This is a genomic window from Streptomyces sp. NPDC038213 (assembly GCF_055600495.1).
Genome location: NZ_JBVJYM010000043.1, coordinates 1 through 44,500 on the forward strand (window position 1 = coordinate 1; position 44,500 = coordinate 44,500).

50 protein-coding genes are annotated in these 44,500 nt (G+C 71.2%); 39 read left to right on the forward strand and 11 right to left on the reverse strand.

Going from position 1 to position 44,500, the window contains the following annotated elements:
• Positions 1-524 precede the first annotated feature (524 nt).
• The gene (locus ACZ7JZ_RS33700) at positions 525-974 is read left to right on the forward strand and encodes a MarR family transcriptional regulator (protein WP_470946342.1); all 450 of its coding nucleotides are present in this window, start codon (positions 525-527) and stop codon (positions 972-974) included.
• The gene (locus ACZ7JZ_RS33705) at positions 971-1,354 is read left to right on the forward strand and encodes a MarR family transcriptional regulator (RefSeq protein WP_470946345.1); all 384 of its coding nucleotides are present in this window, start codon (positions 971-973) and stop codon (positions 1,352-1,354) included. The genes ACZ7JZ_RS33700 and ACZ7JZ_RS33705 overlap by 4 nt, the downstream gene beginning before the upstream one ends.
• A 73-nt stretch (positions 1,355-1,427) precedes the next feature.
• On the opposite strand, the gene ACZ7JZ_RS33710 is transcribed toward ACZ7JZ_RS33705, so the two are convergent.
• Complete coding sequence (locus ACZ7JZ_RS33710) at positions 1,428-2,207, reverse strand: GntR family transcriptional regulator (RefSeq protein WP_470946346.1); 780 nt, start codon at positions 2,205-2,207, stop codon at positions 1,428-1,430.
• 856 nt (positions 2,208-3,063) lie between these two features.
• Between ACZ7JZ_RS33710 and ACZ7JZ_RS33715 the strand changes: the two genes are divergently transcribed.
• From ACZ7JZ_RS33715 to ACZ7JZ_RS33790, 16 genes are all read left to right on the forward strand, one after another.
• Complete coding sequence (locus tag ACZ7JZ_RS33715; protein ID WP_470946347.1) at positions 3,064-3,225, forward strand: hypothetical protein; 162 nt, start codon at positions 3,064-3,066, stop codon at positions 3,223-3,225.
• A gap of 127 nt (positions 3,226-3,352) precedes the next feature.
• The gene (locus ACZ7JZ_RS33720; protein ID WP_470946349.1) at positions 3,353-3,523 is read left to right on the forward strand and encodes a hypothetical protein; all 171 of its coding nucleotides are present in this window, start codon (positions 3,353-3,355) and stop codon (positions 3,521-3,523) included.
• Between the two features lie 22 nt (positions 3,524-3,545).
• Positions 3,546-4,082 carry a hypothetical protein gene (locus ACZ7JZ_RS33725; protein ID WP_470946350.1) on the forward strand — a complete coding sequence of 179 codons (537 nt, stop codon included), beginning with the start codon at positions 3,546-3,548 and terminating at the stop codon, positions 4,080-4,082.
• The gene (locus tag ACZ7JZ_RS33730) at positions 4,079-5,107 is read left to right on the forward strand and encodes a hypothetical protein (protein ID WP_470946351.1); all 1,029 of its coding nucleotides are present in this window, start codon (positions 4,079-4,081) and stop codon (positions 5,105-5,107) included. Before ACZ7JZ_RS33725 ends, ACZ7JZ_RS33730 begins: the two co-directional genes overlap by 4 nt.
• 205 nt (positions 5,108-5,312) lie before the next feature.
• Entirely contained in the window at positions 5,313-5,858 is a 546-nt protein-coding gene (locus tag ACZ7JZ_RS33735; protein ID WP_470946354.1) for a hypothetical protein, read from the forward strand.
• Complete coding sequence (locus tag ACZ7JZ_RS33740; RefSeq protein ID WP_470946355.1) at positions 5,858-6,088, forward strand: hypothetical protein; 231 nt, start codon at positions 5,858-5,860, stop codon at positions 6,086-6,088. The genes ACZ7JZ_RS33735 and ACZ7JZ_RS33740 overlap by 1 nt, the downstream gene beginning before the upstream one ends.
• A gap of 147 nt (positions 6,089-6,235) precedes the next feature.
• Complete coding sequence (locus ACZ7JZ_RS33745) at positions 6,236-8,428, forward strand: hypothetical protein (protein WP_470946356.1); 2,193 nt, start codon at positions 6,236-6,238, stop codon at positions 8,426-8,428.
• A gap of 2 nt (positions 8,429-8,430) precedes the next feature.
• Positions 8,431-8,850, forward strand: a complete 420-nt coding sequence (locus ACZ7JZ_RS33750; protein WP_470946358.1) for a conjugal transfer protein TraB — start codon at positions 8,431-8,433, stop codon at positions 8,848-8,850.
• 84 nt (positions 8,851-8,934) lie between these two features.
• On the forward strand, positions 8,935-11,256 hold the full coding sequence (locus ACZ7JZ_RS33755; protein WP_470946361.1) for a hypothetical protein: 2,322 nt from the start codon (positions 8,935-8,937) through the stop codon (positions 11,254-11,256).
• Between the two features lie 77 nt (positions 11,257-11,333).
• The gene (locus tag ACZ7JZ_RS33760; RefSeq protein ID WP_470946363.1) at positions 11,334-11,912 is read left to right on the forward strand and encodes a hypothetical protein; all 579 of its coding nucleotides are present in this window, start codon (positions 11,334-11,336) and stop codon (positions 11,910-11,912) included.
• 370 nt (positions 11,913-12,282) lie between these two features.
• Entirely contained in the window at positions 12,283-12,462 is a 180-nt protein-coding gene (locus ACZ7JZ_RS33765; protein ID WP_470946364.1) for a hypothetical protein, read from the forward strand.
• Positions 12,463-13,052: 590 nt separating this feature from the next.
• Positions 13,053-13,817, forward strand: coding sequence for a ParA family protein (locus tag ACZ7JZ_RS33770; RefSeq protein ID WP_470946367.1), 765 nt, complete (start codon positions 13,053-13,055; stop codon positions 13,815-13,817).
• The gene (locus ACZ7JZ_RS33775) at positions 13,817-14,833 is read left to right on the forward strand and encodes a ParB/RepB/Spo0J family partition protein (protein ID WP_470946370.1); all 1,017 of its coding nucleotides are present in this window, start codon (positions 13,817-13,819) and stop codon (positions 14,831-14,833) included. Before ACZ7JZ_RS33770 ends, ACZ7JZ_RS33775 begins: the two co-directional genes overlap by 1 nt.
• 354 nt (positions 14,834-15,187) lie before the next feature.
• Positions 15,188-15,550 (forward strand): DDE-type integrase/transposase/recombinase, encoded by a 363-nt coding sequence (locus ACZ7JZ_RS33780; RefSeq protein ID WP_470946371.1) that lies wholly within the window; start codon positions 15,188-15,190, stop codon positions 15,548-15,550.
• 5 nt (positions 15,551-15,555) lie between these two features.
• Entirely contained in the window at positions 15,556-15,804 is a 249-nt protein-coding gene (locus ACZ7JZ_RS33785; protein ID WP_470946374.1) for an integrase core domain-containing protein, read from the forward strand.
• Positions 15,805-16,242: 438 nt separating this feature from the next.
• Positions 16,243-17,721 (forward strand): NucA/NucB deoxyribonuclease domain-containing protein, encoded by a 1,479-nt coding sequence (locus ACZ7JZ_RS33790; protein ID WP_470946376.1) that lies wholly within the window; start codon positions 16,243-16,245, stop codon positions 17,719-17,721.
• 5 nt (positions 17,722-17,726) lie between these two features.
• Here the strand turns inward: ACZ7JZ_RS33790 and ACZ7JZ_RS33795 are convergent, their stop codons facing one another.
• The gene (locus tag ACZ7JZ_RS33795) at positions 17,727-18,197 is read right to left on the reverse strand and encodes a Haze protective factor 1 (protein ID WP_470946377.1); all 471 of its coding nucleotides are present in this window, start codon (positions 18,195-18,197) and stop codon (positions 17,727-17,729) included.
• Between the two features lie 986 nt (positions 18,198-19,183).
• Between ACZ7JZ_RS33795 and ACZ7JZ_RS33800 the strand changes: the two genes are divergently transcribed.
• From ACZ7JZ_RS33800 to ACZ7JZ_RS33845, 10 genes are all read left to right on the forward strand, one after another.
• Positions 19,184-20,896 (forward strand): hypothetical protein, encoded by a 1,713-nt coding sequence (locus ACZ7JZ_RS33800; protein ID WP_470946379.1) that lies wholly within the window; start codon positions 19,184-19,186, stop codon positions 20,894-20,896.
• A gap of 166 nt (positions 20,897-21,062) precedes the next feature.
• Complete coding sequence (locus ACZ7JZ_RS33805; RefSeq protein WP_470946380.1) at positions 21,063-21,980, forward strand: hypothetical protein; 918 nt, start codon at positions 21,063-21,065, stop codon at positions 21,978-21,980.
• Positions 21,981-22,004: 24 nt separating this feature from the next.
• Positions 22,005-22,238, forward strand: a complete 234-nt coding sequence (locus ACZ7JZ_RS33810; protein ID WP_470946383.1) for a hypothetical protein — start codon at positions 22,005-22,007, stop codon at positions 22,236-22,238.
• A complete protein-coding gene (locus tag ACZ7JZ_RS33815) occupies positions 22,238-22,807 on the forward strand; it encodes a hypothetical protein (RefSeq protein ID WP_470946386.1) in 570 nt (189 codons plus the stop codon). The genes ACZ7JZ_RS33810 and ACZ7JZ_RS33815 overlap by 1 nt, the downstream gene beginning before the upstream one ends.
• Entirely contained in the window at positions 22,804-25,332 is a 2,529-nt protein-coding gene (locus ACZ7JZ_RS33820; protein WP_470946388.1) for an ATP-binding protein, read from the forward strand. Before ACZ7JZ_RS33815 ends, ACZ7JZ_RS33820 begins: the two co-directional genes overlap by 4 nt.
• Positions 25,329-25,850 (forward strand): hypothetical protein, encoded by a 522-nt coding sequence (locus tag ACZ7JZ_RS33825; RefSeq protein ID WP_470946389.1) that lies wholly within the window; start codon positions 25,329-25,331, stop codon positions 25,848-25,850. The genes ACZ7JZ_RS33820 and ACZ7JZ_RS33825 overlap by 4 nt, the downstream gene beginning before the upstream one ends.
• Positions 25,847-27,808 (forward strand): hypothetical protein, encoded by a 1,962-nt coding sequence (locus ACZ7JZ_RS33830; RefSeq protein ID WP_470946390.1) that lies wholly within the window; start codon positions 25,847-25,849, stop codon positions 27,806-27,808. The genes ACZ7JZ_RS33825 and ACZ7JZ_RS33830 overlap by 4 nt, the downstream gene beginning before the upstream one ends.
• A 16-nt stretch (positions 27,809-27,824) precedes the next feature.
• Positions 27,825-28,559, forward strand: a complete 735-nt coding sequence (locus ACZ7JZ_RS33835; protein WP_470946392.1) for a hypothetical protein — start codon at positions 27,825-27,827, stop codon at positions 28,557-28,559.
• A complete protein-coding gene (locus ACZ7JZ_RS33840; protein ID WP_470946394.1) occupies positions 28,559-29,749 on the forward strand; it encodes an NlpC/P60 family protein in 1,191 nt (396 codons plus the stop codon). Before ACZ7JZ_RS33835 ends, ACZ7JZ_RS33840 begins: the two co-directional genes overlap by 1 nt.
• Positions 29,746-30,582, forward strand: a complete 837-nt coding sequence (locus ACZ7JZ_RS33845) for a hypothetical protein (protein ID WP_470946397.1) — start codon at positions 29,746-29,748, stop codon at positions 30,580-30,582. Before ACZ7JZ_RS33840 ends, ACZ7JZ_RS33845 begins: the two co-directional genes overlap by 4 nt.
• Before the next feature lie 30 nt (positions 30,583-30,612).
• On the opposite strand, the gene ACZ7JZ_RS33850 is transcribed toward ACZ7JZ_RS33845, so the two are convergent.
• Together ACZ7JZ_RS33850 and ACZ7JZ_RS33855 are read right to left on the reverse strand one after the other, a co-directional pair.
• Positions 30,613-31,059, reverse strand: coding sequence for a GNAT family N-acetyltransferase (locus ACZ7JZ_RS33850; protein WP_470946400.1), 447 nt, complete (start codon positions 31,057-31,059; stop codon positions 30,613-30,615).
• 2 nt (positions 31,060-31,061) lie between these two features.
• Positions 31,062-32,234 carry a helix-turn-helix domain-containing protein gene (locus ACZ7JZ_RS33855; RefSeq protein WP_470946402.1) on the reverse strand — a complete coding sequence of 391 codons (1,173 nt, stop codon included), beginning with the start codon at positions 32,232-32,234 and terminating at the stop codon, positions 31,062-31,064.
• A 148-nt stretch (positions 32,235-32,382) separates the two neighbouring features.
• On the opposite strand from ACZ7JZ_RS33855, the gene ACZ7JZ_RS33860 reads away from it, so the two are divergent.
• Together ACZ7JZ_RS33860 and ACZ7JZ_RS33865 are read left to right on the forward strand one after the other, a co-directional pair.
• Entirely contained in the window at positions 32,383-32,772 is a 390-nt protein-coding gene (locus ACZ7JZ_RS33860) for a hypothetical protein (RefSeq protein WP_470946405.1), read from the forward strand.
• Positions 32,769-32,981 (forward strand): hypothetical protein, encoded by a 213-nt coding sequence (locus tag ACZ7JZ_RS33865; protein ID WP_470946408.1) that lies wholly within the window; start codon positions 32,769-32,771, stop codon positions 32,979-32,981. The genes ACZ7JZ_RS33860 and ACZ7JZ_RS33865 overlap by 4 nt, the downstream gene beginning before the upstream one ends.
• A 103-nt stretch (positions 32,982-33,084) precedes the next feature.
• Here ACZ7JZ_RS33865 and ACZ7JZ_RS33870 read toward each other — a convergent pair whose 3' ends face one another.
• Positions 33,085-33,417 (reverse strand): DUF6233 domain-containing protein, encoded by a 333-nt coding sequence (locus ACZ7JZ_RS33870; RefSeq protein WP_470946411.1) that lies wholly within the window; start codon positions 33,415-33,417, stop codon positions 33,085-33,087.
• A 5-nt stretch (positions 33,418-33,422) separates the two neighbouring features.
• Complete coding sequence (locus ACZ7JZ_RS33875) at positions 33,423-33,608, reverse strand: hypothetical protein (RefSeq protein WP_470946413.1); 186 nt, start codon at positions 33,606-33,608, stop codon at positions 33,423-33,425.
• A 139-nt stretch (positions 33,609-33,747) separates the two neighbouring features.
• Between ACZ7JZ_RS33875 and ACZ7JZ_RS33880 the strand changes: the two genes are divergently transcribed.
• From ACZ7JZ_RS33880 to ACZ7JZ_RS33900, 5 genes are all read left to right on the forward strand, one after another.
• Positions 33,748-34,023: a hypothetical protein gene (locus ACZ7JZ_RS33880; protein ID WP_470946415.1), complete on the forward strand. Its 276-nt coding sequence runs from the start codon at positions 33,748-33,750 to the stop codon at positions 34,021-34,023.
• 201 nt (positions 34,024-34,224) lie between these two features.
• Positions 34,225-34,554: a hypothetical protein gene (locus ACZ7JZ_RS33885; RefSeq protein ID WP_470946417.1), complete on the forward strand. Its 330-nt coding sequence runs from the start codon at positions 34,225-34,227 to the stop codon at positions 34,552-34,554.
• 102 nt (positions 34,555-34,656) lie between these two features.
• Positions 34,657-35,211, forward strand: coding sequence for a telomere-protecting terminal protein Tpg (gene tpg / locus ACZ7JZ_RS33890; protein ID WP_470946419.1), 555 nt, complete (start codon positions 34,657-34,659; stop codon positions 35,209-35,211).
• Positions 35,212-35,868: 657 nt separating this feature from the next.
• Positions 35,869-36,162, forward strand: a complete 294-nt coding sequence (locus ACZ7JZ_RS33895) for a hypothetical protein (RefSeq protein WP_470946420.1) — start codon at positions 35,869-35,871, stop codon at positions 36,160-36,162.
• 17 nt (positions 36,163-36,179) lie between these two features.
• On the forward strand, positions 36,180-36,971 hold the full coding sequence (locus tag ACZ7JZ_RS33900; protein ID WP_470946423.1) for a helix-turn-helix transcriptional regulator: 792 nt from the start codon (positions 36,180-36,182) through the stop codon (positions 36,969-36,971).
• Between the two features lie 587 nt (positions 36,972-37,558).
• Here the strand turns inward: ACZ7JZ_RS33900 and ACZ7JZ_RS33905 are convergent.
• Positions 37,559-37,852 (reverse strand): hypothetical protein, encoded by a 294-nt coding sequence (locus tag ACZ7JZ_RS33905; RefSeq protein WP_470946424.1) that lies wholly within the window; start codon positions 37,850-37,852, stop codon positions 37,559-37,561.
• Between the two features lie 568 nt (positions 37,853-38,420).
• Between ACZ7JZ_RS33905 and ACZ7JZ_RS33910 the strand changes: the two genes are divergently transcribed.
• The 4 genes from ACZ7JZ_RS33910 to ACZ7JZ_RS33925 all read left to right on the forward strand — a co-directional run bounded on the left by ACZ7JZ_RS33910 (position 38,421) and on the right by ACZ7JZ_RS33925 (position 41,663).
• Positions 38,421-39,734: a hypothetical protein gene (locus ACZ7JZ_RS33910; RefSeq protein WP_470946427.1), complete on the forward strand. Its 1,314-nt coding sequence runs from the start codon at positions 38,421-38,423 to the stop codon at positions 39,732-39,734.
• Positions 39,735-40,115: 381 nt separating this feature from the next.
• Entirely contained in the window at positions 40,116-40,700 is a 585-nt protein-coding gene (locus ACZ7JZ_RS33915; protein WP_470946430.1) for an RNA polymerase sigma factor, read from the forward strand.
• A 227-nt stretch (positions 40,701-40,927) separates the two neighbouring features.
• Positions 40,928-41,161, forward strand: a complete 234-nt coding sequence (locus tag ACZ7JZ_RS33920) for a helix-turn-helix domain-containing protein (protein ID WP_470946443.1) — start codon at positions 40,928-40,930, stop codon at positions 41,159-41,161.
• Between the two features lie 370 nt (positions 41,162-41,531).
• The gene (locus tag ACZ7JZ_RS33925; RefSeq protein ID WP_470946432.1) at positions 41,532-41,663 is read left to right on the forward strand and encodes a hypothetical protein; all 132 of its coding nucleotides are present in this window, start codon (positions 41,532-41,534) and stop codon (positions 41,661-41,663) included.
• A gap of 301 nt (positions 41,664-41,964) precedes the next feature.
• Here the strand turns inward: ACZ7JZ_RS33925 and ACZ7JZ_RS33930 are convergent, their stop codons facing one another.
• From ACZ7JZ_RS33930 to ACZ7JZ_RS33945, 4 genes are all read right to left on the reverse strand, one after another.
• Complete coding sequence (locus tag ACZ7JZ_RS33930) at positions 41,965-42,264, reverse strand: hypothetical protein (RefSeq protein ID WP_470946435.1); 300 nt, start codon at positions 42,262-42,264, stop codon at positions 41,965-41,967.
• 73 nt (positions 42,265-42,337) lie between these two features.
• Positions 42,338-42,544 carry a hypothetical protein gene (locus ACZ7JZ_RS33935; protein ID WP_470946437.1) on the reverse strand — a complete coding sequence of 69 codons (207 nt, stop codon included), beginning with the start codon at positions 42,542-42,544 and terminating at the stop codon, positions 42,338-42,340.
• A 353-nt stretch (positions 42,545-42,897) separates the two neighbouring features.
• The gene (locus tag ACZ7JZ_RS33940; protein WP_470946440.1) at positions 42,898-43,143 is read right to left on the reverse strand and encodes a hypothetical protein; all 246 of its coding nucleotides are present in this window, start codon (positions 43,141-43,143) and stop codon (positions 42,898-42,900) included.
• 304 nt (positions 43,144-43,447) lie between these two features.
• Positions 43,448-43,948: an RICIN domain-containing protein gene (locus tag ACZ7JZ_RS33945; RefSeq protein ID WP_470946446.1), complete on the reverse strand. Its 501-nt coding sequence runs from the start codon at positions 43,946-43,948 to the stop codon at positions 43,448-43,450.
• Positions 43,949-44,500: the final 552 nt, after the last annotated feature.

Genomic DNA, 44,500 nt, shown 5'->3' on the forward strand with positions numbered 1-44,500 from the left:
CCCGCGGAGCGGGTTCCTCCACGCTACGCGTGGAGGAGAGAGCCGCCGAGCTGCGCTCGGCGAGGCTCGGCTTCGCCGAGCTATGGCCGGCCTTCGGCCGGTGTCCGGCGCTTTGCTTCGGACAGGTTCGGCTTCCGCTGCGCTTCATCCGAACCGGCCTGCTCCGCAGGCTGGTTCCTGGCTTCGCCAGGAACGGAAACCCGCTGCGCGGGTTTCCGGGCCTTCGGCCTTGGGGTGTCCGCTGCGCTCCCACCCCTGGTTGAACAACAAGACATAGAGAGAATCAAGGAACGTGCAGGTCAGAGCGTTGCTATATGGCCTCTGGGGGCTATTCATCTAGCCCCCAGAGGCCATACCTGTCCCACATGAGGGACAGGTGGAGTTCATGGAGCGCGGTGCGTCCCACATATGGGAAAGATGTGTCGCAGCATTGGTGAGTCATGCGTCCCCTATAGGGGACGCATCGGTACCATGATGGTTACTCACATCCCCTATAGGGGACACGTGGAACAGGAAAGGCACCGATGGGGCAGACCCAGGCTGTGAACAGGCGCACTGGAGAGATCGTTGAGCAACCCGAGTTGGAGGGGTACGACTGGTCTCGGAGTAAGCGCCACACCAACACGAACAAGAGCATTGGAAAGGAGATTTGGGACAAGGACTCGGGGTTGAACCGGAACGACCGAGATGTCCTCGGCTTCTACATCTTCAACTCCCCTCCCGGCGGCGGCCCGGTTCGCAAGAGCTTCGGGGAGATCGCTGAGCGGCTGGAGATGAAGCGGGTCACTGTGGGGCGGTGTGTGAACCGCCTCGAAGCGGCCAAACTGTTGATCGAGGCAGAGAAGGTTGGCCGCGTAAAGTTCTTCCGACTGAACGCCCGGTTCAATTTTGATGGGAAGTCAACTCAGCAACGTGCGGCGGTCCGCGGCGTGCCGCACCCCGTAATCCCGCTCCCTGAAGAGGAGGCAATGTGACCACGGCGCCGGCCATCGAAACCGAAAATTCATGGGTCAGCCCTCATGAACTGAACGACCTGCTGATCAGGGCGGCCGACCTCCAGGGGGCGGACCTTCGTCTGCTCATGTACTACGCCACCGTGGTCCCTCTCGGCGAGGCGGTACCGGAATCCGTCCGTGCGATCGGCGAGCGACTCGGACTCGCGTCGACCAGCAGTGCACGGTCCGTCAAGAAGCTGCTGAGCGCTGGGTGGCTCACGCTTGCCTACGAGGCCGCAGGGATGCGTTTCTACCGCCTGGGCCCCCTGGCCCACCCCGCCGCTGCCGAGCCGTCAGACGGGCAGCCAGAGGGCGCCATGGCATCGGTTCACCATCTGTCCTTCCCCGGTCGAGACTGAGCCCACTCAAAACAGCAGCGCCGCCGGCCCCTTGTGAGGGGCCGGCGGCGCTTTTGCTGCGGGCCGCGCGGTCTTACGCGCGGCCGCCATTTAGGGGCAGACGCTCGTAGACGAGCTCCATTCGGTCCGCGGCCCCAGTGATGCGGGCGACTTCGAGGACGCGCCCTTGGGGGTCGCGAGTAACGCGCTCAACGACCAAGACGGATACCCGGCTGCCCAGGGAAAGTTCGGCCGCTTGCTCTGCTGTGGGGATCCAGGCTGTCACCCGGTGGTCGGCCTCTTCGGGGAGCAGCCCCGCTGCGGACATCGCCGCCAGGATGCCGCCTACGATCTTTCCGGGACGATCCAACCCGGCGGCCTGGGCGACGGCGAGCGGATACCACGCGTCCTGAACCTGGATGACTTCGTCACCGACCATGGCGCGTCGGCGGCGGTGGACCACGGGCGCCCCGGGCGTGACGCCGAGCAACTCGGCGATGTCAGCTGGTGCCGGCGACTCCTCGGGCGGCTGGACTGCCATGCGTCCATCTAGGCCTTGAGCCGCAGTCGCCCGCTCCCACGGGCCCTTGTCGCCGGGGGCCAGCGCTGCTTCGTAGACGCTGAAGGGGATCCGTACGCGATTTCGGCTGCGGACCACTGTGCCGACGCCTGGTTTCGACGTCGTGAGGCCTGCCTCCTGGAGCACGCGATAGGCCCTGTTCACCGTTGTGATCGTGGCGCCGAATTCTTCGCATACCGCACGCATCGACGGCAGGGCATCGCCGGCCGCGAGCTCCCCGCTCTCGATCAGGGCGCGGAAGTGGCTGGCGATTTCGTCGTACCCGCCGGCGCGGCCCTTTCTCCTGCCTGCCATCGCTTCCTCCTGATCTCGGTCCGTCATCAAAGTGTAGTGCTTGACCTAGCTTAAGTGTAGTGCTCTACTTAAGGGGTAGTCGAAAGCAACGCACCGCGAAGCTGCGGCTACAGAGCGGTTTCGGCTGGTCAAAGCGAGATCGCGATGCGGCTCCGGTGCCCTCCGCCCCATGCGGGTGGGGCTGACGGATGGCCGCTCGGTTTCACCGTTGAGAACTCCATATGCGTGCAGCTCATCCCAAGACCCGGCCTTACCGGTCGCGGCATCGCTCGCCATGAGGCGGGTGGACGTGAGGAACGTAGGGGGGACGGCGTGCACGAGCGGCATCGGCGACAAGCCGGCCCGGCTGCCCCTGCGGCGGTGCCGGGCGAAGATCGCGACCCCAAACGCTTAGACGACGGCGCCGAGCCGTCGCCGTCCGGCATCCCCGCGAACCGCGTCGGGTGCCGGTCGGCGGCCCCTCGGCCACCGCACGGCGGGTGCTACCAACACCCTCGGGCGGCGCTCGCACGCACCAGCAGTACGGAGGTACCCCTCATGGTTCCTACGCCCCGCTCGCCCCGCCCGGCCCCGCCGGCCCTTGGGCCCCAGCCCGGCTACCCGCTCTTGACGACCCGGGTCTCCCGCGACTCGGGCCGCACCTGGGAGGAGACGGTCACGGTCTGGTCCACGGACCACCTCACGCCCGACACGGGTGGGGCCTGGCCGCCCTGCGAGTGCCCCCGGCACCGCACGATCTGACCCCTACGGAAAACGACGGCGGCCCGGCCCCGGCGGTGCTACCAACACCGTTGCCCCGGGTCCGGGCCGCCTGCACGCACCGTCCCCGCAGAGATCACCTGACGAGGAGCAGCACATGCCTGACCGTACCCGCCCCGCCGCCCGTACCCGTGCGCAGGACGACGCCTGCCCGCTCTGCTGCTGGTGGCGGTGCCGCTGCGCCGGCTTCGCGTTGACCTCCGGTGACTCGGACCCCGACATGGACGAGATCCTGCGGCGGGTCCGCTCCGGGAAGTAAGCGCCCTCGGGTGAGGGCCCCTGACCCGGCTTCGACCGCTCCGGGCGCGGCGCACGCCGTGTTCCGGGCGGTCACCCGGCGGGACGGCCGCCTGTGCCGTACCGCCGGGTGTTGGTCGCTCGCGACCGTGCTGGTCCCGGCCGCCCGGCTGGTCGATGCGGTCCGCCTCGCAGCCGAGGACCTGACGGCCGTCTGCGGCCCGCACGCCGACGACGCGGACCAGGCCGGCCGCCGTACCCGCGAGGCGGCCGCCGAGGCCGCCCTCGCCTCCGCACAGCTCACCTTGTTCACCGTCTGACCCCCAACGAGGGAGATGCCCCGTGTTCCGCATCATCAGCTCCGCCACGTACGCCGCCCTGCTCACCGACCGGGAGGCCCTCGGGCAGGCCCGGTCCGACCTGGAAGCGGTCACCACCTCCCGGGCCGAGGCCCTGGCCGACCTTGCCCGTGACCGGGCCGCCGCGGACAGCCTCCTGCGGCAGCTCGCGAAGGCGCACGCCGACGGCATCGCGTTCGAGACCGGCGCGCAGGCCGTCATCCGGCAGGTCACCCGCGAACGGGACGCCGCGCGTGAGGAGGCCGGCGTTCTTGACGAGATCCGCCAGGACGTGACCCGGCTGCGGGAGTACGCGGCGGATCCCGCTCACGGCAACTCCGTCCGCGGCGCCATCGCGTACGAGATCCTGCGGGACCTGATCGGCCGCGCCCGCCACGAGCGGGCCGAGGCCGGGGAGAGCAGCGGTCTGACCCGCCCCTTCGACATGGTGGCCCTGGTCCTCGGCCTCGACCTGGAGGACACGGACACCGACGCCCCGGCCCGCGCGGCGGCCCCGGCCGGACAGGAGGAGGGCAAGTGAGGGAGATCCGGGGCGTGGTCGTCACGCCCATGACGTTCGTCGCCGCGTTCTTCACGACGGTGTCCCTCGCGTGGACCGGGTTCAGCATCACGGACCTGATGGCCTCCGGCGCGTGGGGGCTCCTCGCCGCGGTCAGCGTGGACGGGCTGTGGGGGGTGGTGCAGTACCTCGACTACAAGGGGATCGGGGGCCGGACCGTGCAGGTGCTCGGCTGGATCACCCTCGCCGCGGCGTGCGGCCTCCTCGGCTACCACGGGCACACCATCAACCCGGCTGCCGCCGTCGCCGGGGCGCTGCCGCCCATCGTGGCCAAGGCCGCGTGGATCGGGGACATCCGGCTGCGCCGGGACCCGACCGCACTTGCTCCGAGTCAGGAGGCGGAGATCAACGACGTGATCCGGGAGTCGGAGTACATCGCCCGGAGAAAGGCTGCCGAGATCGAGCGGGACGCCGCCGCCGAGATTGCGCTGATCCGGGCCGAGGGCAGGGTCGCCCTGGCCCGCGACGATGTGAACTTCGAGATCGGGTTGGCGCGGCTGCGGAAGCGGGACGAACTGGAGCGCCGGCGCCCGCTGGAGCTTGCGCCGGTCGGGGGCGACCACCGGCCGGTTCGGTTCGCCCCCGAAGCGAACGACGGGGCGAACGGAGTGGCGAGCGCTCTCGATGGTGACGGCGATGTTCGCCCCGACGACGTTGAGCTGTTCGCGGACCTCGTGTCCGACATCGCTCAGCCCGATGGGGCGAACAGTGCAGGTGAGGGCCACGGAGCTGTCTCCGTGTTCGGGTTCGGAGCGGTGCTGGCCGACGCGAACGGACGGGCCCGGCAGGCGAACGCGACGGCTGGTTCGCCTGCGAACGGTTCGCCCGCGAACACGAACGCCGACGGCGGTTCGCGCGAAGCGGCTGTAGCGGAGTACCTCGCGAGCGTTCGGGCGGGCGAACCGCTGAGCGGTGCCGAACTCGGCCGCCGGTACGGGCGAACGGCCCGCTGGGGTCAGAAGATCATCGCCGGAATCAAGGCCTGACCCGTCACCCAGAACGGCCCGCCCCCGAGGAAAGCGGGGGCGGGCCGCCTGCTGACCGTACCGCGAACACGGCCCCGACGGGGGCGGCCTCGGCCGCCCCCGCTCCGACTGGCGCTTGCCCTGCCGGACCCGGCCTCGCGCCGGGTCCAGCTGAGTGACCACCAGCCCCGACCCATCTACCTGCCCCCGGACCTGGAGGAGCACCGTGGCGACCTCGCCCGACATCAACCGCCCCGAGCAGTACGACCAGCTGCTCGCCCTGCCCGCCCTGACCCAGTGGACGGCCGCCCGCCAGCAGGAGCACGCCGCCGACGCCGACGCGTACACCTCCGCCCTCGCCGCAGTACAGGCCGGCCTCCGCTCCCAGCACGTGCCGGGCGACGGCCGCTGGTCGGCCGCGATGCGGTCCCGGAAGGTGGAGAAGCACCTCCGCCGGGCCGCCCGTGCCGCCCGCCAGCAGGAGAGGGCGATGGAGGACCTGCGCACGGCGTACGCCGACCACGTTCACCACCTCGCCGCGCTGCCCGCCCAGCGCGAGGCCAAGCAGCAGGCGCGGACGGCCCGGAGGGACAGCGGCCGCGAGCTCCTGGCCGACGCCGTCGCCAAGTCCCTCCACAAGACCGCCGCCGCGGTCACCCCCGCCGCCGAGGCCGCCGAGGCCTCCGGCCGTTCCGGCCCGGACGTACCCGCGGCGCCCGCCCCGGCCGCTCCGGCCCGGGGGATCAGCGACCTGTGGCAGCGGGGCGCCTGATGGACCAGCAGCCGATGACCGCGGAGCAGCGGCGGGCCTACAACCGCCGGATGCACGCTGTCCGCCGCCAGCAGGCCCAGGCCGAGCGGGGGCCGCGCGGCACCGCCGAGCTGTGGTGGGACGAGGCCCGCCGGACGGCCCGCGAGACGGGCGAGGACGCCGTCTGGGCGGACCTCGCCCGGACCCTCGCCAACTTCTGCGAGCGCAACAACGAGCGCAACAGCCAGTAACCGGCGGGACCTTCCTCATCCTCATCACCACCGGCCCGGGACCGTGACCGCCTCGCGCATTATGCGAGCGCGTGAGCGCAGGAGCGCGCGAGCGCCCGCGCGCGTACGCGAGGCGGTCACGGTCTGTCAACACCCCTGGAGACGTCAGTGGACGACAACGTGATCACCTTCCCGAGGGCGGCGGGTCCGCCGGACCCCCCGCCGCTGCCCCCCATCGACCCGCCGCCGCTGCCGCCGGTCGACCCGCCGCCCCTCCCCGCACTCGGCCCGCCGGCCCTCCCCGCGGCCGGTCCGCCGCCCCTTCCGGCGGACCCCACTCCCCCCTCGGCCCCGCCGCCGGACCCCGGTCCGGACAGCGGGGCCGACCTTGTACCGGCCCGCGTCCGCCGGTCGGCCGCGGACGACTTGGCGGCCGCCACCGCCCCGGCGCCCGCAGGCCTGCCCGCGCTGCCCGAGGCCCCCGAGGCGCTGCCCGAAGTCCCCGCCACGTTCAGGTCCGAGGCCCCGACCCCCGCGGCCACCGCGGCCCCCGGGGCGGCGCCCCGGCTCGGGGCGCTGTCCCTGTCGGCGGTGCTGGCCATTGCCCTGGCTGCGCTCCGAGGCACGGTCACCCTGGTCGGGGACTGGCGCCAGCGCCGGGCCGACCATGCCGCAGAGGAAGCCGCCTGGCGCGAGGCGCGGCTGAACCGCAAAACCGCACAGGAAAACGCCCTCGCCAAGGCGGCCGGCGCCCGAACAGTGCCCCCGGCCCCGGAGTTCGGCCGCAAGGCGCTGCACGACGCCCGTAAGGCCACCGCAGGGCCCGCGGGTGGCAGCGGAGCGGGGAAGCCCGGAAAGGGCCCCAGCGGCCCGCCCACGGGCCCCGCAGGGGCACCCGGGAAGAAGCCGGCCGACCGGCCGCAGCCGGGCGTTGGAAGGGCGGCGCCGCTGGACCCGCCCAAGCCCAAGCCCCCGAAACCGCCGGAGCGGTCCGGCGACCGGCCCCCGGCCAAGCCCCCGGCGAAGGACGTCGGCACGCCCGGCCGGGGAGCACAGCAGGACGGCCGTAAGCCCGCCGCCAAGGCGCCGGACAAGCCCGCCAGGCCCTCCGCCGGGGTCGTGCCCCCGGGCCGGGGCAAGGGCACGCCCGGTGGCACCCCCAAGGGGGCGCTGGAGCGGGCCCGGGACCGCAAGACCGCGGGAGCCGACCTCGACCGAACCGGACGCAAGCCGGACCCCGCGCGGCTGACGGACCGGCAGGGCAAGGGCGGGCCCGGCACGGCCCCCCGCACCGGGACCAAGGGCGGGCCGACCGCCGACACGGACAAGAAGGCCAGCACCCCCGGCAAGCCGGCACCCCGCAAGTCCGACTACAAGGGGCGGGGAGGGACCAAACCCGTGACCAGGGTCCCCGGCGCGAGGCACGGCACCCGCGAGGGGTACGACGTGGACGAGTGCCGGTGCCGCCGGTGCCGCCGGGCCGACGCCAAGCGGCGCACCCCCGGCCCGGCCGCGCCCGGCAGCAGCGGGCCGGCCGCCTCCCCGCCGCCGGGGAGGGCCGGCCGTTTTCGGGACCGCGCCCGCCGGACGTGGAAGCGGCGGACCGGCCAGGACGACGCGTCCACCGTGCCCCCGCCGCCGCGCGGCTCCTGGAGGGTGCCCCCGGACGGCGGCCCCTGGTGGGCCCCGCCCCGGGCCGAACGGCGCACCGCGCGCGAGGACTTCCACGCCGCGACGGCGTACACGGAGACCGTCATCACCGTGGAACGCGCCGACCGCCCCGCCCGCCGCCCCGACCCGGCCGGGACCCCGGCCGCCGGCGCCCTCACCACCGGAGTCCCGGGCCTGCCCCGCGCCCCGCACCGCCCGGCCGGCCCCCGCCCCGGCACCACCGCCACCGCCACCGAGACGAAGGAGGCCCCCGTGGCCGCCCCCGTGCGCATCCCCCGCCCCGCCGCCCCGCACGGCGCGGCCCCGGAGCACCAGACCGACGTCACCCTTGACGACGTCCTGGACCACCTCGCCACCGCCAAGCGGCGCTGCTTCACCACGTACGACGAGTGCGCCGTCCTCGCCCAGCAGGCCCGCACGCTCTGCCGCGCCCTGGAGGAGCTGGCCGTGGAGCTGCGCGAGCGGCACAACCTGATCGGCCGCCTCACCGCCCGCGCCATGGACTACCTCGCCGAAACCATGGACCTCGCCGCCCGCAGGGCCGAGGAGATGCGGGGCCGGTCCCTGGGGGCCGCCGAGGCCGTGGAGACCGCGCACGACGCCATGCACGACGCGTACCGGCCCATTCAGGACGCGACCGCCGCCGCCGGACTGGTCATGCCGTCCGCCCGCATCCACAACGAGGACTGACCATGAGCGATCTTGTTCCGATCACCCCCAACCTGCCCGCCACCACCGGCGGCCGCGCCCCCGGCTTCCGCACCCTGACCGACCGGGTGCTCTCCTTCTCGACGTCCGCGATCGCCCTCACCGCCGGGCTGAACAAGCTCCGCCGCCAGATGGAGGCCGACGCCGACGAAGCGGACAACCTCGCAGAGATGTGCGTACAGGCCGAGGTCGAGCCGGGATTCACCGCGCTCATCGAGGAGGCCGCCCGCGAGCTGCGGGCGGTCGCCACCGCCTCCGGGGAGATGGCCGCCGCCGCCGACCTGATGGGGCACGCCGCCAGCGAGATGGCCGACTCCCACCAGCGGGAGTACCGCGGCATCTACGAAGCCGTGAACGCCTCCGGCGTTCAGCAGGCCAAGCCCGGCTTCTACCGCACCCGCTGACCCTTCCACCGCCCGCAGGGGCCCCGGACCGTACCGGTCCGGGGCCCCTGCCGTTCGCCCCGAGCCCGTCACCGGAGGACGACCGTGACCGCCGAGACCATCCCGCCCGCCGCCCTGCCCGCCCGCCCCCTGCCCGCCCCCCGCCTCCTGGCCGTCTCCGAACGCGTCCTGTACGGCGCCGGGGGCATCCTCGCCGCAGTCGGCCCGCACACCGGGGCCGTGCCGCTGCACGTGGCCGCCGCGGCGGCCGGCGCCGGGGCGCTGGCCCACCTGTGGCGCCGCACCCGCGGCGGCGCCCTCGGCCTCCTCCTCGCCTCCTACCGGGCCCTGCCCGTCCTCGGCCTCACCGGCGCCTACGCCGCCGCCCTGGCCGCCCCCGGCACCGCCTGGTGGGAGACCGCCGCACCCCTCGCCGTCGCGGCCGCGGCCGCCATCGCGGTCCCGCTCACCCGCTCCTTCGCCGTGGCCTGCGCAGCCGCCGAGCTGCCCGAGCTGGCCGCCGCCGAGCTGCCCGAAGTCCTGGACGCCGAGGAGGCCCCCGCCGATCCGGAGGACTACGAGAGCGGACTCCAGCAGATGTGGGCGGCCGCCCCCACCACCGGCGACACCCGGCTCGTGGCCATCGACTGCCCCGACCCCGACCGCCGCCCCGACTTCACCGCCGTCATCCTCGCGCCCGTCGGCCAGGCCGTACCCCGGGCACTCACGGCCACCGACGTCGCCGCCGTCTTCGACGTGCCCGTCGAAGCGGTCACCCTCTCCCCCGTCACGGGCTCCGGCCCCGGCCGCCTCGCCCTGAGCGTCGCCCCCGCCGCAGCCGCCGCCGAGGCCATGGAGAGCGCCGAGGACGACGAGGTACGCGCCCTGTGGGACACGCGGGTATCCGGCCCCAAGGGCGCAGCACCCGGCATGCACCTCGCGGACTACCGGCTCACCGGGGACCGGCTCGTGGTCCTGGTCGAAGCTGACGAGGACAAGATGATCCACCTGCCCCGCAAGCCCCTCGCCCGCGCGCTGCGCGTACAGGACCCCGAGCTGGTCATGGTCGAGACGGACGGCATGGGACACGGCGTCGTCACCGTCTACCGCGAGCACCCCCTCATCCACATCCGGGAGGCCACGCGGGCCGATCTGACGATGGGCCCGGACGGGCGGATCACCATCGGCCTGCGCCACGACGGCCGGCCCGCCCGCATGTCCCTGTACGACCCCGAACTCGGCGCCCTGACCGACCTCCTTGTCGGCGCGCCCGGCTCCGGCAAGTCGGTCACCCTGCTGACCGTGCTGGCCGCCGAGCGGCTGTCCGGCGTCGTCTCCGTCGTCGCGGACGCCCAGGACGGCATGAGCCTGCCCGAAGCCCAGGGCCGCGTCTTCCACTTCGGGGCCGGCCGCGCCGCGATGGGCGCCACCCTCGCCGCCGTCTGCGCCGTCGCGGACTACCGCGAGAAGATCAGCGCCGCCCGAGGCTGGGGCTCCTTCACCCTCGGAGACCCGTGGGCGCTCCTCATCGCCACCCTGGACGAGATCAACCGCGTGCTTGCCGCCGACGCCGACGTGCACGCCGACTTCCGCAAGTGGATGGCCGGCATGGTCTCCCGACTCCAGCTCACCGGCCGCAAACTTGGCATCGGCATCCGCTTCGCCGGGCAGTCCATCCACCTCGAAGACCTGGGCGACTCCGACAAGATCCGGTCGGGAGCCCGGCAGGGCACCGTGTGGCTCGGCCGCGTCAACGGCTCCATGACCCGCCGCATGGCCACCGACATGACCACCGGCAGCGTCGAAGTAACCTCCATCCCCCGCCACTTCGGCACCGGCGGGTCGGGGGAGCTGGAAGCCGCCTGGACCGGGCAGGAAGCCGCCCCCGGGCCCGTCACCGCCGGGTGCGCCTGGATGATCCAGAGCGGCCACCCGTCCATGACCCGGACCTTCCGCGCGGTCAAGGAACGGCGCACCTACCCCGGCCTGATCGCCCTCATGGAGGCCGCCCCGATCCCCGGACTCACCCCGGAGGAGACCGACGTCTTCACCGCCGCGTACGCCGAGTTCCTGCCGTACGCGGAGCGGCTGATGGTCCACGGCAAGGAAGGGAACCGGAAGGGCGCCGCCGAGGACGGCGAGGACGACACGAACCACGCCCCGGACTCCCCGGCCGCGGCCGCCACCGCGACGGCGTCCGCCCCGGCCCCGGCGGGCCCGAGCCTGCGCGACCTCATCGTGGCCGCCCTGTCCGCCGGCCCCCGCGCCACCCGCGAGATCCGCCAGGCCGTAGGCGTCGGCACAGACACCGGCCCGTCCGCCGGATCCGTCGGCAACGCTCTTACCGCCCTCCGCGAGGACGGCGTCATCGTCCCGGCCGGACACGGCCGGTGGGCCCTCACCGACACCAGCGCCACCCAGCACTGACCCCACCCACCCGGCACCGAGGCCCGGCCCCGCACAGGGCCGGGCCTCCCCCGTGCACCACGACCAGGAGCATCGGCATGACGACGTACCTCGACCCCGCCCACCCCGCCGGACACGCCCCGGCCCCCGCACCGATCGTCCACCAACCCCGCCCGTACGACACCGAGCACCAGGCCGTGCTCCTCCCCGCACATGCCGCCGACCCGCACCGGGCACTCGTCCGACTCGACACCGGCCAGTGGGTCACCGCATACGTGCCCGCCCCACCGCCCGTCACCGTGCCCACAGCCCCCGAGACCGCCCCCGCCCGGCACGGCCTGACCCCAGTCGAGCGGACCGCCGTCACCGTCACCGGCAGCCTCTGCGCCCTGACCCTCTCCGCCGGAGGAGCCCTCGCCATGGCTGGCCCGTACCTCGCAGACCTCGCCGGCCTCGCCCTCGGCGCAGCCGCCCTCCTCGGCACCGCCGCCGCCGGGTGGCTCCTCCTCCGCCTCGCCGGACCCCTCACCCGCACCCACGGCCAGCCCGCGGCCTCCCCGGCCTCCCCGGCCGCGCCAGTCACGGTCACCATCACCGGGACCGGCGGACAGGGCGGCCGATGGGCCGCCCGAGGCGGCATCGGAGTCCACATCGACCACCTCACCATCAAGCCCTGACCACACCCAAAGGCCCCCCGGTCTGCCCTTCGTGGGAGATCGGGGGGCCTTCTGTGTTTCTCTGGAGGGGCTCAGGGGCGAGCTTCGGTCATCGTGTGAGTCCCGCCTCGACATCCACATAATCTGGGCGAAGGAAGTGGCAGGTCAGAGGGGGTGTCATCAACATTCTCACCCTCTAATGATTCTGGGTGTTTGTGTCAATATCCCTGGTTGGAAACCTAGTTGTCCACATGGCTGATGCGCGTCCCTTCACGCCGTCAGGTCCAGATCCCGCGCCTTACTGTTCGGTGCAAGACAACGGAGGCCGCCATGCCCGGCGGCCTCCGTAGATGTCCCGACCCCGATCTGCCTGAACAGGACGGACCTACCCATGGAATCACACCCCTCCCGCGGGATCAGCGCGAAGTGGACGCGGCCCCGGCCCGCCGACATCGTCATCTCCGGAACCCTGTACTACCTCCTCTACCTGGAACCCGCAGTGCCCCCGCTGCTCGCCGCCCTGATCGCGGTCACCGCGCTCCGCTGCATTCGGCTCTCCCGGGCTGTCTGAAACTGCACCACTTAGCCGGGCCTGACAGGCCCTGCCTCCCAGAAGGGGACTGAGGGCCGGCCTACGATCAGGGCGATACCAGACACACTGAGGCCCTCGCGAGATCTCGCGAGGGCCTCAGTGTTGTCCGGCCCTACTGGGCGCGGAGTTTTACGGCCGTAAAACTCCGCGCCCAGCCACCGCCGCGGGCTGGATCGTCTCGCGGCTCACCGGCACCCTCTCCCGGCCCGCCGTAGCCGGCACCCCCACCCCAGCTGCCCCGGCGCCCGTCACCGTGGCCGTGACCTGCACCGGCGGTACAGGCGGCCGGTGGGGCTCCCGCGGCGGCACCGGTGTCCGAATCGACCGCATCACCGTCCAGCGCTGATCCGTCTCGACCCGCGCACCACACCTCCGAGCACGACCAGGCCCCCGGGGCCGCCCTCATCAGGGCGGCCCCGGGGGCCTTTTCGCTTTCCGCAGGGTTGCCGCCCGGGGAGTTTTACGGCCGTAAAACTCATCTGCTCCGCCAGGCCGTTCAGATCATCTGAGATGATCCGTTCTGTCCATCCGAAGTACCGGAACCCCCGGGAAGCAGTCGGAGCAGCAACATGCCCTACATCACCGTGATGTTGAACCGTAAGGGCGGCGTCGGTAAGAGCCTCCTGACGGTCAACCTCGCCGCGGTCTACGCCGAGATCCTCGGCTGTGCCCCCTTCGATACCGAAGGGCCGGCCCCCGACGGCCCCAGCGTGGCAGTCGTCTCGATAGACCCCCAAGGCACCAGCATCGAGCACGCCGAGAAGGTCAGGAAGGCACAGCGGCCGGTCCCCTTCCGTGTGGTCGATGCGAGCCAGAGCATCGAGAAGCTACGTCACCTCCGCCGAGCCAAGGCCGACATCGTCATCGTTGACACCCCCGGTTTCATGCCGCTGAGGGGGGAGGGGGACGACGAAGAGTCCATCGACCCGCTTGGCGACGGCACCATCGGAGACGCCCTCCGAGCCGTCCTCGATGTCGCCGACGACGTCATCGTCCCCCTCGAAGCAGAAGGCTCTTCGTTCTCCCCGACCAGGGTCACGGTGGAGAGGGTGCTCATCCCCCGCCAGATCCCGTACGGAGTGCTCGTCAACAACTGGGACCCGCGCGACGGCGTGGCAGACCGCGACCGCACCATCAGCCTGGCGCAGCGTCGGGGGTGGGAGCTATACAACACCACGATCCGGCACTACAAGCCGCACACCCGGGGTATCACCTCGGGCCGCCTCTGCACGCAGTACGAGTCCAACCACATCGCGACCAAGGCCAAGGGCGACTTCGTCGCCCTCGCCCTGGAGCACCAGCTCCGCCGCCAGAAGTACGCAGGAGGCCGCTAGTGGCCAAGCACGACGAGTTTGACGACTTCCTCTCCGACGACGACGGCTCCTCCGTAGTAGACACCCGAGCCGATGGCCGGCTGCTCCGGGTTCCCCTGACCCGGCTCGCCCCGAACTTCGTCAACCCGCGCACCGACTTCGGCACCGCTGACGAACTGCTCGACCTCGGCAAGAGCCTGCGCCGCCGCCAGATCCAAGCCTGCCCCGCCGTCAGCCTCGGCGCCTACCTCAAGCTCTGGCCCGACCACGCGGAGCAGCTCGGGAACATCGACTACGTCCTCGTCACCGGCGAGCGCAGGTACCGCGGAGCCGCAGCCGCCGGCAGCGCCGCCCTGAACTGCGTCGTTGACGACGGCGTGGCGAAGGACCGCCGTACCTTCATGGAAGCGGTCGTCTCCGAGAACGTTGACCGCGCCAACTTCAACGTCATCGAAGAGGCCTACGCGGTCCAAGCCCTGGTCTCCGAGTTCGGTAGCAACCGTGCGGTAGCCCACCACTTCGAGCGGGCCGAAGGCTGGGTCACACAGCGGATTCTTCTCACCCACCTCACCCCCGAAGTCCAGGACCTCGTGAAGGCGAAGTCCATGCCGCTCGACGCTGCCCGCTCCCTGGGCAAGCTGGCCAGGGACAAAAAGTGGGACACCACGGAGCAACTGGCGTGGTGGAAGGCGGAACAGGAGCAGCGCACCGCGGCATCTGCCGAGCGGTCTGCCGCCCGGAAGGCCGCGAAGGCGCCTTCGGTGGAGCCGAAGGACGACGGGCAGTTTTACGGCCGTAAAACAGCGCTGGCCGAAACGGGGTCCGCAGACGGGGCGGCGCACGTCCCCGGGCAGACCAGGCCAGAGGTGGCTGACACCGGCGAGACCGGGGGGCCGACTCCCCCGAAGAAGTTCCCGTACAGCGACGGAATCGAAGCTGCCAGGCACCTGATCCACAAGATGCCGCCTGAGGAGTTCGCCAAGATGCTTGCCGTGCTCAACAAGCACGCCGAGACTCAGGCCGCCCCGGTCGGCTGACCTCGCCCTCAGGAGACCCCCGGCTGTGCGCACGGGGGTCTCCTGCTGTCTGTCGAGCCGCTACTCCGGGTTCGGCGCGGGCTCAGCAGGATCCCCGAGAACTCGGGTGGGAGGCTCAATGCCTATGCGCTGCCACCACAGGCCGGACGCGTCTAGGAACTGGATGGTCAGCCTGTGATTGGTCGCGTTGTGCGGGGCGACGCCTTCATCCACCCCAACCTCGTAGCCGTGCACCGGGTGCATCAATGGACCCAGCCCTGAACGCGAAGCTCCAAACAGCGTCCCTCCCTCGCTGCCACGTTGTGAAACACCCGCTGGGCTTCTTCGGGCCAACGGACTGCAACGCCATGCTTGATGCGCGAGCACGGCATCCAGGGCGCCCACCGCCGCAGGCGGCGGTCGCTGACCCGGCCCGACAGGAAGGCGAAGCCGGCACCGGACCTGGTCGGCCGCGACTTCCACGCCGACCTGCCCGGCACGAAGCTGGTCGGCGACATCACCGCCCTGCCCACCGGCGAGGGCTGGCTCTACCTCGCCTGCTGGCTGGACCTGGCCACCCGCGAGGTCGTCGGCTACTCGATGGCCGACCACCACCGCGCCACTCTCGTCGTCGACGCGCTGACGATGGTCGTCGGCCGCGGCCGCCTCCAGCCCGGCTGCAAGTGCATTCGGACCGCGGCAGCGAATACACCAGCAGCCAATTCCGGTGCAAAATAGCCGATTTGAACCTTCGGCAAAGCTGCGGACGCACCGGATCTTGCTTCGACAACGCCGCCGCGGAGAGTTTCTGGGCCCTACTCAAAGAAGAGATCGGCACCCGCGTCTGGCCCGACCGGGCCACCGCCCGCTCCGAGGTCTTCGACTTCATCGAGACCTTCTATAACCGCCGCCGGCTGCGCAAGCACAAGACCTTCGGCTACCTCACCCCAGCCGAGACCCGACAGCGGCAACAGCACGCCCTCGCCGCGTAACGAACGAGTGTCCGAGATCACGGGGAAATTTCACGGCGTGGATTACTCCGTTCACCGGGCTGCCCGCGCTGTGTCAGCAAGCTGGTGACGATGCTGCGGCGTGACGTGGCGGACGCGGTCGCAGGGGCCGGCCACAGTCTGACGCTCATGATCGAGAACCAGACAACCTGAGATTGCGCCGGAGGCCTATGACAGAGACGTTGAGCTCATCAGGCCTGTGGACTCCCCACAACGACCAGTCTGAGAATGTCCCAAAACTCACATAAAGACCGATCGGAATCTAGCGCCAGTGGTTAGTTCGTGCGCCAGTACCGCTTGACTGGATAGCTCCAGTAGCAAAGATTTAAAATTATCTTGCCAATTCTTACGCGTACCCTTGGCTACTGAAAGGAAATATCCAAACCGGGTGGGAATTGCGTGAAAGTAAATAGAACGCTCATGATTGCCGGATGCCTTAGTGGGATCCTTGCTTCACTCTTTACAACCCCAGCATATTCGGCTCAAGATGAAGGTCGAGTCGTCTGGTACCGCAGCAGTGAAATGCCACCATTGAGAGAGGTTGGGAGTCGTCTTGCTGGAGATCTAGGGATCGAAACAGGCCAGGTAGGGGAATTTCCAATCCCTCCACAGACCCCAGGTCTGGTCGGCGAGGAAACTGAAGGAACTGGTGACGCCTACGAAGTTGAGATGGGACTTGAGCCGCCGATCGATGAGGCCTCTGGACTTCCATCGGAACCACACGAGGCTGACGGCGTCGAACTGCCTGACAGTATCCCGGACTCGGGGGATCTCCAGTCAACTGAATCTAATCCTGCCTCGGATTTCATTCAGGATCCGACGTCAGGAATTCTTGACTGGAAGAAGTGCTGGAACAACCCTCTCGGCCATCGGAATGAGGGTGTCGCTACAAGCCGATTTAAGTTCTGCCGCTGGGGGTGGAATACGGCAATCAAGCTTGACGGCCAGGGCAGGATCGAAGGGCAGGTAAGCTTCAAGGAGACGGAACTGGGATCAGGGTCGAATGTATCTCGAATTGGGAGGATCGACCTCAAGGTCACAGATGTCACCTGGAGCGGCGTGTTTAATCGAAACAGTCTCATGAGGGTGCGCCCACACGCTTCGGGATCTCCGGGAAAATGTAGTGCGGACCTGGGGACTGGGTCACCTGAATACGTACGCCCAGTTGGGGAATGGGCAGCCGGCGTTTATATAGCCTACGAGATGAACTCACCCGCTAGTTCGGGGGATCCCAAGCGCGTGGATAAGAGGTCCTACTGTTCGTTCAGTACGACTTGGCGTGTATCCAGCGGGTCGGCTGACAGCTATTGGAGTCACGGCCCTGTCGGTTCTATGAGGATGGACTCTGCGGCCTACCTGGCTCAATACGGAAAGCAGGGGGCAGTCTTCAACCGGGCATCGCCGCGTCTAGTCTATGATTTCAATAACAAGAACATCGAAGGTGTTGTAAAGCATATCCTCACAGCATATGAGGCTCCCGGCGCAACGTGGCCCCGCCAGCGGGGGAAAGTGTTTCCCGGAGACGCCGTGAAAAAGAAATGGAAGCCGCTCCACAGGAATTACCCTCGATTCGACAGGGATTCTGCTGACGTAGCGAGAAAAAATGCTGCTGCAAGGAACTCGGAGTGCGCAGCTTTGAGGGCGCTTAAGGCCCCACCGGCGGGATGGCAATGTGACGAATTTCCGTTCGCCTCAACAAAGGAAGGCGGCGGCAAGGGGGATGGGAACTTCTCTATACGGTACGTGCCGCGGTCCGAGAACGCCTCGGCTGGTGCAGAGTTGGTAAAGTGGTATGGCCGAGACAGAATTCTAGATGGAGATGCCTACGGCATCTTGCTCAAGAATAGGCCATGCGTAAGAGACTGCGCCACCAGCGCAGAGGCGTTTACGGAATTTTGAAAAACTTAGGCCGAAAATGTGATCAAATATTCTTCGATTCCTTCGATCGGGAATTCTCGGCCCATTTTTTCGAAGAACCGGTCACTCGCGGTACTGCCGCCCTTTCTCCAGATCTGAAGACTGTACTCTGTTTCCGATTTCAACGTAAACTCCTCCAGGGGCCCGTTTGCGTCATGGACGCACATCTTGCCGCTTGAGGTGTTAAAGGTCCATTGGCCGAGAGATTCGAAATCCGGATCGTGTGCAACTGGCTGCTTGGCTCCCGTGCTGATCGTCACAGGCGCCTCATGCGACTGGGCATTGCTCATGACCCGTATGATGCCAAGACCGACCCTGACTGCTACGTCGTCCATCGGGAGGTCCAGCCAGAAAGGCCTTTCTGGCTCGATTGGCAACCTTTCTTCGTCGATCCCGAAAATCGAGTTTTCGATGGGAACGATGACTGTAAAGCAGCTCTGGCTGCTGGTCTCTGTCATGATCTCAGCTTATAGCCACCACCGCCCCGCTCACGCCCTCTCCGTAAACCGGAAGCGGAGTTCGGGGCGGTGGTGCACCTACTGCACGATCGAAGAGGAGCCATCCGCAGACTGGCAGGCCACAGCCGAATCTCTTGCCGTGAACTCGGCCCGGTGCCTCTGCTTCGGGCAGAGCTGGCAGAGACCGACTGTGGCAGCTTGCTGTCATGCCAGCCGAGGTCGTGGGGTCGTCGGCTTCTCTTTCCTCGACGCTGTAGTGCGCGTTCTGCTGGGTGTATGGACGTCATGAGGTGCGGTGGGCGGCGTGTTCTTGCGTCCTGGTGGAAGCCCCGGTGCGGGGCGGCTGGTTTCCGGTGCTTGGGCCAGAGCGCGCTAGCACCGGGCCTCACCTGTGCACGCCCTTTCGGCGCGGGCTGGGACCGACCCTAGCCGCGTCCAGGCAGCAGGGGCGATGGGGGGAGGTACGTGCAAGGGCTGCCCTGCTTCGCAGATCCCAGAGGTTGCAGGGCCAGCATCCTCCGTACGCCGCGGCGTACGGGGGTTTCTGATTGCTGATCTTCTCGTTCATCCGGGTACGGGCGCCTCTGCCCGAATGCCGGAGGTGGCGGGTGTACGGGGACGTGTGGGCGTGGGCGGCGGCGGATCCGGTGCGGGCGGCGGCGGCCGCGGTGCTGGTCGGTCTCCCGGTGGTCGGGGCGGTGGCGCAGCAGCGGCAGAAGGAGCGCGCGGCCGCCGGGCCCGCCGCGGCCGGCCCCGCTGCCGAGGGCGGGGTGCTCCTGCGGTTCCTGACGGGTCGGGACCTGAGGCCGGGTGACGCTTCGTCCTCCGCGACCTGGTGGTGCGCCGGGGTCCCGGTGGTCCGGGAGGTCTCGGCGGCCGCGCTGGCGGCCGGGGGCGCGGCGGGCCCCGGCGCTGCCGGCGCGGGGGCTGGGTCGGGGCGGTGGTCGTGCTGGCCCGGCGCCGCCCGCGCGGCAGTCCGGATCGCCGTGCCCGTCCTCGCGGGGGCGGTGTGGAGGGGGTGGTGGGACCTCGCCGCCGTCCTCCTGGCGGTGGCCGGCGCCGTGGCGGCCGCGGTGGTCGTGGCGGGCCCTGCGGTGCTGGGGTGGTGGCGGCCGCGCCCGGCGTCGCCGGATCTCGTGCACGGTCCGGGGATGTGGGCGGTGGTGCGGCCGGTGCTGGGGGTGGGGGAGCGGGAGCAGCGAGGCCGGTGGCTCCACCTGCCCGGGGACGTCTCCGTGCCCGGTGCGCGGGTCGTCCTGCGGCTGCCGGCGGGGTGGCCCGGGGGAGAGGTCGGGAAGCGTGCGATTACCGCCGCGGTCACGGACCGGCTCCCCGGTGAATGGGACGAGCGGTGGCACCGGGCCGAAGCGTCCCCGTTTGCTGAATGGGTGCGCAGGGAGCCGCCGAAGAGGGTTCCGAAGCTACCTGAATCGGTCGCATGGAAAGCGACTGGTGACCCTTATCAGGTGTATGTGGGGCAGGCTGTTCGAGGGTTTGAGCTGGAAGATGTGGTGATCCGTACTAAGTCCGCCACTCCGCATTTTGGCGTTGCTGGTCTGACGGGGTCAGGGAAGTCGACGGTGCTCTACCTCGGCGCCGTGCACGCCAGGGAAAGCGGCGTCCTGGTGGACATCCTCGATACCAAGCAGAATTCCATGGCGGAAGCCGAAGGTAAGAGCGGCGTGCGCGTACACAAGACGCCCGCCGAATGTGTTGCCGCACTCGGTGAGTACATCATGTCGATGATGGCCGCCGAAACCGCGATGGGTAAAAAGGGTGACCCGGCCCTGAGGCGGTTACTCGTCCCGCGCATCATGATTGCCGATGAGCTGCCGACCATGATGAAAATGGCCCTGATCTGGTGGAAGTACCAGCTTAAGGGGCGCGGTGTTCCGCCTTTCGCTGAGTGGTTCTCTATTGGTCTCCTGCAAGGGAGGTCTTCCGATCACCGTTTCGGTGTCGGGGCGCAGCAGTGGGCGAATGCGTATTTCGGGGGGACGATGGAGCGTGCGCAGATCGGTTGGAAGGCGCAGTTGGGGTTCTGTGACAGTCCGTCCTGGGTGGTCGCTTTCGGTGCCTCGACTCAGGTGGTGTCGCCGGATACGGCCGTGCCGGGGCGGGGTGTTTTCGCGGACGGGCGTATTAATCCGGAGACGAATGGTCTGTGGGTGCGTGAATTTCAGCCCGCTTACATCGTTCCCCAGGTGTCTGACCGGCTCGATGTCGTGGCGCCTGCTCCGGACTGGTTCGACGCGGGTCTGCGGGCTCCGTGGATCACCCCGGAGACGGTGAAGTGGGCCGATTCGCTGGCTATCCCCGATTTCCTCGTGGGAGGCCGCTACGGGCCCGCCCGGCCCGTGTTGGGAGGGCCGGTTACCTCCCCCGCACGCACGGGGCCGGGAGCAGGTTCTCCCAGGTCAGAGATGGTAACTGGGGTCCCGGTGGCGGCCGGGGTAACAGGCGGGGTAACAGGTGGTGGGGGCGGGCCGGCGGTGGAGCTGTTCAGCCTGTCCGAGGCGTGCGCGGCCGGGCTGCTGCCGTGGGACTACGCCACCGCGAAGGTCTACAAGTCGCGCAGCATCAAGAGGGGCGTCGAGTTCCCCGCCGGGGCCCCTGACGGGCGGGTGACGTATTACACCCGAGGCGAGATTGCGGACTGGCTCACCCGCTGGCAGGCAAGCTTGTCCAGCCGTTCCTAACTCCCTTTCGAAATCCCGAAGCTGTCGGTATCGAAAGAGTGGAGTTGCTGGAATGGCCGTGCCGGTTGATGGATTAAGTCGTTTCGCGGGCATGTGGAGAAAGAAGTCAGAGGCGGCGGCTCCGGACCCTCCCGTAAACCCGTGGGCGACAGGGGCTGGGCCTTCTGTGAATGCCTCCGGGCAGCAGCAACCGGTGACGGGTTCCGGCACGGTGCCGTGGGTCGTGGTGCCGGATAAGCCGACGGGGCTGGACCGGCTGAAGCAGATTGCTTTTTGGGGCGCGATGGGCCTCATGGTCGCAGGCGGCCTGAACGGATTCTTCGGCGGGGACCAGGCGGTGAAGCAGGCCGCGCCTGCGCCCGGACCGGCCGCGGTGGCCTACCCGGAGGATGCCGCCCGCGCTGTGGCGGTCAGGGCCGCCCGCGCCTATCTGACCTGGGACGAGGAGCGGCCGGCCGGGCGGGCGCGGGACCTGTCGGGGCTGCTGGTGGCCGGGTTGGACCCGCAGGTGGGCTGGGACGGCCGGGGTGTGCAGACGGTCGGCCTGGTGGTGCCGGGCGCGGTCACGGTGGGCCGGGGTGACCGGTCGCGGGCCCGGGTCCGGGTGGATGTACAGATCTCGCCCGGGGCGGGGCCGGCCCGGTGGGTGGCGCTGGACGTGCCGATGGTGGCGGGTTCCGGGGGCCGTCTCGCGGTGAGCGGTCCGCCTGCCCTGCTGGGGGTCCCCGACGGCCCGGTGCACGCCGCTGAGGCTGCGGAGCGTCCCTCTGACCCGCCGTTCTCTGTGGCCTCCCGGTCGGCGGTGGACGGCTTCTTCCGGGCGTGGGCGGCGGGCGGCGCGGGTGAGGTGGTGGCGCCCGGCGCCGCGGTGCCGGCTCTTCCGGCCGGGGTGGAGCTGCGCGGGGTGCAGGCCTGGGAGGCCGCCCCGGGGACGGGCGCGGACCGGTGGGGGATTGCGCGGGTGGTGTGGGCGGTCGGCGGCGGTGAGATCACGCAGGCGTACCGGGTGGAGATCACGCGGGTGGAAAGCGCCCGCGCAGGCCGCTGGCAGGTTTCCGGGATTTCCGGCGACGACCAGGCCTGACGACGAGCTAAGGAGCTACGGGAAATGATGCTGGCCGCAGTTTTCGACGGATCCGGAATCAAGGATCTGGCTTTCCTCGTGTGCGGAAATATCCTCATGGCGTCTCTTGCAGTGAGGGCGGTGAAGCTCTCATGGGACGATGATTTCAGTAAGAAGCTCAGCTTCACCGGCTCTGCGATCTTCTGCGCGGTGTTCGTGTGGGTGCCGGGTCTGGCGCAGACCACGGTCACGGGCCTGGCGAAAGCCGTGTCGAGCTGATGCGCGAAGGCGCCACCTACACCACGTACTTCCGGAATCTCGAACCGCGGCAGTACGAGCTGCTCGGCCTGGACCTCGGCAAGGGGATTCCGCGCAGGACGATGCTTTTGGCTGCGCTGGTATTCGGCCTGTGGGACGGTCTCGCTTTCCTGCTGGTCGGTCTCCCGAACCTGCACTGGATCACGCTCTACATCCTCCCGCCGACGGTGGTCACCGTGCTGGGAGCGCGGCCGGCTCGGCGGTGCGACCGGCGCAGCGTCCTGGCGGTGTGGGTGCTGGGGCTGCACTACCAGGTGTGGGGCCACCGGCCGGTGGTCTGCGGGGGCCGGGTGTCGGTGCACCGCTCGGAGTGGATCCCCCGCGCGGACCGGTGGGAGTCCCTCGCCCCGGTCCTGGTGCAGCTGGTGGGCGCGCGTACGGCGGCGCGGTGGCTCGGGTCGGCCGGGGCCGGGTCCGTACCGCCGTCCGGTCCGGTGGTGGACCTGGTGCACACGGTCCGGCTCTACGGGCCGGACGTCCTGGTGAAGGCCGCCGGGCGCGGCCGCCGAGTGAAGGGGGCGCGCGGGTGAGCGTGCTGGACAAGGTCACGTTGCTGCTGGGCGTGGCGGGGGAGCGGTCGGCGCCGCCGCCGCGGTACGCCGCGGTCACGGACGCGCTCGTACTGACCGAGGGCGAGGCGTGGGCCTGGTGGACATGCGAGACCAGCAACAGCGACTTGATGTCCGAGGCGGAGCGCGCCGCGGAGCAGCACCGTGCGGAGACCGCGCTCACAGGCGTGCTGGCCGGCCGGGACGTCCACTTGAAGGTGGTGTGGTCGCCGTACTCGGCGGCCGACTACGAGGCCGAGGCCGAGGGGCTGTACTGCGCGGGCGACTGGCGGCAGTGGGCCGCCGACCGTGCCGCCCGCCTCGACCAGATCGCCCTTCCGATCCGCACCGTACTGCTCGGCGTCCGGCTCGGCCCCCGCAAGCCGGCGCCCGCCCGGCGGCTCACCGACGCCGCGGGCGTCTCCCGGCAGGGGGTCCCGGAGCGGGAGCTCGCCGAGTGGCACGCGGCGGCGCGGAGGCTCGGCCGCCGGCTGGAGTCCTCGCCCTGGCGGTGCGCCCCGGCGCCGGTCGAGCTGCTGGCATGGATGATCGCCCGGGAGCAGCACCGCGGCGCCCCCGCCCCGGCGGCCCGCCGGCCGCTGGTGAGCGGGGCCGCGCTCGCCGCGCTCACCCAGGGGCGCGCCCTGCCGTACCCGGACCACCTGCGGATGGTCGACGCATCCGGCGAGGTGTGCGCGTGGGTGTCCGTGCTGACGCTGGTCGGCTTCCCGGAGCGGATGGCGGTGCCGGGGCCGGGGGAGTGGCTGCGGACGCTGGCCGAGGTGTACTACCTGCCCCCCGACGACGAGGACGGCCAGGGCGACGCGGACGCGGCGGGCCGGATGGTCCCGGTGAGCCCGGAGGCCTCGGTGCGCCTGCGCGTCATGCCCAAGCGGGTGGCGATGGACCGTACGGACGAGGTCGCGAAGGCGGCCCGGGAGCAGACCCGCTCGGCGGCCGCGCACTCGATCGGGGACGCCGGGCAGGTCATGACCGATGCCGGGGCCGCAATGGCCGACCTGCGCGCCGACCTGGAGCGTGAGGAGACCTCCCTCGTGGAGGACCACCCCCGCCTCGTGGTCACCAGCACCGCAGGCCTGGAGGACCTGCGCGCCCGCGTGGACGCAGTGGCGGCGCACTTCGGGGACATGGGGATCACCGCGCAGGTCGGCGTGGACGAGCAGCGGCCCCTGTGGCTGGAGACCTGGGCCGGGGACCGGCTCCGCGTCCCCGACCTCGGCCACGTCCGCGACACGAAGGCCCTGGCCGGCGCCTGGTGGTGGGGCGGTGCCCGGGTCGGGGACGACGCCGGCCCCGTCGTCGGCTACCTCACCGGGTCCACCCCGGGGGTGGTGCGGCTCTCCCCGGTCGGGCACAGTAAGGACGCGACGACGACCGCCTACATCGGCCGCTCCGGGCGCGGCAAGTCGACCGCCGGCATGATCTCGGCGCTTGACGCCGCGCACGCAGGCGCCTGGGTGCTGGTCCTCGACTTCAAGGGCGACCTCGCAGGGGTGTCCGCGGCGGCCCGCCGGTACGGGCTGCCGTCGCGGCTGGTGCAGATGAGCCGTGCGCACGCGGGCGCCGCGGACCTGATCCCGCTGCTGGCCGAGGCCGGCCGGGACGCGGCACGGGCCGAAGTCCCGGCGCAGCTCTCCCTCGTGACGCCCGCGCACCTGCGGGCGGCCGGCGCAGAGACGGCCGTACAGGCCGCCGTGAACTTCGTGATCGACACGTCTCCTGACCCGGCCACGTGGCAGGTCATCGAGCGGCTGCGGGACTCCGCGGACGGGGTCGCGCGCGCGACCGGGGACGCCCTGTGGGAGCTGGCGCAGACCGCGCACGGCAGCCTCTTCATGGGCCGCCCGGCAGCTGAGCGCGCCCCGCTGTCCACGGACCCGGGCCTGTGGGTCGTGCAGATGGCCGGCCTGTCCCTGCCCGAGGTCGGAGCGACGCGGGACGACTGGACCTCGGTGCAGGCCCTGTCCGTCGCCGTGATGCACAGCGTCCTGGCATGGGGGATCACGACGGCCGGCCGCCCGGACCTGCGCACCCTCCCCAAAATGATCCTCGTGCCCGAGGTGCACGTCCTAACGTCCACCAGCGAGGGCCGCCACTTCCTCCAGTACCTCGCACGGGTCGGCCGCGCACTCGGCGTCCACCTCGGACTCGACACCCAGGACGCGACCGGCGTTCTCGCGCTGCCCGGCGTCGTCGAGCAGCTCGCCGTCGTCGTCGCCTTCCAGCTCACCACCCCCGTGCAGGCCGATGCCCTCGCCGAGCTGCTCGGCCTGCCGGTCGGCCCGGAGACCAGGGAGCGGATCCGCTCCCTCGCCCTCGGGGACGGCGACGGGATCCGCTACGGCCACTCGATCATCCGCGACCGGAGATTCGGCGCCGCCACGGTGCAGTGGGACCTCCCCACGGCCGAGCTGGCCGACACCCTCGACACCTCCCCCCGCGCTGCCGCCGATGCGGAGCCCGCCGACATCGAGGTGCACGCATGACCCCCCGACCGACCGCCCGCCCGAGCAGCGCCCTCGCCCTGGCGGCCGCACTTCTGCTCACCGGATGCGGCACCGACGGCCCCGCCGCCCGCCCGGGGCCCGCCGCCGAGCCGGCCGCCGCCGCAGCCGACCGAGCCCGCACCTACATGCGCGCGGTGGTCTCCGACGACTGGATCACCGCCTGCAACCTCATGGCACCGGCCCGCCGCGCCGCCTGCCACGGCCGCCACACCGCCCCCGAAGCGCCGGACCCCTCCGGCCCGGCGATCGGGCCCGTCCTCGTGGACCGCCCGCCCACCCGCGTACCAGGCACCTCCCGGCACCCGCAGGGCTGGGGCGTGCTCACCACCCACACTGTGACCTGGCCCGGAAAGCCGCCCACCACCAGCTACACCGCCCTGCGGATGACCGAGGCCGGCGGCTTCTGGTGGGTGGAGCAGCGCGAGGACGTCGCGGACTCCGACCTGACCCGTGCGGCCGACCCGGCCGCCTCCGCCCTCTCCCGGGAGGCCAGGTGACACGACGTCTGCCACGCGCCCGGACCCTCGCCCTCCCCCTCCTCGCGCTGGCCACCACCCTCGCCGTGACCCCCGCACCCGCACACGCCGAGACCGTCGACCCCGACGGGGTCGGCGGGCTGCTCCCCGCGCCGCCCGCCCCGCGCGGCGGCGGCACCATGTTCGAGACCTACCCGGACCTGCTGACCTGGTCCCTCGACCGCGACTTCGGGGACTTCGACTTCCTCGACCCCGCGCTGCACATGATCGCGGACGTGCTCATGGTCGTCCTGGTCACCCTCGGCGCCGCCGTGTCCACCCTGGCGGGGTGGACCTTCGGGATGACGGACCTCCCCGAGATCCAAGGGCCCCTGACACGGGCGATCAGCGGATCCGCCGCGGCGGTGATGGCCGGCCTCTTCCCCTCCGCCCTCGCCGTCGGCGCGCTGGTCGCCTTTCTCAAATCGCAGCGCGGGGAGGGCGGAGGGTTCTCCGACCTGGCATGGGTCCTGGTGTCCGCGGTGGCCGCAGCCACCCTGCTCCAGACCCCGAAGCTGTGGGTGGACGGCGTGGACCAGGGCCGCATGATCGGCACCGAGATCGCGATGTCCGCCACCGACGCCGGCATCGGCGCCGGCAGCGGCATCGAGAAGATGCCCTTCGCCCTCGGCCACCGCACCGCCTACACCGGCGACGCCGCAGACCGGGTCTCCCGCCGCGCCACGGACACCGTGTGGCGCGTCTACGTCGCCCTGCCGTGGTGCCTGGCCGAGTTCGGGTCGGTGGAGCTGTGCCAGAAGCACGGCCGGGCCGTCCTCGACCACGGCACCGACAAGGAAGCCCGCAAGACCTACCTGCAAGAGAACGTGGACGAGGAGGAGGTGGGGGCGGAGTCGCAGAGCTGGCGGCAAGGGCACCGGCCCCTGGAACGGGCCGGCGTCCTGGTGGTCGCCGTCCCCGTCGCCCTGGCCTTCGGGATCCTGCTCGTCCTGCTCCTGCTGGGCAGCATCACCGCAATGATGGCCGCCCTCTTCCTCCTGGTCGTGGGGCCCGTCTTCGCTGCCCTGTGGGTGATCCCCGGCCGCCCCCGGGCATGGGGGGTGCGCTGGGTGGACGCCCTCGTGGGGACCGTGATGCAGTCCGCCATCACCACCCTGACCGCAGGCGCCGTCATGATCATCCAGATGGTCACGGCCCTGGCCATGCCCACCTACGGATGGCTCGGCTGCTCCGCCCTCTCCCTCACGGGCGCCGTCGCCGCCTTCAAGTACCGCACCGTCCTGACCGGCATCGTCGGCGGCGCCGGACCGACCGGTGGCATCGGCGCGGGCGCCCTACTCGGCGCGATGGCCTCCCGCGGCCTGAGCAAGCACGCCGGCCGAGCGCTTCGAGCCCCGGCCCGACTCTCCCACCGGATCGGAGACGCAGTCGAACGCCGACACCGACCACCCGCCCCACCGCGCCGAGCCCTGCCACGTCCGCCCGCCCCGCCACCGCCGCCGACCCCCACACCCCCCGGCAACCGGCCGCCCCGCCCCGGCCCCGCGACCGGCCGCGGCCCCGGGCGCGGCCCCGGACCAGGCGGCACCGGACCCGGCGCCACCCTTGCCGCGGCAGGCCGCCGCACAGGCCGGACCGGCAGTCCCGCCCTCGCCGGCACACCGACCAAGGCCCCGGCCACCCCGCGCTCAGGACAGGGTGCAGCGCCGACGGCGGGGACGATCCCCGCCCCGGCCGGCCCCGGCCCACAGGCCCGGACCGCCACACCGACCATGCCCGCCGCCCGCTCGGGGCCCGGCCCGACCGCAGCCCCGGTCACCCCGCCCGCCCGCACGGCCCGCCCCCGCCCCCAGGGCACGGCGCGCAGGTCCACCCAACCCCCAGCCCCCTCGCGATGGGTACAGCCCACGCTCCCCCAGCCGCCCACCCCGCGGCCGCGGACCGCACGCCGCTACCCCCCGCCCCCGCCGCGCCCCTGACGGAGTGACACCCCCTATGCCACAGCGCCACCCCGGCCCCGACGGACCGGCCCCGGACTGGCGGGCGCTCCTCGCCGCCCTGCCGGACGGGGACGAACCGCCGCCGGGCACGTCCCGGCGGCGGTGGCGCCGCACCCGCCGCCGGGACGCCCGCCAACAGCGGGCCGCCGCCCTCACCGCCGTACGCGCCCGCCCCGTCCACCCCGCCGCGCTGCTCCTGGTCGTGCTCCTGCTCCTGGCCCTCGGCGTCCTTTCCCGGTGCGGCGGGCGGCCCGGCGCAGACGACGACCGGCCCGCCACCGCCCCCTCGGCCACTGTCGCGCCCCCACCCGCACCGGCACCGCCACCCCCCGCGCCCGAGGTCCCGGCCGACGCCACCCCCGGCGACATCGCCGAGGTCTGGACACGGGCCTTCCTGAGCCGGGACCCCCTCGCGGACCAGACACACCGGGCCTGCGTCCGGCGGGCCGCGCCGTGGGCGACGAAGGACCTGACGCGCAATCTGACCGCGCAGCCGCCGCCGGGGTGGGGGCGACAGGTCAGCCGTGGGGAGGCCACCCGCGTCACGGCCGTTGCCGTACGCCCGGCCGGACCGGACCTGCCCCCCGACAACCCGGCCCAGGTCTGGCGCAAGGTCGCGGCCTCGGTGGACGTCACCGGGTACGAGACCAGCCGCCGCACCGAGGAGCTGCGGGTGGAGATCACCCGCACCACCGCAGGGTGGCGGGTCTCCCGAGTGCTGGGGCTCTAGTGGACGCCCGCGACGTCGCAGAGGCCGCCGCCACCAGCGCCGGGTCCCCGCTCCTCGCCAAGGCAGCCGCCGTCGGGGCAGTGGTCGCCGTGCTCGGGATGCTCGGCCTCGGCGCGAGCACCCTGATCGCCGGTGCCGCCAAGCAGGCCGCCGACGCGAAAGGACAAAGGCAAGGCTGCGAGATTTCGGGCCTGCCGGACCCGGTGGCCCTCGATGCCGTACCCGCCTCGATCCTCGCCCAGCAGGTTTACCACGCCAAAATCATCGACGAGGTAGCCCAGAAACGAGGACTCCCGGGTCGGGCATCGCTCATCGCCCTCATGACCGGCTTACAGGAAAGCGGCCTGCAAAATCTGAAACACGGGGACCGCGATTCTCTCGGACTGTTTCAGCAGCGCCCCTCGCAAGGGTGGGGGACGCCCGCAGAAATCACTCACCCCCCGACGTCTGCCGGGCTTTTCTACGGCGGAAATTCGGGCCGTCCGCCTGGCCTGGTGGATATCCCGTCCTGGCACATGCTGGAGCCGGGCGCAGCCGCGCAGCGGGTACAGCGCTCGGCCTTTCCTGACCTGTATGCCACCCGGCGGGGCCAGGCCGAAGCGGTCGCCCGTACCGCAGGCATCGACCTTCGCCGCCTCGGCTCCATGAGCGGCGACCGGCCGGAATGGGCCCAGCCGAGCAGCCCGGAGGACCCTCGCGCCGAGGGTCTACCGCTCGTCCCGGACCGCTGCCAGGGTGAGGACGCCACGGCAGGCGCCGCCTTCCATGACGCCGAAGCCGGCTGGCCCGCCGAGGTGAAGAACCGCCGCTCGACCGAGGACGCGATCCGGTGGGCGAGGAGCCAGCCCGCACTGAATGAAAAGCGCTGGTGGCAACGGTGCCTCGAGTTCTCGGCGCGTGTCTACGGATGGCGTGCTGCCGGAGTCGGGTCTGCCATTACCCATTACCGTGCCATGCCCGCCCACATGAAAAATCCGGGAAGCCGGGATGTACCGCCCGGAGCGCTCATGTACTGGGAGACCGGAAATGTCCACGGTCACGTGGCCGTATACCTCGGCGGCGGAATGGTCGTCAGTAATGACGTGCGGCGGCCGGGATATGTGGATGTCATCCCTGCGTCTGACATCGAATCAAAATGGGGTGCCCGCTATGTTGGTTGGGCGCCCCCATATTTCCCGAAGGGGGCATGATGCCCGCCGACCTGGACGACGTGCCGGCCGAGCCGCTCTACACCCTGATGATCAGCCCCGCCCCCGAGGGTGACCGCCTGGTGCTCACCCTCGACGGCGAGACCATCGCGACCAGCGCGAGCACGGACGAGCTGCGGGTGGCCGGCCGCGCCGAGCTGCGCGTGCGCGCCGCGTACGCCGCCCGCCCCGTACGGGCTCGCGCCGTCGAGCCGGGGTTGCCCCTGCCGTGGTGCGTGATCGTCTGCCCCGACGGCACCGTGCACGACGTACCTGCACACCCCGTACTGCCGCCCCGCCCGCCCGCCACCCCTCCGCCGCCGATGCCGGCGTTCCCGCCGAGGACGGCCCCGGCCCGTACGGGCGCGCCCGCCGACCTGGTGCCCGAGGCGTACCGGCCCGCGTGGGCGCAGGTGTGGGCCGCGCACGCGGCCGGGGACCTGCCGGCCGCGGTCGTCCTCGCGCACCGCCTGGAGGTGCAGCTCGAAGCCGAATGCGGTCCGCGGCACCCGGCGGCCGTCACGGTTCTGACGGCCCGCGCCTGGCTGACGCTGTGCCAGCGCACCGACTTGCGCGGCACTACCGAGCTGCTGGTGACCACCGCCCTGCGCCGACAGGCCGCCCGCGCCCTCCCCGAGGCGGACACGGTGCGCGCGGCCCGCAATGCACATGCCCTCTGGCGGCTCCTCGTGGTGGAGGATCCGGCGGGTGCGCGGGACACGGCCGATGCTCTGGCGGGGATGCTCGCGATCCTCGGGGAGGACGTCCTGCGCGCAGGTGTCCTCAGCTGGGCTCGCCGTGCCCGGGTGTCTGTAGACCCGGGGTTGACCGTGTAGCGACCGAAGCGACCGGCGCCGCGGGAGCCGTTACACCGTGGTCCGGTAGAAGACCTTGCCGTCTCGGGGCTGTACGCCGAGGGCCTGGTAGAGCGCGAGGGCGGCGGGGTTGTCGCGGTCGGCGGTCCACTCGACGCGGGAGGCGCCGGCGGCGCGGGCGGTGGTGTGGAGGGTGTCCATCAGGGCGCGGGCGACTCCCCGGCGCCGGGCGCCGGTCCGCACGTAGAGCTCCTTCAGGTACAGGCTGGTGTCGGCGCCGGCGGCAGGCCACAGCCATGTGTACGACGCGAGCCCGAGCACGTCGCCGTCGTCGTCGCGGGCGAGGAGGACGGTAGCGGCGGGCTGCGGCCCGAAGAGCGCGGCCCGGATCTGCTCCGGGTTGCCGGGGGCCGGGGCGCCGCCGTAGTACTCCTCGATCTCTCCGAGGATCGTGGAGATCACCTCGATGTCCGCCGCGGTCGCCTCGCTGATCTGCACCTCTACTCCTCCGGTTCGTCCTCGGCCAGTGCCTCGCGCAGCGCCCGTACCTCGGGCAGTGCGTGCGCCGCCACGCTAGCGGCGACTTCGCGGGCCCGGTAGGTGATCAGGGCGCGGCTGTGGCCGGGGGGAAGGCCCGCGAGGGTGTCCAGTGCGAGGGCGGCGGCTCTGGCGGGGTCGCGGTCGGCGGCGGCGCACATCGCCGTGTCCATCAGCACGAGGGCCCGGTCGGTGACCTCGGCAGCGGGGTAGAGGCGCAGCGCCTGCGCGTGCTCGGCGGCGGCCCGGCCGGTCTGGCCGAGGTGCGTCCACGCATTCCCCGCGTGGAAGCGGTACTGCGCTTCGTCGTATCCGAGTGCGCTGGAGCACCGGGCGTGCTCGGGGAGCCGGGCGAGGGCCGTCTCCGCGCGGGCGAGGGCCTGGTGGACGTCCTCGGCGCGGCCGAGGCGCGCGAGGGCGCGGGCTTCGAGGGGTGCGGCGAGGGCGGGCCCGACGCAGGGCAGGCGGCCGGCGAGCTGCTGCGCCCGCGCGGCGAGGGCGACCGCTCCGGGGAGGTCTCCGCTGTAGTAGGCCTGGTAGGACTCCTGGGCGTACACCCAGGACAGGGCGGCCGGGTCCTCGGCGGCCGCGGCGGCCGCGCGCCCGGTCCGCCACCAGGACCGGGCCCGCCCGTCCCCCATCCGCAGCAGGGTCAGGGCCACGAGCCCGGACAGGTGCGCCGCGACCACGGTCAACTCCCGGCGCACGGGGGCGGGCTGCGGACGGGCGAGGACCCGCCGCAGGTCCGTGAAGTCTCCGAGAAGGTCGGCCAGGAGCAGGGCTTCGCCCTGGTGGCGGGTGGCCCTGGCGTGCCGGTCCACCGTGAAAGCCCAGTCGGCCACGGCGGCGCCGGTCATCGGCCCCTCGGCGAGCACGTCCAGCAGCCCCCGCTGGAGCGCGTCCGCCCCGGCCAGGATCGTCCGGCCCACCCCCTGCCCGGGTGCGGCGAGCGCGGCCAGGGCGCCGCCGGCCCCGAGCGCCCGGTCGAGCGCGGCGGCCGTCTCCGGAGTCGGCCGCCGCCGCCCCCGCTCAAGATCGTGCACATACGACTTGCCGCACGCGGCGAGCTGCGCGACGTCCCGCAGCGAGCGGCTGCCGCGCAGCCGGCGCAGCGCCTGCCCGAAGGACTCGTCCACCTGGGGTCACCCTCTCCCGGCACGGCCGGTGCGCACGTCCGCACGGCTGCGGACAGCTGCGGACACGCGCCGCCTCCACATCACGGTGCGTACAGGAAAGGCTACCGAGAAAGGCCCAAATCGCCTGCTGCCGCCGAGGAGTTCGCACGTGCCCACCCCACCCCCCACCGGCCCCCGTCCCGGCCCCGGCCCCGCCCCCGACGCCCCCGCCCCCCTCTCCGATCTCATCGAGGACGCGCTCAGACCGTTGCAGCGCGACCCCGGCCCCGAGGCCGTACAGGCCCTGACAGCCGGACTGCTCCACCACGGACACACCCTGCGCGGCGGGTTCGAGGGCACGTCCGGCGGCCAGGCCGCCGCCGACTGGGACGCCTTGACCGAGGCCGGGCCCGAGGCGGGCCCGTTCGGCCCGTGGATGCACTGCCGCGCCCTGGCCCGGACGCTGCGCACTCTCGGGGAGATCCGGGCGGGCCGGCGGACGCCCGTGTTCGTCGGGAGGGCCGGCCTGCCGCCCCTCCCGCCGGGGGGCAGGCCGTGACCGCCGTATCCGCTTGCCACCTCGCCCCCCTGCCCGCACTGGTGGATCTGACGTGGGACCAGTCGGCGGGCCGGGCGTGCTGCATCTGCGGCCGGCTGCTGCGCTCGGGGGCGGTGGACCGGGGCGTGATCGAGGGCCGGTCCGGGGTGCACGTGCTGGACACGAGGGTGTACTCCTGCCCCCGGCCGCAGGGCGGCGGGCCGCGGTGAGCGGGAGGGCCGGTCAGGTGCTGTACATCGCCGTTCTGGCGGGGCTGATCGGGGCCCTCGCCTACGGGGGCCGGTGAGCCCCGGCTCCCTGCCGGGTGCCCGCTCAGTCCAGCACGCCGAGCAGGGTGTCGGGGCGGCAGTGGATACAGGCGGGGACGCCGTCGGCCAGCAGCCTGCGGGCCTGGTCCGCGGTGACCGGGCCGGTGCGCTTGCCGCGGTCCCAGCAGTCGCCGGTGTGGATGCGGACGGGGAGCCTGCTGGCGCCTATCCCGTGCTCGACGAGCCAGGGGGGCGGCTCCGCGGCGGCGCGCTGCCGGACGGCGGCGGCCTCGCTGGCCTCGGCGGCGGCCAGGGCCTTCTCCGCGCGGCCCAGCTCGCCGCGGAGGTAGGTGACGGGGGTCTGGAGCCGGGGGCGGTCGGGCGGCAGTACGGACACGGTGGTCAGCAGCCGTAGGTTTCCCGGTGCCAGGCCTGGCAGGCCTCGCACAGCGGTGAGGCGTGGGAGCCGTAGCGCCTGGTCTGGGCGTGGCAGCGCGTGCACGGGCCGAGCTGGCTGGCGGTCGGGGCGGGCAGGGGCGCCTGCGGGCGGGCTGTGGGGGCCGGTGCGGGGGTGGTGGGGGTGGTCATGGCGGTGCTCCTCAGGTGAGACTTTAATTGGAGCACGTGTTCGAATTCTTCTCCTAGTTACCCGGTCGGCGCGTCGGGTCGGCTGCTGTTCGGGGGAATCGGGCCCGGTGGGTTCTGCGGGGCGGGCAGGGTGGGGTGCATGGACGGTCGGGAGCGGTGGGCGGGGCGGCGGGTGTACGGGGCGGATCGTGAGGATCCGGATCCGGGTCCGCGGCCGGGGCACGCGTACGTGGAGTTGGTGGGTGGGCCGCTGGACGGGCGGCTGCTCGATGTGTCCGCGCTGGCGCCGGCGGAGCGGGCGGAGGGCGCGGCCCTGATTGCGGAGGCGGGCGTCTACGAGGGCGGCCGGTCCCTGTACGGGCCGCAGGACGGCGGCCCGGCAGGGGTGTGGGTGTGGGAGGGCGACGTGCCGTGAGGCGCGGCCCGCGGGTCGCCTGTTGGGGTGGAGGAGGCGGGGCCGCCGTGCCGGAGCTGCTGGTGCCGCGGTTGGGCGGGCATGGGTATGCGAGGGATGGCGGCCGTCTTGGTGGTTGCGGTGGTGGTGTCGGTGGGTGCGGGCGGGACTGCCGGCGCGGGGCCGAGGGTGGAGCACAGCCGGTGTGATCAGGTCCGGGAGGTGCACACCTGTCTGCAAGTCGCCCCGCGCGACCCTGACGAGGTCGGCATCACGGTGTGGCTCCAGGTGAAGAAGCACCGGGGCCACGACCACGCCAAGGGGCTGGCGTGGGTCCCCCAACGGGGGCGGCTCTGGCTGGAGGTCCGCAAGAACGGCGGCCCGCCACGGAAGGTGCGCACCCGGGTTGCACCGCCGTCGTACACCGACACGGTGGGGTGGCCGCTGATCACGACGGGGCCGGTGTGGGAGTACGACGGCCCGGGGGTCCGGATCCGTGCGTGTGCGTCTGCGGCGGACGGGTCGCTGCTGACCTGCACCCGCTCCCACTGACCCCGGGACCCGCGCCGGTGACGTACACCCCGGCCGGATAGGCCAGGATGCCGGGTGCCGCCCCGAACGTGAGCGGCACCCGGCAGCAGACAGGGGAGTCCTGTGGGGATCATCGGAGACAGCCTCGACCGCGCCGCCGAGGCGGCTTTCACACGGCCGCCCCCGAAGTCCGCAGGCGCGCAGATGCGCTACCTCGTACGGCAGGAGAAGACCACGCGCGCCGTGGCCGTGCTGCTCGGCATCTCGCAGCGCACCGTGGAGCGGTACGTCAAAGACCAGATCAGGACCCCCCGCCCCGACCTTGCGTCACGCATGGGGGCGGAGGTGCGGCGCCGGTGGCAGCCCCTGGTCCGCAGGCGCGCCCGCAACCGCGCCGCGAAGAGCACCGGCCTGGTCATCGAGACCCGGGCCCGCTTCGGGTTCACCGCCGCCCCCGGGACCACCGACGACGGGCGGATGCGGCGGATCACCCAGCACTTCCCGCCCCAGACGGCCGCCCGGCTCCTCGCCGCGCAGGAAGCCGACGCCGCCGAGGCCGAGTTGCAGCGGCTCGCCGCGGAGGGGTTGCAGGACATGTACTTCCGCGACGGCGGAAGCAGGGCATCCGGTCTGCTGGTGGAGTTCACGGACATCGACTACGTGGACGTGTCCCTGTAGGGCGCGCTGTCCGATGGTTCGGTCGTGATGGCCCCAGGGCCCTGCGCCGCTACCGGTTTCGGGGCTGCTGCCGGATCTTCAGCTCCCTCGCAGCCCTTGACGTCGCCGTTGCCGGTCTCCTACATGCTTGTGGCCCGTGTCCGGGGGACACGGGCCACGTCGCAGACGTGTGATCTGCGTCACGATCGCGGGGTGGTCCGCTGCGAACGGAACCCCTGGAAGCCGTCCGGGCTGCGGAGCGACTCTCGGACAACCATGGGCTAGTAGGGCCGTGGTGGGCAGGGTCCTCGGACGGCTTCGGACGCTCCCGGACATCCTCGGACGGTCTCGGACGGATGCTGGGCGAGGACGATGGGTGTGACGTGGGGTGATGCCGTGTGCTGGCTCGGATGGGAGCGGGATTGCATCCACCTGGATGAGTGACTCTCGGACGCCTGCGGACGGCCGCAGGCGTTCCGGATTCGACGCTTCGGACAGCCGAGCGCTGGAGGGTCGGGTTCCGGTTGGTGGTGGAGAACTCCGCTGCTGACAAGGTCGGTTGAGGCCGCGGGTGCGGGTGCTTCATCCTGGAGCTGCACCCGCCGCCGTCGGTGGTGTGTAGGGGCTGCGAACCCCTGTTTCATCCGTCCGGGCTCTCATTTCGTCAGGAGTGGCTTCATGTTGTGGCTCAACGTGCCGGGGCGCGGCTGGATTCTCCAGCCGCCCGCGCCGGCCTTCCAGGGGTGCGTGATTGCCCCCGCCGTACCCCGTTCCTTCGGCTTTGCGGGTGCCGCCCGCATGCTGGGCGTCAGCGGCGTGGTCCTGGGTCTGATCTGGCTGTACGTGGGTGGTCACCGTGTTGAGGTGATCGGCGCCGTTGTCGCCGCAGTCCTTGTCGACCTGCTGCGCGAGCCCTCCCTCACGTTCGTCCGCACCCTGCGCACGGGCGTCCAGGGTGGTGACGTCCGATGAGAGACCCCTTCGGAGAGATGCTTGCCGAGCAGCGCCGCCGGTCGGGGATCAGCCTCCGGCAGCTGTCCGACAAGTCCGGCGTCACCGTGTCGGCCCTCGCCCGCGTGGAAGCGGGCACAATGCCCCTCTCGGATACTGCTCGTCGCAGGGTCCTTACCAGTCTGGACCGGTTGTCCGAAGAACGGGAGGCGGGAGGCGGTTTCGCGGGAGCCCTGCGGCAGGAGCGGAAGCAGAGGGGGATGACGTTTCAGGAGCTAGCCCGCCGGTCCGGGTTGTCCGTCGGGACCATCAAGATGATCGAGACCCGTGCCATGACGCCGGACGAGCGGATGAAGTCCACGCTGCTTGCGGCTCTGCGGCAGAACCGGCACCCGTCTCTGCCGGAGCCGGTGCCCACTCAGAAGCGTTCTGCTGCCCACTACGGGCCCCCTGCAGTCCAGCCGAAGACCGCGACGGTAACCGAAGGCCGCATCGTTGTTCCCTGGGTGTCGCAGGCCGGCAAGCCGGACCCCTTGTTGATCTCTACGCCGGTCGACTTTGTGGAGATGCTCGGTGCGGTGCACGTGTGGGCGGGCGCGCTGTCGATGCGTCAGCTGGAGTCCGCCAGCGGCGGCGTCCTGAAGCGCTCGACGACCAGCGACGCGTTGAACGTGGAGAAGGCCCGTTGCAGCGGCAAGATCCCGCCGATGCGGTGGTGCATGACCTTCTTGAAGGTCTGCGGGATCCGTGACACCGAGGACTGGGTGTACGCCTGGCGACGTCTGAAGGCGTTGGAACGCCCGCAGGCCGGGAAGTGGCTCCAGGGCTGACGGCCAGTACCTGTTCCTCATCGATTGGCTCCTGGGAGCCGACCAGCCGTGGTGTTGGCGACCTTGGGGCGGCGTGCTCCGGGCCTGGAGCACGCCGCCCGGTCGCTGCCGACAGGCGGACGACTCCTCAGTAACCCGGCTCCGGCAAGGCCAACTTCCAGAGCTTGCCGAGTTCACGGATATCGACAACGTGAACGTGTCCCTGAAGGGCACGGTCCGGTTGGTCAGCCGTGACCACCACCGCACCCCCTGCTGCTCCCGGTCCCGGCGGGACGGACGCCTACCGGCAGCGCCTCGCCGAGGCACGTTGCCGGACCCGGGAGGCGTGGTGCGCCCAGCACGCGCTCCGGATCCGGGAGATCGCGGCGGAGGTGGCCCGTACGGCCGGGGAGTGGCCGCAGCTGGACCAGGCCGACCGCGCCGTGCTGCGCGCCCTGGTCTCCGGGGACGGCGTAGCGGTCTTCCTCGACGGGTTGGCCCGGGGCGGGCGTCGCGGCGGCGGCCCGCTGCCGGATGCTCGACCTCCTCGACGGCGCCGGCTGACCCCGCGGCCGGGCCGCCGTCGGCCCTGCCGGCCTGGCGGCCGGTCAGGGGCGGTGGAGGATGTGGTGGCTGCCGATCCGGCGCCAGACGATGTGCGGGCCGCGGGTGCGCCCACGGCCGTACGACCAGGTGGCGCGCCCGTCGGGCGCCCACGTCAGCTCGAAGATCCCGCCGCCGGCGGACCGTACGGCTTTGATGCGCAGGCCTCGGCGGAAGCGCCCGGTGCGCAGGTCGGGGACAAAGGCGCCCACCACGGTCCGGTGGAAGCGGGCGCGCTGGGCGGGGGTGAGGCGGCGGAGGTCGGCGGCGGCGCGCGGCAGGGTCTCGTACGTCGGCACGTGGGTCTCCTTCGGGTAGCACGGTGTCGCCCCCGGCGCTGTCGGGGGCGAGGGGTTCAGGTCGGGTGCTCGGGCCGGCCCCGTGCCGGGGGCGTGTTTCAGCCGGCCCCCTTGGGCGTCGGCGCTGTGTCGACGCCTGCGGGGAATGCGCAGGCGGCAGGTGCGGGCGGGTGTCCCGGTGCGGGGTGCCGGGGTGTGCGGGATAGGAATCCGGGCCCGCGAGAGGGCTGGATCTGTGGTCCGTGGTGCCGATCTATGGCCTGCGGCGGTACGTCGGCGAGGCAATGCGCCGGGGCCGTTCCGAGGCCGCGGTGGGCCGGGCGCCGGGCGCGCCCCCGCAGGAGTGAATCCGTGCCTCGCATACGCGTAGGCGATTTGTGCGGTCCTGCACCAATTCGGCGCCAATTCAAGGCTATTGACACGTTTTGTGGTTCTTAGGCATGTCCTCGGCGCGGCCCGGTAGGCGGGCCGCCGAGGTGCGATTGGGGTGTGTTCCGTGACGGGTGCGCAGACGGCAGCGCGAGCGGTGTTGGGTGAGCGTGAGGTGGCGGCGCGGTTGGGGGTGCCGGTGGGTGCGTGGCGGTGGGCGGTGGCCACCGCCTCCGTTCCCGCCCCGGGCCCGGACGGCGGTTGGGCCGCGGAGGTGGTGGCGGGGGTGGATGCCGAGGGCGTACGCGCCGCACTCCACCTGGTCTCCGCGTTCGACGCGGCGGAGCGGCTGACCAGGGCGCTGGGGGATCCGCTCCCGCTCTACCGGCCGGCCGTCACCGCGACGGCCGTAGGCGACCTCGCCGCGGCCGGCTACCTCCTGCGCCTCGGCGGCGACCCGGCCACCCCGGACGTGCACGCGGACCAGGTCGCCGCGCTTGCCCGCCGCCGGGACCTGCCCGCCCTCCTCGACCGCCACACCCTCCTCGGCCCCGACCAGGCCGCCGTGCGCCTCGGCGCGCGCCGTACGGAGATTGATCACGCCGTACGCCTCGGGTGGCTGCGCCCGGCCCGTACCACCACGGTGGACTTCGGCCGGGACCGCGGCGGCGAGGCCCGGGTGCCGTGGTTCCGCGCCGAGGACGTCGCCCTTCTCCCGGTGGTCCACCCGGGGGTGGACTGGCGGAAGGTGCGCCGCTTCGGCGCCGGGCGCCGCTCACCCCTGGCGGGGCTGGAGCCGGTGGTGGGGCGGCCGGAGGTGACGCTCGCCGCGGTTGCACGGATCGCGCGGGTGGGCCGGGCCGCCGTCGTGAACTGGCGCCGCCGCCACGACGACTTCCCGTCTGCCGCGGGCGGCACGGTGGCGTCGCCACTGTTCGACCCCGGGGAGGTTGTGGCGTGGCTGCTGGCCCACGGCAAGATCCGGATCACGCACACCGTCGCGTCTGCGGTCCTGGTGGTCCGCCAGGCGGGTGGCGGTACCCGTACCGTCCGGGTGGACGACCCGCTGCTGTCCACCGTCGAGGATGCGGAGGGTACGGAGTCCGTGGACGGGTGGGTGACCGCCGCTGAGGCCGAGGCCCTGGTCGCCCTCGGGGAGGGCCCGTCGGGGATCGCCGTCCGCAGCCTCACTGTTCCGGGGCGGACCGCCCTCGCGGTCCCGGGCGATGGCCGGCTGACGGGTCGTCATGACGGGGGCCGCGGGCGGGTGTGGGTGGCCCTGTCGTGGCGGGCGGGTCTGCGCGGGGAAGCCGGCCGGGCACGTCACGCGCTCCCGTACGCCCCGGGCGCGGACTGCCGGTGCACGCCGCAGGACTGCGGCGGTATCGTTCCCGCCCGCCACTGCCCCGAGCACGGCGACAGTGCCGCACCCGCTATGGAGTGGCACCCGGCGGGTGGGATCCGCTGTGCAGAGTTGCAGAGCCCTGCTGCGGTCCCTGTGGATCACGGGTAGCGCCCTGGACTCGTGTGCGCCCCGGCGGCTCGTCCTGCCGGGGCGCTGCTCGACGTACGCGCTAAAAGATCTTCCTGGATTGAGGCAGCGCTTAGGGCGTGCCGTTCGACTACATGGTGTGAAGGTTCTCGGCGTTGACGCGATGGGGTGGCTGGGGCCGCTCCCTGGGGAGGGCGAAGTGTGGGTGACGGCAACTCTGCTCGCCGTAGCCACAGCGGCTGCGGCGGCGCTCACTGAACGGCAGCGGAGGGCCACTCACTTCGCGCTGGTTCGGAAGGTTCCGGCTGGGCCCGACGTGGTGCAGGGCCAGGGCCGAGGGGGGTCGGCCACGCAAGTCGTCACCGGCAGCTTGTCACGGGCAGACAGGGACAGGGGGCGGGGGTGACGCAGCGCATTCCAGAGCAGGCGCGGCACCAGGTCGCTGAACTGTGGGATCGGGAAGCGGCCGGCCTCCTGAGGTTCGCCCTGGTGCGGAGCTTGAACGACAAAGCAGGCGCGGAGGACCTGGTGCAACGGGTGTTCATGGCGGCAGCCCTGGCATGGGATGAAGTGGGCAGCCGTGATGCGGAGGGGCGCCGCAAGTGGCTGCGCAGAACCTGCCGCAACATGTGGGTGGACGACGTGCGGCGGGAAGTCAAGTGGACGGACTTGGAGCCGGACCTAACACGTCTTTACCACCACGACTGCCCCGACCCCGCCGACGCTGTCATTGCTTGCGATGAACTCGAACGGTGCTGGGCCGTCGTGCGTGACCTCCCGCCTGCGTGTATGAGGGTCGCGGTGCTCTACTTCTTCGAGCAGCAGTCGGCCATGTACATCTCCCAGATCCTCGGCATCGGGCAGTCCCAGGTGCGAAAGCACGTATCCAGCGCTCGCAAGACGCTGCGGCAGGCCTTGGGCAGGCACGCCGACGAAGACCTGACAGAAGCCGGCACCCTGCGGGAGCGGAAGGAGAAGCGAGCATGACGGACCGCGAGGGCCGCAGCAGCTCCATCGACCCGGACACCATGGTCGCCAACCTGCTGCACCAGATCGAAGCAGTCGTATCCGTGGACGAGGTGGCCCTGGCTCGGCACAAGCGGTACTTCCTCGCCTGGATGGAGGAGGAAGCCGACCCCGGGCAGCAGCCCGTGGTGGAAGATGCCGTGCCTGCCGTACGGACGGAGCACCGCCCGCCGTCGCGCGCTACGGACATGGAGTATGGGCGAGGTCGGCCACTCGATGATGACGAGTTCTTGACCGTCGCTGAGGTCGCCTCGGTGATGCGTGTCTCGAAGATGACCGTGTACCGCTTGGTGCACAACGGCCACCTTCCCGCGATCAGAGTCGGCCGCTCCTTCCGGGTTCCGGAGAACGCGGTACACGAGTACCTGCGGGAGACCCTGGACGGACTTGTCTCGCTCCAAGAGCGTGGTGAACGGGCCTGACCGCGAAGTTCGCCCGACGCTCCCATGGTCCGTGCGTCGAAGGGGGCCCGAACGGGCCTGCGCGCTGAACCCCGGTTCGAGGGCGGAAGGCTGGTGGGAGGCGGTGGGCAGGCCTTCCACGATGGCATCGCACCCGCCTGACTGCGGCCCCACGCGTCCCGTGACACGCGGGCCGTCCCAAATGCGGGGCAACCCAAGATCTAGTGGTTGTATCGGCGTGTCCACCCGCAAGTTGTGTTCCCTGATCCGACTTGGGCTTCAACCGGCCCTAGACTGGCGGTGCTTCGAAGTGCTCCCCCTGCTGACGCTTCGTCGGTCTTCGACGGAGTCCCCACCTGATGGGGTGTTCGGGAGCATTTGGAGGTACTGGATGGCGAACGGGATACGGGAGAAGGACCGGGAAGAGAAGCGCCTGTCGATCGTGCAGGCGTTGATCGACTGGTCCGTGCTCGTGCCGGTGCTCGTCAAGCTGGTGGAGTGGGTGGTGCAGAGCATCGGATGATGTGCTGTTCCCGGGCGTGGCTGGCTCAGCAGTGAGCCCGGCCGAGATCTAGACGGCCGGGCCCAGTAGCTTCGCCCCTGCACGGAGGGTCTGACCTGGTTCCAGCCGGGTCGGACCCTTCGCTGCGTCATGGTGGAGAACGCAGCAGTGACACATGAAGCTTACCGAAATGCATCTGCCCGGAATGCATTCTGACGGGATGCATCCCGGTGGACGCGGGGGTCACCCCGGCCTGCGGAGCAGGCCGTTCCGGGGGGACGTCGGGAGCCTTCGCGCGGCCCGGTCCCTTGATCATTGGGGGTCATTCACGGTCCGGCCGGCGGTTCGGCGGCCATGCCTTGGCGCAGGTCCTCAGGCGCCGCCGTTGCCGTTCTTCGAGCTCGGCCGGGTCGAGCGCCTCGGCCTCCCACTGCACGGGCCGACCGGGGTCGAGCCCGTACCGGCGGGCGAAGCCCGGCCGGCGGGGGTCGCCTGCCTTTCCCGCGACCGCCGGCAGTTCGTAGTCGCGGACCTGGCCGTGTGTGAGCAGGACGTGTTCCACGCGGCTCGAGCAGTCGGTGCAGGCGACCCAGTCCCGCTCGACGCGGCGGGTGCCTCCCAAACCCGTGAACATCGCCCTGGCCGCCGCGGCGGCCACCTGATCCGGACGGCGTCTGCTGCCCGTCCGTACGGGGTCAGGGGCTGGGGAGTCGTCGTCCGAGGCGGCTTTGGACTTCGCGGGCTGCGCAGCGGACGCCCTCGTCGTCGGAGGTCTTGGCGGCGGCTTCGAGGACGGCCAGGGTCACCAACGCCTCGGTACGGGTGAGGAGTGCGAGGCGGGGTGCTTCGGTGGTGTCGAAGTCGGCGGCGAGCATGTCGTCGTGCAGATCGTCAAGGGTCACGTCCGGCACAACGCTGGACCGTCCTGCCGGTCACCGTGCGAAGGTGAGCGCGGACCGCGCGGTGGACCGGGGCGGGGTCTACCGCCACCGCTGCCGTTCAAGCGGCTCCGGCTGGGTGTGACGGTGGCGGAGGTACCGCTGTTTCGCCGACGGGCTGGCGGTAGCAGCCGGCTAGTTAGGGTGTGGGTAGCCCGTACCGATATGGCGCGTGTGGGTGAGGCCCGGTGCCCGGAGGATTCTCGGGGGCAGTACCACCGGGCCGCCTCAAGATCAGACATGGGAAGAGACCATAGATCTCTCAAAAGAGACTTATTGTCTCTTTTTGCCTGCTGTGTGTGGTTTCTGACGTACGTTCAGCGACTCGTGTGGTTGCGCACGGTTCGTTCGAGTGCGGTGCGGATGATGTCGCCGGTGGTGGTGATGTGGGCGGCGTGCCGGGCCCGTTCGTCCAGGGCCTCGGGCAGGGCGGCGCGACCGCCGGCGGCGGGGCCGGGCCCCCACCGGTGCGTCCACGCCTCCAGGGCGCGTACGTGGGCCAGGTTCGTCCAGTAGACCCCGCGGTGCAGCGGCTCCCACAGGTAGGTGGGAGGGCGATGCACAGTCGGCCGGTGAGCCCCCCGGCCACGGGCTTGGTCCCGCTGATGAGATCGCTGACTGGCGCGCTCAGTTGCTCGCGGTCATCCAGGGGCGACTGCCCCCTGGCATAGCGGCAGCAGACAGTGGGGCACGCCAACTAGCGTGCCCCACTGGTTACGCCCTCAAGCTGCACGCTTGCTGTGGGCTGCAATCGGGAGCGGCGACCCACTCCTGCTCCTGTTCGCGGTGCGGCCGATGATCGTCACTCCTCATTCGTGCACGCGGCAAACTGACGCCTATCCGAGAGATCGCACCGGGAATTTCTATTTACCAGATCCAATTTTGGGCAATGTGTCCCTGATTTTTTTCCCAGAGGGTGAGGTAGGCTCCCTCTTTAGGTTCACTCCCCTTGATGGTGATGAATTTATGTCCGTATATTGTGTAGAGCCCCGGTGGCGTTAGAACTGAATCCCATCCCGCCGGTTCAAATTGCTGCGAAATGGCATTCTCGTTACAGGGCCACAAGGTGAGGACTGCGCCGTTTGTATCGTACGCATCCCCTTGCGGGGTCAAGCACAATTCGCTGGCGCTGTGAACAATTCTAGTCGTCTCAATTGAGCCATGAAGGGGTTCTGTATGCCACCATTGGACGTAATGCCCCTCTCCCGGGGCGCACTTCCATGCGGTTACGATAGTGCCCGCCTTTGTCGAGTTCCCCTTCGGGGTTGCGCACAAATAATGCCCCCCGCCAAGGCTGTTTTCGATGGATTCCTTAGAGTAATAACGGCGGGATGCATGGGCGATTTCCGGGTGAATGAAGTTGAGCATGAAGATTGCCGAGAGTGCAGCGACTACGGGTATAATTCGGCGCACGGGATGGCTCCTTGAGTCAGCGATGTGGATTCAGTCGCCGATGATTAAAGCTATTAGATCTGAATGGGTTTATTATATCTTGTAAGTGGCGAGTGGTGGGGGTGTTTTTGGGAAGTAGGCGACTTCTTGCGGTCAGTGGATTCATTGCAAATCACCTCATTTCAATTTTTGTAGAGCACCTTCCCAGGTGGCGCCAAGGCTTGCGAGTCGAGCGGGCTGGTCCTGGAGGCGAAGCCGGAAGGACCCGGATGGGGGAGCGGAGCGGACCCACCCAACGGGCCGCAGGCCCGGATCCCGTGAAACAGAGTCACGGCGGCCTGCGAAGCAGGCCATTCGGGGTGGAGCGCAGCGGGGTCTGGAGCGAAGCGGAAGACCCCGAGGCCAAAGCCCGCGAAGCGGGCGCCGGCCTCGCCCCGCGCAACGCGCGGGGCCTACGCTCCGTCACCGGCCGCGCAGCGGTCGGCCGTCCCTCCCCAGCGCGCAGCGCTGGGGGTCCCGCTCCGCGGG

Coding starts and splice junctions, on each gene's coding strand:
- ACZ7JZ_RS33770 (WP_470946367.1), top strand. CDS start 13,053: ATGCCCTACATCACCGTGATGTTGAACCGTAAGGGCGGCGTCGGTAAG.
- ACZ7JZ_RS33780 (WP_470946371.1), top strand. CDS start 15,188: ATGCGCGAGCACGGCATCCAGGGCGCCCACCGCCGCAGGCGGCGGTCG.
- ACZ7JZ_RS33765 (WP_470946364.1), top strand. CDS start 12,283: ATGGAATCACACCCCTCCCGCGGGATCAGCGCGAAGTGGACGCGGCCC.
- ACZ7JZ_RS33795 (WP_470946377.1), bottom strand. CDS start 18,197: ATGACAGAGACCAGCAGCCAGAGCTGCTTTACAGTCATCGTTCCCATC.
- ACZ7JZ_RS33880 (WP_470946415.1), top strand. CDS start 33,748: ATGGACGGTCGGGAGCGGTGGGCGGGGCGGCGGGTGTACGGGGCGGAT.
- ACZ7JZ_RS33895 (WP_470946420.1), top strand. CDS start 35,869: ATGTTGTGGCTCAACGTGCCGGGGCGCGGCTGGATTCTCCAGCCGCCC.
- ACZ7JZ_RS33825 (WP_470946389.1), top strand. CDS start 25,329: ATGACCCCCCGACCGACCGCCCGCCCGAGCAGCGCCCTCGCCCTGGCG.
- ACZ7JZ_RS33945 (WP_470946446.1), bottom strand. CDS start 43,948: ATGCTCAACTTCATTCACCCGGAAATCGCCCATGCATCCCGCCGTTAT.
- ACZ7JZ_RS33925 (WP_470946432.1), top strand. CDS start 41,532: ATGGCGAACGGGATACGGGAGAAGGACCGGGAAGAGAAGCGCCTGTCG.
- ACZ7JZ_RS33815 (WP_470946386.1), top strand. CDS start 22,238: ATGCGCGAAGGCGCCACCTACACCACGTACTTCCGGAATCTCGAACCG.
- ACZ7JZ_RS33700 (WP_470946342.1), top strand. CDS start 525: ATGGGGCAGACCCAGGCTGTGAACAGGCGCACTGGAGAGATCGTTGAG.
- ACZ7JZ_RS33790 (WP_470946376.1), top strand. CDS start 16,243: ATGATTGCCGGATGCCTTAGTGGGATCCTTGCTTCACTCTTTACAACC.
- ACZ7JZ_RS33920 (WP_470946443.1), top strand. CDS start 40,928: ATGGAGTATGGGCGAGGTCGGCCACTCGATGATGACGAGTTCTTGACC.
- ACZ7JZ_RS33875 (WP_470946413.1), bottom strand. CDS start 33,608: ATGACCACCCCCACCACCCCCGCACCGGCCCCCACAGCCCGCCCGCAG.
- ACZ7JZ_RS33710 (WP_470946346.1), bottom strand. CDS start 2,207: ATGGCAGGCAGGAGAAAGGGCCGCGCCGGCGGGTACGACGAAATCGCC.
- ACZ7JZ_RS33740 (WP_470946355.1), top strand. CDS start 5,858: ATGGACCAGCAGCCGATGACCGCGGAGCAGCGGCGGGCCTACAACCGC.
- ACZ7JZ_RS33835 (WP_470946392.1), top strand. CDS start 27,825: ATGCCACAGCGCCACCCCGGCCCCGACGGACCGGCCCCGGACTGGCGG.
- ACZ7JZ_RS33760 (WP_470946363.1), top strand. CDS start 11,334: ATGACGACGTACCTCGACCCCGCCCACCCCGCCGGACACGCCCCGGCC.
- ACZ7JZ_RS33715 (WP_470946347.1), top strand. CDS start 3,064: ATGCCTGACCGTACCCGCCCCGCCGCCCGTACCCGTGCGCAGGACGAC.
- ACZ7JZ_RS33845 (WP_470946397.1), top strand. CDS start 29,746: ATGATGCCCGCCGACCTGGACGACGTGCCGGCCGAGCCGCTCTACACC.
- ACZ7JZ_RS33750 (WP_470946358.1), top strand. CDS start 8,431: ATGAGCGATCTTGTTCCGATCACCCCCAACCTGCCCGCCACCACCGGC.
- ACZ7JZ_RS33900 (WP_470946423.1), top strand. CDS start 36,180: ATGCTTGCCGAGCAGCGCCGCCGGTCGGGGATCAGCCTCCGGCAGCTG.
- ACZ7JZ_RS33810 (WP_470946383.1), top strand. CDS start 22,005: ATGATGCTGGCCGCAGTTTTCGACGGATCCGGAATCAAGGATCTGGCT.